This window comes from Vibrio sp. V30_P3S12P165, assembly GCF_009904905.1.
GTDB classification, from domain to species: Bacteria; Pseudomonadota; Gammaproteobacteria; order Enterobacterales; family Vibrionaceae; genus Vibrio; species Vibrio fujianensis.
In genome coordinates this window covers 1-52,308 of the sequence record NZ_WXWH01000002.1, presented here as the reverse complement: position 1 = coordinate 52,308, position 52,308 = coordinate 1, and the positions used below count along the sequence as shown (strand labels likewise).

At 44.1% G+C, this 52,308-nt stretch carries 42 protein-coding genes and 3 pseudogenes; 35 read left to right on the top strand and 10 right to left on the bottom strand.

Translation table 11 applies throughout. The annotated features are described in order from the left end of the window. The first annotated feature begins 389 nt into the window (after positions 1 to 389). Positions 390 to 1,880 (top strand): SulP family inorganic anion transporter, encoded by a 1,491-nt coding sequence (locus tag CAG57_RS00300; protein WP_161428150.1) that lies wholly within the window; start codon positions 390 to 392, stop codon positions 1,878 to 1,880. A gap of 10 nt (positions 1,881 to 1,890) precedes the next feature. Beyond that, positions 1,891 to 2,739, top strand: a complete 849-nt coding sequence (locus CAG57_RS00295) for a universal stress protein (protein WP_161428149.1) — start codon at positions 1,891 to 1,893, stop codon at positions 2,737 to 2,739. A 93-nt stretch (positions 2,740 to 2,832) separates the two neighbouring features. On the opposite strand, the gene CAG57_RS00290 is transcribed toward CAG57_RS00295, so the two are convergent. After that, on the bottom strand, positions 2,833 to 4,470 hold the full coding sequence (locus CAG57_RS00290; RefSeq protein WP_337247001.1) for a BCCT family transporter: 1,638 nt from the start codon (positions 4,468 to 4,470) through the stop codon (positions 2,833 to 2,835). A 259-nt stretch (positions 4,471 to 4,729) separates the two neighbouring features. On the opposite strand from CAG57_RS00290, the pseudogene CAG57_RS16250 reads away from it, so the two are divergent. From CAG57_RS16250 to CAG57_RS00250, 8 genes and pseudogenes are all read left to right on the top strand, one after another. Beyond that, positions 4,730 to 4,801 (top strand): annotated as a pseudogene (locus tag CAG57_RS16250) (GlyGly-CTERM sorting domain-containing protein); the annotation flags it as partial. 218 nt (positions 4,802 to 5,019) lie between these two features. Then, positions 5,020 to 5,754 (top strand): amino acid ABC transporter ATP-binding protein, encoded by a 735-nt coding sequence (locus CAG57_RS00280; protein ID WP_161428147.1) that lies wholly within the window; start codon positions 5,020 to 5,022, stop codon positions 5,752 to 5,754. Further along, the gene (locus CAG57_RS00275; protein ID WP_161433678.1) at positions 5,755 to 6,552 is read left to right on the top strand and encodes an amino acid ABC transporter permease; all 798 of its coding nucleotides are present in this window, start codon (positions 5,755 to 5,757) and stop codon (positions 6,550 to 6,552) included. A gap of 9 nt (positions 6,553 to 6,561) precedes the next feature. After that, positions 6,562 to 7,380 carry a transporter substrate-binding domain-containing protein gene (locus CAG57_RS00270; RefSeq protein WP_099612257.1) on the top strand — a complete coding sequence of 273 codons (819 nt, stop codon included), beginning with the start codon at positions 6,562 to 6,564 and terminating at the stop codon, positions 7,378 to 7,380. A gap of 55 nt (positions 7,381 to 7,435) precedes the next feature. Continuing rightward, positions 7,436 to 8,359 carry an amino acid ABC transporter permease gene (locus tag CAG57_RS00265; RefSeq protein WP_161428145.1) on the top strand — a complete coding sequence of 308 codons (924 nt, stop codon included), beginning with the start codon at positions 7,436 to 7,438 and terminating at the stop codon, positions 8,357 to 8,359. Continuing rightward, positions 8,356 to 9,249 (top strand): alpha/beta hydrolase, encoded by an 894-nt coding sequence (locus tag CAG57_RS00260; RefSeq protein WP_161428144.1) that lies wholly within the window; start codon positions 8,356 to 8,358, stop codon positions 9,247 to 9,249. The genes CAG57_RS00265 and CAG57_RS00260 overlap by 4 nt, the downstream gene beginning before the upstream one ends. Before the next feature lie 225 nt (positions 9,250 to 9,474). Next, on the top strand, positions 9,475 to 13,695 hold the full coding sequence (locus CAG57_RS00255; protein WP_161428143.1) for an ankyrin repeat domain-containing protein: 4,221 nt from the start codon (positions 9,475 to 9,477) through the stop codon (positions 13,693 to 13,695). Between the two features lies 1 nt (position 13,696). Further along, entirely contained in the window at positions 13,697 to 14,521 is an 825-nt protein-coding gene (locus CAG57_RS00250; RefSeq protein ID WP_161428142.1) for a hypothetical protein, read from the top strand. Positions 14,522 to 14,647: 126 nt separating this feature from the next. On the opposite strand, the gene CAG57_RS00245 is transcribed toward CAG57_RS00250, so the two are convergent. Further along, on the bottom strand, positions 14,648 to 15,322 hold the full coding sequence (locus CAG57_RS00245; RefSeq protein WP_161428141.1) for a fructose-6-phosphate aldolase: 675 nt from the start codon (positions 15,320 to 15,322) through the stop codon (positions 14,648 to 14,650). A gap of 224 nt (positions 15,323 to 15,546) precedes the next feature. On the opposite strand from CAG57_RS00245, the gene CAG57_RS00240 reads away from it, so the two are divergent. The 18 genes from CAG57_RS00240 to CAG57_RS00150 all read left to right on the top strand — a co-directional run bounded on the left by CAG57_RS00240 (position 15,547) and on the right by CAG57_RS00150 (position 35,918). Then, a complete protein-coding gene (locus tag CAG57_RS00240) occupies positions 15,547 to 16,476 on the top strand; it encodes a glycyl-radical enzyme activating protein (RefSeq protein ID WP_161428140.1) in 930 nt (309 codons plus the stop codon). A gap of 2 nt (positions 16,477 to 16,478) precedes the next feature. Further along, a complete protein-coding gene (locus CAG57_RS00235) occupies positions 16,479 to 18,902 on the top strand; it encodes a formate C-acetyltransferase/glycerol dehydratase family glycyl radical enzyme (RefSeq protein ID WP_161428139.1) in 2,424 nt (807 codons plus the stop codon). Between the two features lie 75 nt (positions 18,903 to 18,977). Beyond that, positions 18,978 to 19,718, top strand: a complete 741-nt coding sequence (locus CAG57_RS00230; protein WP_161428138.1) for a DeoR/GlpR family DNA-binding transcription regulator — start codon at positions 18,978 to 18,980, stop codon at positions 19,716 to 19,718. 225 nt (positions 19,719 to 19,943) lie between these two features. Next, the gene (locus tag CAG57_RS16230) at positions 19,944 to 23,696 is read left to right on the top strand and encodes a DUF4132 domain-containing protein (RefSeq protein ID WP_161428137.1); all 3,753 of its coding nucleotides are present in this window, start codon (positions 19,944 to 19,946) and stop codon (positions 23,694 to 23,696) included. A gap of 364 nt (positions 23,697 to 24,060) precedes the next feature. Next, the gene (locus tag CAG57_RS00215; RefSeq protein WP_000212004.1) at positions 24,061 to 24,327 is read left to right on the top strand and encodes a type II toxin-antitoxin system TacA family antitoxin; all 267 of its coding nucleotides are present in this window, start codon (positions 24,061 to 24,063) and stop codon (positions 24,325 to 24,327) included. Next, positions 24,318 to 24,824 carry a GNAT family N-acetyltransferase gene (locus tag CAG57_RS00210; RefSeq protein WP_161428136.1) on the top strand — a complete coding sequence of 169 codons (507 nt, stop codon included), beginning with the start codon at positions 24,318 to 24,320 and terminating at the stop codon, positions 24,822 to 24,824. The genes CAG57_RS00215 and CAG57_RS00210 overlap by 10 nt, the downstream gene beginning before the upstream one ends. 558 nt (positions 24,825 to 25,382) lie before the next feature. Further along, the gene (yiaK, locus tag CAG57_RS00205; protein ID WP_099612238.1) at positions 25,383 to 26,384 is read left to right on the top strand and encodes a 3-dehydro-L-gulonate 2-dehydrogenase; all 1,002 of its coding nucleotides are present in this window, start codon (positions 25,383 to 25,385) and stop codon (positions 26,382 to 26,384) included. A 24-nt stretch (positions 26,385 to 26,408) separates the two neighbouring features. Next, positions 26,409 to 26,900: a TRAP transporter small permease gene (locus tag CAG57_RS00200; protein ID WP_161428135.1), complete on the top strand. Its 492-nt coding sequence runs from the start codon at positions 26,409 to 26,411 to the stop codon at positions 26,898 to 26,900. After that, positions 26,897 to 28,183 (top strand): TRAP transporter large permease subunit, encoded by a 1,287-nt coding sequence (locus tag CAG57_RS00195; RefSeq protein ID WP_161428134.1) that lies wholly within the window; start codon positions 26,897 to 26,899, stop codon positions 28,181 to 28,183. The genes CAG57_RS00200 and CAG57_RS00195 overlap by 4 nt, the downstream gene beginning before the upstream one ends. A gap of 15 nt (positions 28,184 to 28,198) precedes the next feature. Next, positions 28,199 to 29,173: a TRAP transporter substrate-binding protein gene (locus CAG57_RS00190; RefSeq protein ID WP_161428133.1), complete on the top strand. Its 975-nt coding sequence runs from the start codon at positions 28,199 to 28,201 to the stop codon at positions 29,171 to 29,173. Between the two features lie 86 nt (positions 29,174 to 29,259). After that, on the top strand, positions 29,260 to 29,952 hold the full coding sequence (locus tag CAG57_RS00185) for an L-ribulose-5-phosphate 4-epimerase (protein WP_161428132.1): 693 nt from the start codon (positions 29,260 to 29,262) through the stop codon (positions 29,950 to 29,952). A 94-nt stretch (positions 29,953 to 30,046) separates the two neighbouring features. Beyond that, positions 30,047 to 30,535, top strand: coding sequence for a YhcH/YjgK/YiaL family protein (locus CAG57_RS00180; RefSeq protein WP_161428131.1), 489 nt, complete (start codon positions 30,047 to 30,049; stop codon positions 30,533 to 30,535). Next, on the top strand, positions 30,535 to 32,028 hold the full coding sequence (locus CAG57_RS00175) for an FGGY-family carbohydrate kinase (protein ID WP_161428130.1): 1,494 nt from the start codon (positions 30,535 to 30,537) through the stop codon (positions 32,026 to 32,028). The genes CAG57_RS00180 and CAG57_RS00175 overlap by 1 nt, the downstream gene beginning before the upstream one ends. Beyond that, positions 32,021 to 32,665, top strand: a complete 645-nt coding sequence (locus tag CAG57_RS00170) for a 3-keto-L-gulonate-6-phosphate decarboxylase UlaD (protein ID WP_161428129.1) — start codon at positions 32,021 to 32,023, stop codon at positions 32,663 to 32,665. Before CAG57_RS00175 ends, CAG57_RS00170 begins: the two co-directional genes overlap by 8 nt. A gap of 7 nt (positions 32,666 to 32,672) precedes the next feature. Further along, complete coding sequence (locus CAG57_RS00165; protein WP_099612230.1) at positions 32,673 to 33,431, top strand: IclR family transcriptional regulator; 759 nt, start codon at positions 32,673 to 32,675, stop codon at positions 33,429 to 33,431. A gap of 9 nt (positions 33,432 to 33,440) precedes the next feature. Continuing rightward, on the top strand, positions 33,441 to 34,310 hold the full coding sequence (locus CAG57_RS00160) for an L-ribulose-5-phosphate 3-epimerase (protein WP_161428128.1): 870 nt from the start codon (positions 33,441 to 33,443) through the stop codon (positions 34,308 to 34,310). A 10-nt stretch (positions 34,311 to 34,320) separates the two neighbouring features. Further along, positions 34,321 to 34,644, top strand: coding sequence for a hypothetical protein (locus tag CAG57_RS00155; protein WP_161428127.1), 324 nt, complete (start codon positions 34,321 to 34,323; stop codon positions 34,642 to 34,644). Positions 34,645 to 34,712: 68 nt separating this feature from the next. After that, positions 34,713 to 35,918, top strand: a complete 1,206-nt coding sequence (locus tag CAG57_RS00150; RefSeq protein ID WP_161428126.1) for an MFS transporter — start codon at positions 34,713 to 34,715, stop codon at positions 35,916 to 35,918. 191 nt (positions 35,919 to 36,109) lie between these two features. On the opposite strand, the gene CAG57_RS16000 is transcribed toward CAG57_RS00150, so the two are convergent. The 4 genes and pseudogenes from CAG57_RS16000 to dcuC form a co-directional block, all read right to left on the bottom strand. Then, a complete protein-coding gene (locus CAG57_RS16000) occupies positions 36,110 to 36,247 on the bottom strand; it encodes a hypothetical protein (RefSeq protein ID WP_202597918.1) in 138 nt (45 codons plus the stop codon). A gap of 342 nt (positions 36,248 to 36,589) precedes the next feature. After that, positions 36,590 to 37,057 (bottom strand): annotated as a pseudogene (locus CAG57_RS00145) (NAD-dependent malic enzyme); the annotation flags it as partial. Beyond that, entirely contained in the window at positions 37,057 to 38,415 is a 1,359-nt protein-coding gene (locus tag CAG57_RS00140) for a class-II fumarase/aspartase family protein (protein ID WP_161427864.1), read from the bottom strand. The gene CAG57_RS00140 and the pseudogene CAG57_RS00145, both read right to left, overlap by 1 nt. A gap of 10 nt (positions 38,416 to 38,425) precedes the next feature. After that, the gene (gene dcuC, locus CAG57_RS00135) at positions 38,426 to 39,787 is read right to left on the bottom strand and encodes a C4-dicarboxylate transporter DcuC (RefSeq protein ID WP_161427865.1); all 1,362 of its coding nucleotides are present in this window, start codon (positions 39,785 to 39,787) and stop codon (positions 38,426 to 38,428) included. Between the two features lie 643 nt (positions 39,788 to 40,430). Between dcuC and CAG57_RS00130 the strand changes: the two genes are divergently transcribed. The 5 genes and pseudogenes from CAG57_RS00130 to CAG57_RS16080 form a co-directional block, all read left to right on the top strand. Beyond that, the gene (locus CAG57_RS00130) at positions 40,431 to 41,474 is read left to right on the top strand and encodes a porin (RefSeq protein WP_099612224.1); all 1,044 of its coding nucleotides are present in this window, start codon (positions 40,431 to 40,433) and stop codon (positions 41,472 to 41,474) included. Between the two features lie 9 nt (positions 41,475 to 41,483). Beyond that, positions 41,484 to 42,263 (top strand): DUF4886 domain-containing protein, encoded by a 780-nt coding sequence (locus CAG57_RS00125; protein ID WP_161426938.1) that lies wholly within the window; start codon positions 41,484 to 41,486, stop codon positions 42,261 to 42,263. A 142-nt stretch (positions 42,264 to 42,405) separates the two neighbouring features. Further along, a complete protein-coding gene (locus tag CAG57_RS00120; RefSeq protein WP_099612222.1) occupies positions 42,406 to 43,290 on the top strand; it encodes a MurR/RpiR family transcriptional regulator in 885 nt (294 codons plus the stop codon). Positions 43,291 to 43,546: 256 nt separating this feature from the next. Continuing rightward, on the top strand, positions 43,547 to 43,915 hold the full coding sequence (locus tag CAG57_RS00115) for a rhodanese-like domain-containing protein (RefSeq protein ID WP_161427244.1): 369 nt from the start codon (positions 43,547 to 43,549) through the stop codon (positions 43,913 to 43,915). 23 nt (positions 43,916 to 43,938) lie between these two features. Further along, positions 43,939 to 44,185: pseudogene (locus CAG57_RS16080) on the top strand (Na+/H+ antiporter NhaC family protein); the annotation flags it as partial. A 228-nt stretch (positions 44,186 to 44,413) separates the two neighbouring features. Here the strand turns inward: CAG57_RS16080 and CAG57_RS00105 are convergent. From CAG57_RS00105 to dgcN, 3 genes are read right to left on the bottom strand one after another with little or no spacing between them, the layout of a single operon-like run. Further along, positions 44,414 to 45,271 carry a D-amino-acid transaminase gene (locus CAG57_RS00105; protein WP_099612220.1) on the bottom strand — a complete coding sequence of 286 codons (858 nt, stop codon included), beginning with the start codon at positions 45,269 to 45,271 and terminating at the stop codon, positions 44,414 to 44,416. Positions 45,272 to 45,281: 10 nt separating this feature from the next. Beyond that, complete coding sequence (dgcA, locus tag CAG57_RS00100) at positions 45,282 to 46,256, bottom strand: N-acetyl-D-Glu racemase DgcA (RefSeq protein ID WP_099612219.1); 975 nt, start codon at positions 46,254 to 46,256, stop codon at positions 45,282 to 45,284. Further along, positions 46,256 to 47,260 carry an N-acetyltransferase DgcN gene (dgcN, locus tag CAG57_RS00095; RefSeq protein ID WP_161427243.1) on the bottom strand — a complete coding sequence of 335 codons (1,005 nt, stop codon included), beginning with the start codon at positions 47,258 to 47,260 and terminating at the stop codon, positions 46,256 to 46,258. Before dgcN ends, dgcA begins: the two co-directional genes overlap by 1 nt. 810 nt (positions 47,261 to 48,070) lie before the next feature. Here dgcN and CAG57_RS00090 point away from each other — a divergent pair. Both CAG57_RS00090 and alr read left to right on the top strand, forming a co-directional pair. Then, on the top strand, positions 48,071 to 49,444 hold the full coding sequence (locus CAG57_RS00090; RefSeq protein ID WP_099612217.1) for an alanine/glycine:cation symporter family protein: 1,374 nt from the start codon (positions 48,071 to 48,073) through the stop codon (positions 49,442 to 49,444). Between the two features lie 62 nt (positions 49,445 to 49,506). Then, complete coding sequence (gene alr, locus CAG57_RS00085; RefSeq protein WP_099612216.1) at positions 49,507 to 50,619, top strand: alanine racemase; 1,113 nt, start codon at positions 49,507 to 49,509, stop codon at positions 50,617 to 50,619. A gap of 507 nt (positions 50,620 to 51,126) precedes the next feature. Here alr and CAG57_RS00080 read toward each other — a convergent pair. Then, a partial coding sequence (locus CAG57_RS00080; protein WP_237666054.1) for a hypothetical protein occupies positions 51,127 to 52,308 on the bottom strand: 1,182 nt, incomplete at its 5' end.

The following is a 52,308-nucleotide window of genomic DNA, read 5'->3' as shown; positions in this document are numbered from 1 at the left end:
ACTTGGCGTTGCAGGTAAGCGGCAAGTGGGTGACAAATTTGTCTGAAACAAATTTGAACAGCCGTAGGCTGGCCTTTGATGAGAGCCACAGATGGCTCTCATCATCCCCATGAGCATAGACAGACGATATGATTGGGGGGAAAGAACGTAGCCAACACTCCTGCAGATTGAAGTAAGAAGGGTATAGCTGAGTGAATGATTAACTCCAGCTCGACATCAATTCATTCACCTGACTTGGAGAAATGCTTGATTGACCTTTAGGGTCTGAATGGCTAAGATCTCGCCCCCAATATCAGTCAGGAGATACCGTGCATGCCACTTACGCCGCCCTAGCGCGACCTTCACCTCTCACTTCACACCTTTTTATTTCATTTTTATAGAGAACAAACATGTTACAAAATATTAAGCGCGATTGGTTTTCCAATGTGCGAGGGGATGTTTTAGCTGGTCTTGTGGTTGCGTTAGCACTGATTCCTGAAGCGATCGCTTTTTCTATTATTGCCGGCGTTGATCCGAAAGTGGGTCTATACGCTTCTTTTAGTATTGCGGTGATTATCGCCTTTGTCGGTGGCCGCCCGGGGATGATCTCCGCAGCAACCGGGGCCATGGCGTTATTAATGGTCACTTTGGTTAAAGAGCATGGCTTACAGTATCTATTAGCCGCCACAGTATTGACCGGTATTTTTCAAATTGCGGCAGGTTACTTAAAATTAGGTAACTTGATGCGTTTTGTATCGCGTTCAGTGGTGACTGGCTTTGTCAATGCACTGGCGATTTTAATTTTTATGGCTCAGTTACCTGAGTTAACTCATGTCACCTGGCATGTCTATGCGATGACGCTGGGGGGGTTAGCTATTATCTATCTTTTCCCTTATCTCCCGGTTATTGGTAAGATGTTGCCTTCACCACTCGTTTGCATCATCACACTGACTCTGATCGCCATCAGCTTTGGTATCGACATTCGCACTGTCGGCGATATGGGCGACTTACCGGATACACTCCCTATCTTTTTATGGCCTGACGTGCCGTTCAACCTTGAAACCTTATTCATTATTCTGCCTTATTCGGCGGGACTTGCCGTGGTTGGTTTACTCGAATCCATGATGACCGCGACCATTGTCGATGACCTCACGGATACCCATAGTGATAAAAACCGCGAATGTAAAGGCCAAGGCCTAGCTAACATAGCTACCGGCTTTATCGGTGGCATGGCGGGCTGTGCAATGATTGGTCAATCAATCATTAACGTGAAATCAGGTGGACGAGGACGCTTATCCACTTTCTGCGCTGGGCTCTTTTTGTTGATCATGGTGGTGTTTTTAAGTGACTGGTTAAAACTCATCCCAATGGCTGCGTTAGTTGCGGTGATGATCATGGTTTCCATAGGTACGTTTGCTTGGGGCTCGATTCGAGATCTTAAATCCCATCCGATTTCAACCAATATCGTCATGATTACCACTGTGGTTGTGGTGGTGTTTACCCATAACCTCGCGATTGGAGTGGGGATCGGTGTATTGCTTGCCTCACTATTCTTTGCCAATAAAATTGGCCGCTTTATGGTGGTGAAAAGTAATCTGACTCAAAATGATACCGAACGTACTTATCATGTTGTTGGGCAAGTCTTTTTTGCCTCGTCCGATCAATTTATTAAATCGTTCGACTTCAAAGAAGTCCTTGAGCGTGTCACTATCGACCTTTCTGCGGCACATTTTTGGGATATCACCGCTGTATCCTCATTAGATAAAGTGGTGATAAAATTTCGCCGTGAGGGAACTGAAGTGAATCTGGTGGGGATGAATGAAGCAACCGCCACCATTGTGGATAAATTTGGGATACACAATAAGCCTGAAGAAGTAGAAAAACTTATGGGCGGACATTAAGGAGCAAGTCATGACAAATATTATTGCCTGTATCGATGGTTCTAGCTACTCACAATCAGTAGCGGACTTAAGCATTTGGACTGCGCAAACTCTGTCTGCACCATTAACACTTTTGCATGTGCTTGATAAATCAGAGCGAGAAACCGAGCCAGAGCTTTCAGGAAATATCGGGCTGGGCAGCCGTGAACATCTACTACAAGAATTGATTGAGTTAGATGAAAAACGAGCCAAAGTCGCATTAAGGCACGGAAAGGCACTGCTCAATGAGTTGGAAGCAAAAGCATTAGAGTCTGGTTTTGCTGATCTAACTAAGTTGCAAAAACATGGTGACTTACTAGAAACACTGCTTGATATGGAACAAAACATTCGTGTTCTTGTGGTCGGTAAATCAGGTGAAATGAACCAAAGTAACACCAAAGCGGTGGGCTCTCAGTTAGAGAGTGTCGTTCGTACCATTAAAAGCCATATTCTTGTGGCAACGGGCGACTTTACGCCACCAGAAAGTTATCTATTAGCTTTTGATGGCAGTGAAATTAGCCACAAATTAGTTGAAAAAGCCATCAATACTCCACTTTTGAAAGGGATGACGTGCCACCTCGTTATGGTGGAAGATGCTAATGATAAAGCGGAAGCTTTTACTAAAGCAGCGCAAAAACTCAGAGAAAATGGCATTGAGGTGGTTGAAGCCAGCTTAACGGGTGAAGTTCATCGTGCCATTTTAAATTATCAAGAGAGCAATGCACTAGGCCTAATCGTTATGGGCGCTTACGGACATTCCAAGCTCCGTCAGTTTTTTGTCGGTAGCAACACCACAAAAATCATTGTTGAGTCTAGCGTTCCGTTATTGTTGATTCGCTAACGAACCTGACTTTTACCCATTATCATCAGCCAATAAAAAGCCCTAACCACCGTTAGGGCTTTTTTAATGGCATTTTATACCTTTGCTACTTGGTTACTTAGCTTTTCTTGGCTCGCTCATCAGCCCTTTAATTAAGGAGACGGCAGCCACTAACAGTACGATAGTAAACGGAAGGCCAGTAGTCACCGCCATCGCTTGTGCTGCGGCAAGACCGCCACCTAACATCAGAGAAATCGCCACTAACCCCTCAAACGTACACCAGAAAATACGTTGCGGTGTCGGTGCGTCCACTTTACCACCTGCAGCAATCGTATCGATAACTAAAGAACCAGAATCAGAGGAGGTTACAAAAAATACCACCACTAAGATAATCCCCACAACAGAAGTTATGCTAGCCAACGGCATCGCATCTAACATAGCAAACAATTTCACCGGTAAATCGGCCCCAATAACGGCTTGATAACCATCATTGACGTATTGGCTAATCGCGGTGCCACCAAACGCGGTCATCCAGAAAACACAAACGGTCGACGGAATTAAGAGTACACAGACAATAAACTCACGCACGGTTCGTCCACGAGAAACTCGGGCAATAAACATCCCAACAAAAGGAGACCAAGAGATCCACCATGCCCAATAAAAGGCAGTCCAACCTTGTGAGTAATTGACATCTTCTCGCGCAAACGGCATTGAAAGCTCAGGTAATGTCGTGATATAGGCAAAGATATTGTCAAAGAACCCAGTCAAAATGGCGAGAGTTGGTCCTGCGATCACAATGAATAACAACAATAAAGCAGCAAGCCCCATATTGATTTCAGATAAGCGTTTCACGCCACTATCTAAACCCGCCACCACTGAAATTAACGCAAAACCGGTGATTACCACAATCAACACCACTTGGGTGGTATCCGTTAATGGTACTCCAAAGAGGAAGTTCAAACCGGTAGCGGCTTGAGAAGCCCCATAACCCAGTGAAGTCGCAAGGCCAAAGACCGTAGCCACAACCGCTAGAATATCAATGATGTGTCCTGTCCAACCCCAAACTCGTTCACCAAACAGAGGATAAAATACTGAACGCATGGTCAGCGGTAAGCCTTTATTAAAAGAAAAAATCGCTAACCCCAAAGCCAGTAATGCGTAAATCGCCCAAGGGTGAAGTGCCCAGTGATAAATGGTGGCGGCCATACCAAGACGACGAGCCGCTTCACTATCACCAACCGCGCCACCTAGTGGTGCCCAGTCCGTTCGCACGCCATTTTCAAATACAGGGCCAGATAGTGCACTACTAAAATGAGACATTGGCTCAGACACGCCAAAGAATACCAAACCAATTCCCATTCCGGCGGCAAACAACATAGCAAGCCAGCCTACATAGGAGTAGTCAGGTACTGCATCGGTACCACCAATACGGACTCGACCCAGCGGTGACACCACCAAACCTAAACAGATTAAGACAAAAATATTACCTGAGAGTAAGAAAAACCAATCCAGATGCGAGGTTAACCAACCTCTCATATGAACAAATAACGGCTCCACTTGCTCACGAAAAATCAGAGTAGCAAACACAAAGATAACAATTGCTAACCCTGATACAGCAAACACTCGGTTATGGATATCTAATCCGAAGGGACCCACAGAGACCACAACGTTATCTTGCCCAACAGTATAATCTGTATCAATTGGGTTTACCTTGCCACTAGGGCGAGGAATTCCACCATTATCACTACTCACACATCTCTCCTTCATGCAAAGTTGTCATCAACATACAAATTATTACCTTCAATCGATGATGTTAGCCACTGTGTCTGTCTTTCTTGTTCCTATAGGATTGTGCTCCAAAAGCCACGACAAGCCCGACGTTAACAAAAGGCGCTTATTAATAGCATTAGAAGCGAACCGACACAATGCTGATAAATCAAGCTACGAATAAAAAATGCATTCCTCCTCAAATCCAGCATAGTACCGTTCCCAAACTAAATATAGTCGCAGTGGTGGTAGCATTGGATTCGGTACGGGCGTTCTCTTATTCGCCTTAGCGTGGCGACGTCGTATTAACAGTTAATGTGCCCTTTCCCTTCAAGTAATACGTTGATGGCTTGAAGGGAAACATTGACCTCTAGATTGATCACTTAAGAGGTTCATTGGTTGTCTATCCCACCAGTGAAATCATGAGCAAACCATAAGCGTAACGGTGGGATACTGATTGCTCTTGATTAACAGGTGCAATATCGTTAATAACTTGTTATGGTAACGAGAAATTTACTCTAGCAGTTATCCCTTTTGAAAGAGAAAAATATTGTTGTTGAATTCAACGGCGTAAACAAGTGGTATGGCGAATATCACGCCCTAAAGAATATTAATTTGTCAGTGCATTCTGGCGAAATCTTGGTCATTTGCGGGCCATCCGGATCAGGAAAATCCACGCTAATCCGTTGTATTAACCATCTAGAATCCATCCAGGCTGGACAACTCACTGTGTTCGGACAACCGGCTCATGCTGACGCACTCAAACCCGGTAAAGTCGGTATGGTGTTCCAACATTTTCATCTTTTCCCCCACCTTACTGTTTTAGAAAATCTTACTCTCGCGCCAATCCGTACCCTAAAACTCAGTGTGTCAGCAGCCAAACAAAGAGCCCTGCATTACCTAAAACGAGTGAATATTGAAGAACAAGCCAATAAATACCCCATTCAATTATCAGGAGGTCAGCAGCAACGTGTTGCCATCGCTCGTTCACTTTGTATGGAACCTGATCTGCTATTATTTGATGAGCCCACCTCGGCGCTCGATCCTGAGATGATTAACGAAGTACTCGATGTCATGGTCAAGCTAGCACAAAGCGGTATGACGATGATTTGTGTCACTCACGAAATGGGCTTTGCAAAAAAAGTGGCCAACCGCGTCGTTTTTATGGATGAAGGTGAAATTATCGAAATGAATGCCCCAATGACTTTATTTGAACAGCCCAAACATCCGCGCACTCAAGCGTTCTTAAACCAAATTCTGAGTCACTAGATGCTCTATCGAGTCTTTAAACCCGTTCTTCAAGCAGTGGCTCAAATAATAATACTACTGATGCTCATGGCTTGGATTCTTGATTCAGGAGCTCAAGTGATAGGGTATCAATGGCAGTGGGAACGAGTACCTGATTACCTCGCCTTCTATGAAGATGGTCAATGGTGGCCCGCTCAATTGATTGATGGCCTTATTATTACGGTCAAAATTTCCGCGCTAAGTCTATTATTCACTCTGGTGATTGGTTTCGTGGCCGCGCTATTAAGGCTCAGTCAATCTGTAGTCGGTAATACCATTGGTAGTGTGTACGTAGAATTAATTCGGAACACACCACTATTGGTACAAATTTATTTACTCTACTTTATTTTTGGACCAGTCATTGGCTTAGACCGATTTAGTACCGCCATCTTGGCACTTTCACTTTTTCAAGGCGCTTACACCACGGAGATCTTTCGTGGCGGATTAAATAGCATTCCCACCAGTCAATTTGAAGCGGCCAAAACCTTAGGGTTATCACCTTTCTTTACCTATAAAGACGTTATTTTACCGCAAGTATTACAACGCACATTACCACCATTGACCAACGAACTGGTATCACTGATCAAAAATTCTTCTATAGTCAGTGTGATGGCCATTTTCGATCTAACTACCGAGGCAAGAAACATTGTCTCTGAAACGGCCATGCCGTTTGAAATCTGGTTTACTGTGGCGGCAATCTACCTTGCCTTCACATTATCACTGTCTGGCTTATCCGCTTGGCTAGAACACAAACTAGGAGCCAGTTGGCGCAAATTATAAGGAGATAACATGAGGTTATTCAGAGCAACCATCACCGCATTACTAGGGATCACCATTGCACTCCCCTCACTGGCGAACCCAAGTACAACAACGCCGAATCTGGATCAAATCAAAGAACGGGGAACGTTACGTGTCGGTATGTCAACATTCGTGCCTTGGGCTATGCGTAACAAACAGGGGGAATTAATCGGTTTTGAAATCGACGTCGCCAAACGTCTGGCGGCAGATTCGGGATTAAACGTCGAATTTGTCCCGACCGCTTGGGATGGCATTATCCCCGCGCTACTGGCTAAAAAGTTTGATGTTATTATCGGCGGTATGTCTATTACCCCAGAACGTTCAAAGAGCGTATTGTTCAGCGCGCCTTATTCTCACTCTGGCGTACAAATCGCCGCCAATAAAACCTTGGCTTCTGGCTTTAGTGAATTTTCAGACTTTAATTCCCGTCGGATAAAAATCGCGGCTCGCCGGGGTGCTTTTACCGTCCAAGTGGCGCGTGAAACCTTCCCTAAAGCAAAAATCTTGCAATTTGATGATGACGCACAAGCATTTCAAGAAGTACTGAACGGTAACGCTCATGCCGTTATTGCGTCCAGCCCTAAGCCTGAACACGAAACGATCAAACATGCGGACAAGCTCTTCCTTCCCTTTACTCAGCGTTTATCACAAGGTAATGAAGCCTTCGCTGTACGTTTGGGAGAAGAAGATAAGCGAGCATTCTTCAACCAGTGGATTGATGCACGAACCCAAGACGGTTGGTTAGATGAACGCTACCAATATTGGTTTTCAACTCTAGACTGGCAAGACCAAATAGCGCAAGGTCAGTAGGCTCAACACCAACTCGTTGAACGGGTTGGTGTACTTCTTATCATGGAGACAAACCTTGAGCGAACATACCACTTTTCGTCTTTTATCCAATAGAACCCAAACGGGCTCTTTCTTTCCACGTTTTCAGCGACTCGATTGGGTGTTGCTGCTGATCTGCAGTGGTATTGGTATATGGCTCTATCATCGTGCAAGCGCCGGAGTCAATTATCTTTGGCACTGGCAAGAAACCATTGAACTATTATTTACACCAAGAGCCGATGGCAGCTTACCGTACTTTTTTCAAGGCTTAATTTCGACATTGCGTTTAAGTGTATGGGGCATCGTTTTTGCCTTAATATTAGGTACGCTTTTGGGCTTGGCTCGCTTTTCATCATCGGGATGGCTACGTACCCCCGCCAATGCGTTTATTCAATTAGTGCGCAATATTCCACCATTGGTCTTTGTCTTCATTTTCTATTTTTTTATTTCCAACCAATTGATCCCTCTGTTGGGTTTAGAAAATCTGCTGCGCCACTATCGCGGTCAGCCCAACATGATTCAATATGTCTTGTTTGGCCCAGCCAACCTCTGGGAAAATCTAGCCTCTGGAGTCATTTGTGTCGGCTTACTCTCCTCCGCTTATATTGCCGAGGTCGTGCGTGGTGGTTTGCAAAGTATCGACAATGGTCAATGGGAAGCCGCCGATTCACTCGGCCTGTCTCGTTGGGTAACCTATCGATTTGTCATCGCGCCTCAAGTCATTAAAGCCATCACTCCGGCACTTGCAGGTCAAACTATTTCGCTAGTCAAAGACACATCGATTGTTTCGTTGATTTCGATTCAGGAAATGACCTTCGTGGGTACCGAAATGGCAAACTCATCTGGCTACATTTTCGAAATTTGGCTTATTGTTGGCTTCACCTACTTGCTTATTTGTTTGAGTCTCTCACTCTATTTTCGTTACATAGAGAAACGATCACACTTGGGATCGGATCGATGAGTAATCTGACCGTTTTTTTAGCTATCGTTGTTATTGTTGCCGGGTTCGCCTTTTGGCTGCATCGGGCTTTTCGTGTGCCTAAATCTTGCCAACAAGTGACTCCTGAGTCACTCGGTTTACATTCAACCGCGTGTTCAGTTCCAGCTGAAAACGGCAAATATTTAGCAACATGGTTACTCGAGCCGAAATCCTCTGTCCTGTCTGATACAACCGTAATCATCGTGCATGGCTGGGGAGCGAATAAAAATCTTATGCTACCTCTGGCTAAACCTTTTTATGATCTCGGCGTCAACGTCTGTTTGTTTGATTCTCGCAACCACGGCAATAGTGAATCGGATAGTTTTTCTTCCATGCCGAAATTCGCTAGCGATATTGAATCGGTTCACCGGTATCTTTCACAACACCATCCACACCAGATGCGTTCGGTCTTTCTTCTTGGCCATTCTGTGGGTGCAGGAGCAGTGCTGTTGGCCGCATCAAGAAAACTACCGCTTAATGGCGTGATAAGTATTGCGGCATTTGCCCACCCAGAACTCGCGATGCGGCGTTTTTTGCATAAATTAACCAATGTCCCTGCGCTGATACCTTTGATTCTTGCTTACGTTGAGTGGATCATCGGCTACAAATTCGAACAAATTGCTCCGATGAATACCGTTCAAAAAGTAACGTCTGCGTTAATGATTGTACACGGCAATGCGGATAAGACCGTACCGATTGAAGACGGCTATCTTATTTATCAGCAAGCAAAAAAAGGAATCTCGCAACAAATACGCTTTCTGGAAATTGATGGAGCCGATCATGATGGCGTGGAAAAGATTGAGCCACACAAGCAAGAACTGACCGATTTTGTCCTGCACAATAGGAAAAGATCTGAAGGGCAAAACCTCTGAAGATTTGAAGACTACCATCTAATAATCAGCCAACGGAATAAGCAGCTCCTAACGAGGGAAATCGAGCAAGATAAAACACTAGACAGATCTTAAGGCCTTCATTACAATCACAAAATATGCAAATCATTGTATCGCACCAAGATGCTCATCCAATAAACAAAATACATCGCAATCCAATCACGCCCGCAAGACACTCATGTCACGACAACCTCAAGAGATCAATTAATGGGACATTTTACTGAAGATAACCACAGCTTAGGTGGCACGCTCAAGGATCATATTCTCAATCGGGATCTGGTTGCTATCAGCCAAGTGGTCAACCCTAACAATGTCAATAACAAGCTTGTTCAGGACGGAATTCACCATAGCCGACCACTCGATTTTGCCCTAGAACAGGCCAATCCCGAACTCGACAGAGTTGTTCAGCACCTACTCAAACTGGGTGCCAGCATTAATCACTTACTCGACAAGCAGCGTAAGCCCAATCATGTATTACAGCGCGCACTGCGCTCGGGCGAGATGGTGCGTATGCTTAGCGAGCAGGGGGTCAATCTCAACATTATTTGGCAAAGAGAGTTTAATCTCTTGTCACTAGCCACCTGCCGTGGTGACTATCGAATGGTCAAGGCCGTGTTGGAACAGCAACTGCCATTGTTAGATGATGAATGTTTCTTCTGGCATTGCTTCAGTCGCAACCCTGCTCTGGAACCACAAACCGTGCAATTGCTGCTCTCTCACGGCATCGCATATCAAGGCAGTGAAGAACGAGAATATTGTGACTCACTCCTATTTCAATTATTCAATGCTCCGATGCCAGAGCAGAAAATACTCGCCATATTCAATATGCTAATCGAGCAGAAATACCACTACGACTTAGAGCGAGGTTACTCGGCTTCTGGTGAGACTTTACTGGCAATGGCGATAAAAAATGGCCAACGCCTAATCTTGACTCGACTCGTAGAGCTAGGAGCAGATATCGACCACTATCAACCAGAGGTCGCGCGTATGCTACTAACCAAAGATCAGTTGCAGTCCCGTTTGATACTTGATGAGAGTCTGGATCTGTTTTCTGCCGATGCGAACGAGGTTGAGCGCTATCTTACCATCCAAGCCGATTTCAGTGGCAAGCCTGTGGTCGGCCCAATTTTGTGTCACTCCAACTTATCATCTAGCCAGCGCTGTCAACTTGCTGAGTTAGCGATAGCCAAAGGCGCTGAGGTTAACCAAGCGTTCGCTTTCACCACCGCTGGTGGCACTGAACTCTTCTGTACTCCGCTCTATGCTTTATGTTCTATGGAGCAGAATAGGTTGGATGAAGTTGCCCTGTTACTACGCCATGGTGCAGAGGATCCCCATGATCATCGAAGTGCCCTATTTCTAACCATCGAACGCGCTCAGCTTGACCAACTCAACGTACTGTTGCAAGGCGGAATTACCCCTAACTTTGCCCTACGCGGCAAACCTGTCAATGAAAACTGCCGTATGAATGATGAATTGTGGATAAGCCATTTCTATCCAAGTCATCTCAGGGTAAAACCCAACTTGGCACAAAAGTCAGCCATGTTCAACATGCTGTTAGAGGCTGGATTAAGCAGCCTACTGCAAACCGATTCCGGCTGGACAGCTCTGGATATTGCCTTACTTCATAAAGACGCTGAGTTTGTACAACAAATGCTAACTCACGGTTTTCAACCACCATTGAGTGCCCACACCTTGAACTGGGCGTTCGAATACTGCTGCGATCTGCCCACACTGGAGGCCTTAATCGCCTTAAGTGAGAGTCCGGTTGAAATTACTCCCGAAATGGTCTCTGGTTATTTCCATTATTTTGCCAACAAACCTGAGGAAACCGCTCAAGATCGCGCAGCGATTTTTGAACTGTTACTCAATCTAGGGTTAGATCTGCAACAACAATATGATGAAGGTTCACTACTCGAATTGGCCATTCGCACCCGCAACGAGCCAATAATACGGCGACTGCTGCAACTCAAACAGCCATTCCCGTTTCCAGCAGATGCCGTCGCTTCAGCGATACACTTTCTGCGAGATCCACAACTTGTGGGCGATATCGTTGCTCTGTATCCCGATTACCAACTGGCCGATGTGCATCAAAGCTTTTCCGGCAATCACAAAGCCCCAGCAACCGCGATTACTCTAGCACTGCACAAAAAATGCTGGTCTTTAGCCCAATATCTACTGCAACGCTTCCCCACGATGCGCGCATGGACCGAGGTGCGTTGGCTTGCTGAAGATGTTCTCTGGGAGCTTAAAGAGGACGGCTTGGAGCTGTTCCGGGTACTCATAGAGCGCGAACAAGATCTCGATCGTCTCTGTTTTGATGGTGACGACAGCTGCCGGTGGAGTTTATTGTATCTGCTCTGTTTCCGCTATGCGAGATGCAAACAAAACAAACAACTCTATCTTAATGCGGTGGAGATTTTGCTCGAAGCTGGTGCAGCTGTCGATCAACCTTATGCCATCCATGTTGAACATACGCCCACCAATCCCGATATCACCCACCTTTTCTCTTGTATCCTCAGTGATGCGGACAATGACTTTGAATACTGCCGTCCCATGTTTGATCTACTTATCGATTATGGTGTCGACCCAACTCGCCCGGTGGGACAGTTCCAAGAATCTGGAATCATGAGCTCAGTACAACGATATCCTTCTTCGATCAATGAAGAAACCAGCCTAAAATTCGTTCGCTATCTGTGGCAAAGAACAGGATTCAATATCCATGAAGTCAATCAGCTTGGGAATAACCTGATCTTTGCTGCCGCCATGCCAGGGCGTGCTGAACTCTTACGTTGGTTTGCTGAGCATGGTGCTGACATCCATCATGTCGGCGGATTCGATCATTCCAATGCGATGCATAAATGTTTGTCCAACTATTCAGACGTCAACCCAATCGATCGTGCTAATACCGTATTAGCCCTATTGGAGCTGGGGGTGGATCTTGAGGTTCTAGATCCTGATCCAGATTCCAGAGCGACGCCGCTGATGACAGCTTGTACCTTTGGTATCCAGTCTTGCATTGACCTATTACTCAAGCGTGGAGCAGATATCAATGCCGTCTCACCTTTGGGTGACACCCCACTGCTAGCGGCTATCACCAGTCAATACTGCTACGATGCTCACTCTTCTATCGAAGCCAACAAAAAGGGATTAGTCACTCAACTGGTGAAGCGAGGAGCCAAAATCAATAGTCTGACCCCTGGACGCCACCATCCCTTGTTAGAGGCCGCCTTCGCCAATCGGCCTGGAATATTTGAATGCTTGCTCGAACTTGGAGCCGATCCTTGGATGATCGATCCCAATCTCAAGTCAGAATCCTCATCGAATATCGGATTTGCCAAACCCCAGACCCCCGATGCTAATGGGATGAATCCGTTGGGCTTCCTGTTGATGCATGGTGAACAAGCCAGTCATTATGTACAGCTCATCGCTGGTTACTATGGTGATGCGGTGATCGCCTCTGGAATAGCCGACCTTGAAGCCATGCGACCACCGGTGTGCCCAGCAGATGCGGCAACAAAGCTGGCCGAATTCAACAAACCGAAGTCCCAAGCGCCACAAACGCAAAGCGCGATGCCCCAAGCCAGTGTCGGCTTTAAAGATCACGAAACGCGACTTCAATTCCGCCGTATTGTCCGTCAATCGGTGACCTTACTAGGAGTCAGCTTTCGCTTGGATCTGGAATTTTCCGAAACCCGAGCCCTCGGTGCGGCTATCGAGGCTCAGTGTCCTGATGCCAATATGGATAATGCCGTCAACTGGCAACGCTTTATCAGCGCCGTATTCAATCAAACGTCGCCAGAGCTAGCACAAGCATTACAAACCAATGACGAGGAGACGCAGTGTATCTTCGAGGTCGATCCCAATAAAATCGCAAGCTTGCCCCAAATCCAGGCTTTGGAGCAGTTATTCCGTGAGCTGTTTGCGACCCCAAGAGCGGTGCTCAATGCTCTTGAACAAGTGCAACATGAGATTGAGTGGCAAACCGTTAGCGCGACTTCTTCAACTCTCAACCAGGCCACAGAAACACCAATAACCACTCCAGATGACGTCGTCCCCTTGGATCTGCGCGAGATATACCAGATCATGGCCAACTTCGGTTTTGTTAACGTCATTTTCAAATTAGATTCAACCAGTATGCAACAGCTGGCCAACCGCATACAGAGTGTGTTACCTCTCAAAATGGATGCTGAAGATTGGAAAAAAATTATCCAAGCCCTCTGTTACAGCCAATTGGGTGATTTGACTAAATACATCTCCTTTGAAGCCATCGGCAACCACTTTCGAGTAGTACTTGAAGATGAACCTGGAGTCAAACATGAACTGGTAAAAAACTTCCGTCAGATGCTACAGCAACTGTTCCATACCGAGCAGAGCTTCGTAGAGCAGGTGATGACAATACGCCAACATTTGCTGGCTGACGCCTGATATGCGAGTGATCACCCGTCTGCTTTATGCCTTAGTAATTTCGCTTTTCTGGCTAGTCGCTGCACGCTACTATGTACCGGCCAAATTAGCAGGGTTCAAAGCCGCTAGGATTTGTCGACGCCATTTTGCTGCCAACCTCAAAGTAACTAACTGCCACACCGCTTGCGTCGGTGGCGAGCTAGTACCCCGCAAGGGGTACTACACCTTGGGGCTTTACCACCAGACTTGGGGTGAACACCTCAATTTATACTGGTTAAAACGTCAAGAGATATCGGCTGACCGTTTCTCACAGGCATTGGCAAAGCTGCACGCTCAAATCCAAGCAGAACGGACAAGGCTTGCTGAGTTATCGACTCAGCTTGGTAGTCCATTATGGTTATTACGTAATCATCATGCGAACGAACTTCACCAGCAACAAATCTTACTGCTGATGCCACCAGAAACGCCCCAAGCTCTGACCCCTTGGCTGAAACGTTTGGCTCGCTTACTGCTGGATAACCCAGATTGCTGCGCTTACCTGATCTCAAAAGAGCAGCAAGTCAATTTGGCAAATCGGTTGGAGCCGGCCTTACTGACTGAGCGGTTAGGGGAAAATGTCCGTCTTAAATATGGCATTCCAGGACACAAAATAACGACAGGAGGCTTCTGTCCCTATCGCTTGATTGAGGCGCAGAGTTGCCTGAAACTCTATCGACCTCAGAATTTTGGCAAACTACAACCAGAAATTTCGGGCATAATCCCTCAAACGCTCTCTTTGGATCACGCGCTTTTGCGTCAGGCATTTCCCTCGCTGTTTATCTGGCCACTTTCCCCGCCATCAGAATGATTCAGGTTTCTATCTCATGGCTGGCCAGCCTCACTCGGCAAACAAAAAGGTCCTGCAAAATAGTCGAGTGTCCATCGAACCGGATCAAGCTCAGACATTCAATAGACACGCAAGTCAATAGACCGACTAACTTTCAAATGAAAGTTTCTCGCCGAACGTATCTTTCCAGTCTTTATCGAACTGCTCAACCGCTGGTTTTACTGCTGGGTGAGCGAACATTTGCGCTGCCACATCGGTCGGTAGCGTAATCGCTTCAATACCCAGTTTCATCACTGCCATCGCTTGCTGAGTATTCTTAAAGCTAGCAGCCAAAATCTTCGCCGGTAGTTGGTTTTGATCCAACAGCAATTGAAGGTCTGCAACCACTTCAACACCATTACCGTTCATCGCATCAATACGGTTGACATAAGGGGCTAAGTAGTCAGCACCACACAGTGCCGCAAGGAAACCTTGTTGAGCCGAGTAAATCGCCGTCGCAAGAACCTGAATTCCTTCTTTTTTCATCAACTTAATTGCAGCTAATCCCGTTTCTGTTGCAGGCACTTTTACCACCATATCATAAGGCAATTCATGGAGTTGGCGCGCTTCTGCAACCATACCTTCAACCGTAGAACTGACCACCTGAGCATGAAAGCGAGCATGACTGCCAAGGGCTTCTTGCATGCCGGCGAGGGTGTCATTGAGCCCCTGTTTTGACTTTGCCAAAATGCTTGGGTTAGTTGTCACACCTTTTAGCGGTAAGCACTGGTTAAAACGTTTCACTTCTGCCACATCAGCCGTATCTAAATAAAGTTCAATCATGGTTCCCACCTTAAAACAATCTCTTCGTTTTGATGATGGGATCACTATAGATCCGACAATCGAACAAGATGTTGATTTGGATCAATTGAAATTTCATTTGAAACAATCTAATTTCACAATATGAAAGATTGATGCAGTGGATACACACGTAAATAAAGCGATTAACCAACGAAAAGTGGCCCATAAGTGTCAACCGCGAAGCGTAATCCAAGAGGTAAGCAGAAATGTATTTTAATATTCAGAGATTCTCTACCCATGATGGTGACGGCATTCGTTCCATTCTTTTTCTTAAAGGGTGCAGTTTGTCTTGCCCTTGGTGCCAAAATCCAGAAAGCCGCAGCGAAAAACGCTCGTTATTTTTTGATCCACGAAGCTGTATGGCAGATTGCCAACTGTGTGTCTCCGCTTATCAAGCGACAGTAAACGATGACGAGCTGAATGATGGCATTCGACGTCTTAATAACCAGATCACCATCAATCGTCAAGCAATCACAGACGATCAACTGATTGCGCTGCAAAATGTTTGTCCGACTCAAGCACTCAGTGTATGTGGAGAAGAAACACAATCAGACGAACTGTTTAAGCTATTAATGAAAGACAAGCCTTTCTATGACCAAAGCCAAGGCGGTGTGACATTCTCGGGAGGTGAGCCATTAATGCAAGCCGATTTAGTCGCCGAACTCGCACAACGTTTACAGAGCAATCAAGTCGCTACCGCGATTGAATCGTGCATGCATGTACCATGGAAGAATGTGGCAAAAGTGGCCCCACACATCGATTGCTGGCTCGCAGATCTAAAGCATACCGATGAAGAAAAATTTCTTAGCTGGGCCAAAGGTTCACTAAAACGCATCAAAGACAATTTCCGAAAACTGGCTCCCATCGCCAAGCGGATTGTGATTCGCGTGCCCGTTGTGCCGGGTTTTAACGACACCCTCGAAGAGTTACACAACATCATCGATTTTGCCGCTTCACTAACAAGCTGCCAAGAACTTCATTTGCTGCCGTACCACACACTCGGCATCAATAAATACCGTTTGCTCGATATGCCGTACCTGTGTTCTGACAAACCATTAAACAAGCCAGAACTGCTAGAAAGCGCCATGCAATACGCAAGCGATCATACTCAACTCAACGTGATTGTAAGAGGTTAACCATGAATCTGAATACCCTTCCTGAGCGTATCAAAGCGCACAAATCGGCCCTGATCAATATCGTCACACCACCTATCTGTACCGAGCGTGCTGAGGCCTACACTCGTGCTTATCAGGCCAATGAGGATAAACCTGTGATTGTCCAGCGTGCATTAGCACTCCAAGAGCACTTACGGACTCGTACCATTTGGATTAAACATGATGAACTGATTGTCGGTAACCAAGCAAGCAAAGTCCGTGCAGCACCTATCTTCCCTGAATACACCGTACGTTGGATTGAAGCAGAAATCGATGAACTGGCCGATCGCCCAGGCGCGGGTTTTGCTGTCACCGAACAAGACAAACAACGCATCCATACGATGACACCGTACTGGCGCGGTAAAACGGTTCAAGACCGTTGCTATGGGTTATTTACCGATGAGCAGCAAAAGATCTTAGCCAGCAGCATCATCAAAGCCGAAGGGAATATGACATCTGGTGACGCTCACCTAGCCGTTGATAATGAGAAAATCCTTAAACTCGGGATGAATGGGCTATTAGACGAGGTTCGTCAGCATCGCGCCAATAATGATGTCTCGACCTTTGAAGGGTTAAAAAAAGAGCAGTTCTATAAATCTGTCGAAATCGTGTTGCTGGCGATTCAAGAGCACATGGTAAGTTACGCTGATCTTGCGCAAAAAATGGCAATAAGCGAAACACGACCAGAGAGAGCAAAGGAACTAGAGACAATCGCACACATCTGTCGTCATGTTGCCTACCATGCCCCAACCAACTTTTGGCAAGCCCTGCAATTGAGCTATTTTGTGCAGTTGATGTTGCAAATTGAGTCGAACGGCCACTCGGTGTCATTTGGTCGGATAGATCAATACCTCAACGACTACTACGTACGTGATCTTGAACATGGCCTAATGAGCAAAGCTTTCGCCCTTGAACTATTGCAAAGCTGCTGGTTAAAGCTGCTTGAAGTGAACAAAATTCGCTCCGGCGCGCACTCCAAAGCCTCAGCAGGATCGCCGCTTTATCAAAACGTCTGTATCGGCGGTCAGAAGTTAAATGAAAATGGTGAGCCAGAAGATGCTGTCAATCCTCTGTCTTGGGCGATTTTGGAATCTTGTGGTCAGCTTCGTTCGACGCAACCTAACTTGAGTGTGCGTTATCATGAAGGTTTGAACCAAGCGTTCTTGATGGGCTGCATTGACGTGATTAAATGTGGCTTTGGTATGCCTGCCTTTAACAACGATGAAATTGTGATTCCTGAATTCATCAAGCTGGGCGTAGAGAAACAAGACGCTTATAACTACGCATCTATCGGCTGTATCGAAACGGCGGTTCCGGGCAAATGGGGTTACCGTTGTACCGGTATGAGCTTTATTAACTTTGTGCGTATCCTGCTGGCCGCGCTGAACGAAGGTATAGATGCGACAACCGGTCACGCTTTCTTACCACACGATAAGTCTTTGGCAAAAGGCAATTTCGAGAACTTTGAACAAGTGACCGCCTCTTGGGCTGAACAAATCCGTTACTACACGCGTAAATCGATTGAGATCGATACCGTAGTCGATAGTGTGCTTGAACAACAAGCGCAAGACATCTTCTGTTCAACGCTGGTAGACGATTGTTTAGCTCGTGGTAAAACCGTGAAAGAAGGCGGCGCAAAATACGATTGGGTATCTGGTTTACAAGTGGGAATCGCAAACTTGGGAAACAGCCTAGCGGCAATCAAACACCTTGTTTTCGATGAGGCGCAAATCACCCAGCCAGAGCTGGCCAAAGCCTTAGAAGAAAATTTCGAAGGTATTGAGAACGAACAGCTTCGCCAACGTTTAATCAATTTCGCGCCCAAATACGGCAATGATGATGACACGGTAGACCAACTACTCACCCATGCCTACCAAGTTTACATTGATGAGCTAGAACAGTTCGTCAACACACGTCATGGTCGCGGCCCAATTGGTGGCGGCTACTACGCCGGTACATCAAGTATTTCCGCGAACGTGCCATTTGGTGCATCAACCATGGCAACGCCAGACGGTCGCAAAGCGAAAATGCCACTGGCAGAGGGGGCAAGCCCAGCATCTGGCTCAGATCGCTTAGGGCCAACGGCTGTCTACAACTCGGTGGGTAAGATCCCAGCAAACAAGATTCTTGGTGGTGTACTGCTTAACCAGAAGTTAAGCCCATCAGCGGTCGCGTCTGAAGGGGATAAACACAAGCTTTCAATGTTGATCCGTACCTTCTTCAACCATCACAAAGGATGGCATGTACAGTACAATATCGTCTCACGCGATACCTTATTGGCTGCCAAGAAGAATCCAGAACAATATCGTGACTTAGTCGTACGTGTCGCAGGCTACTCGGCCTTCTTCACTGCGCTCTCGCCAGATGCGCAAGACGACATCATCGCCCGTACAGAGCATGAGTTATAATTGAAACTTCACTTGTGTTTCAAATGAAACAAAGAGGCACTATAATGGTGCCTCTTCTCTATTCGAGCAAACGTCATGAATTCTAGACAGAGTGAAATTTTACATTTAGTCAATAAAGCGAATCGCATTCAAGTATCAGAGCTGATTGAAATCATCGGGGTGTCCGGCGTCACCATTCGCCAAGATCTTAATTTCTTAGAACAAAGTGGATACTTGAAGCGTGTTCATGGCGCGGCAATATCACTGCAAAACGATAATATTGATTCCCGTTTAGAAGTTTCCTTTGACATCAAACAAACGTTAGCCGAAAAAGCCTCTGAACTTGTATCCCCGCATGAGACCGTATTAATTGAAGGCGGTAGTGCCAATGCTTTGCTTGCGCGTGTTCTTGCGGACCGAGGCGATGTAACCATTATTACCCCCTCTGCCTATATTGCACACCTTTTGCGCAACACCTCCGCCAATATCATTTTATTAGGGGGGGTCTATCAGCATCAAGCAGAAAGTCTCGTCGGCCCACTCACCAAAATATGTATCGAACATATTCATTTCAGTACGGCTTTTTTAGGTATTGATGGATTCCATCAAGATACCGGTTTTACTAGTTGTGATATGATGCGAGCTGATATCGCTTCAGCCATTTTAGCGAAAAAAAGGCGAAATATTATTTTAACGGATTCCAGTAAATTCGGAAAAATCTTCCCATCAACCATCGGTGCAACACCCAGCATCTCGATTTTGTTGACCGATGGTAAAGCACCGGCTAGTGATATTGAATATCTAAAAAATCAAAACGTCGAGGTCTACACCCTATAGCGCCACATGTTACTCCTAACGATAACTGCCTGTGCGGTAAGCGGTGGGCTTTTCTGCCCAATCCACACAGTCGCGGCCATTGGTGATTCTGTGGGGATCGATTTTGTTCATTGTTCCTTTTGATCAATGTTCTCTTTTATCAATGTTCCTTTTGATCAATTGTTCCCTTTGATCACTAGCCCTGCGCAAGGAATAAAAATAAATTAGCTCAATAAGGATTGTTTTGTGTTTTCTTCTTTTTCTAAAAAACTATTCAGCCACACCACAACTAACGATTTCGAGAAACGACTGACCACAGCCTGCAAAGGTTATGATGAGTTTGAACCGGGTCTCTCGCACAAAGTGGTACGCTATCTAATCACTGGTGAAGAGGCGAATTGTTTAACACGGTTATCTCAACAACCAGAAAAAAACAGCAAGCTATTTCCCGGCTTTTATTCTCCCAATGATCACTATGATTATGATGAGCAAGTGTTAAATGCGATGCATCAAGTCTTACGCTCTGAACAAGGGCAGCAGCTTGATTTTCTCTGTCGCTTAGGCGTTGTTGTCACTCAAATGGGCAAGACACATGATCTCAGTTTTAACCATCAACTGACAGAAAGAGAATTCGATGGTTATTTTGCCCATCTAGTCTCCTTTTTCTGCGACATCAATAACTGGGGACTACCAAGTGACCGCTTACCCAATCGACAGACCTTACAAGCTTTGTTAGCACGGTATCAACAGCCTATTTGGTACGCTGACGCTTTTATCTTGGAACAGACCCCCGGTCTGATAGTGGAAGGTTACGCGGAATACTTACGTCATCATACTAACTGGCTCGATGTCAGTTTGACTCCTGATTTTGCCGAACAACTGCAACAACTGTATGCCGAAGGCCGCTATATATTCTGCCAGCAATTATGTCAGCACACCTCATTGCCAAGCACCCATATTCCATTAATGATGCAGTTGGTGCAAGACAATAGCCAAAAAGTCCGCAAAGCTGCGGCGGCCGCGTTGACACTGTGTAACCCTCTTGATTGTCTATATTATCTAAAACAACACTTCGAAGATGCCGATAGCAAGACACGTGGCTATTGGATCTCTGCTGTACCGGATGTTACCTCTGCTCAACCGTTAATGAAGCAATGGTTAACGAAAGAAACAAACACCATCGTACGTCAACAACTGACCAAAGCACTCACCAGACACCAACACAAGCAAGAAGCTAAAAACTTTGTTTGGCAATTACCGAGTTATCCAATACTCACCATAAGCCATGAATTTCCTGAACGCTGGTTATCTGTATGCATGCAAACCTTGTCAAACGCTATTGCTGAAACAGAAGACAGTATTGCTGAAGCCAAGAGCTACATCAAACAAGATAAAGAAGTAGAATATTGGCAAAACCATTGTCTTGAAAAACAACAAGATTTAAAGGAATTACAATCGATTACTCGCTCACAGATCGCGACAGGCTTGCAAAAGCTACAGCAAAATTTACCACAATCGAACAACGATATTATATTCAAACGACTGGATGATAGATTGGCATGTCGTATTATCAATACATCGGATTTACCACAACAGCCAGATGCACAGTTAGCGCACTATTTTTTACTAGCCACCGGTCAGTTTTCTGGGCTGTATACACTGTTTCATAGTCGACATCCCTGTCAGCTCATCCAGCGTGATATCAGTGATATTCGCCAATTGCTACCGTTACTACAACCCTTCGCTATTACGCCTGCGGATATTGGTAATGAAATTCTCAATATTCGATACGAGCCTATTGGTTTTCTACCTCTCGCATTTGAGCAACTCCCCGTATGGCCATTATTTGCGCAATACCCGCAAATGATGATGCTTGCGTTAGAAGGTCAGTTGGCGAAATCAACCTTTGATAGCACGACACAACAATGGCATTTCTCAGCTCTAGTGCGTGATAATTACAGTGCCAACAATATCATGGCACAAGCCTTAACACTGCTTATCGATTTTCCTCAACTGCCACCAGACTGGCTGGATCGAGTATATGAATTGGCATTGGATCATCGTAAACAACTGCAGCAACAGGCGCAAAAAGTGGCTGAGCAACATCCACTCATCAAGGATAAAATACTCGCTGGGCTGACCTCTTCCAGCAAAGAGATACGTAGTATCACCGCGCAATGGCTGAGCAAACTAAAGCTTGCAGCGGCAACAACGGCCTTGCAACAAGCGATCAATAAAGAAAATGACAATACCACGCGTAATCAATTATTGGATGCACTGCAGCAATGTGGTGGTGATATCAGCGAGTTTGTTTCACCCGCAGCACTAGCGGCGGAAGCTGCCGAAGGGTTAAGTAAAGCGGCACCCAAACAGATGGATTGGTTACTGCCACAACATTTGCCTGAGTGCCGACTTGTCGATGGCACCCCCGTTGAACGAGACATCATTTATTGGTGGTGTGTCATGGCAGTAAAAATAAAACAACCCGAAGGCAACAATCTACTACGCCTGTATCTCTCTCAATTGGATAGTGATAGCCAAGCCAAACTCGCCCACTTCATTTTATCAGCGTTTATCGCCCAAGATACTCGTCGCCCAAGCGATCAAGAAGCACACGAATACGCGGAAGTGAACCAGCATTATGAGTTGTCCAACTATCAACAATGGGCACAGTATGATTGGGGATCCGACTATCAAAAGTGTACGCTAGAAGATGCTTATCACGCGTGCTTTACAGAACACAAAAATCAGTTGATCGGTAGCGCTATTAAAGAAAAAGGCTTATTAGCACTGATTGCTGGCGGTACAGGGTCGACGTTAGTGGCACAGATCCAACCCTATATGAAGCAACACTATCTGCGACATCATCAAATTGAAGCCATGCTAAGTGCGATTGTCCATATTAACCAGCCTGCGGTGATCCAATTTATATTATCCATTGCACGTCGTTATCGAACTAAATCCGTGCAAGAGCTAGCGGTTAAACTCGTAGAACAGATAGCCGCGCGTAACGGCTGGAGTCAGGAAGAACTAGCCGATCGCACGATTCAAACTGCTGGCTTTGAGCATACTCAAACGCCAACCCCATTTAGCTATGGTAAACGCACCTTGTCACTAAAGCTGAGCCATGATCTGAAATTCCAGTTACTCAATGAAGAAGGCAAAGCGCTCAAAGCGCTACCACAGCCTCGTAAAGATGATGATGACGCTGCGATTAATGAAATTAAAAAATGGATCAGCAACTGTAAAAAAGAGCTTAAGCAAATCATCGAACAACAAACGGCGCGCCTTGATGAAGCCATGATCACCGGACGCCTTTGGACAGTCAGTGATTGGCAAAAGTATCTGCATCAACACCCTGTGATGTTTCACCTACTACAACGCACACTGTGGCAAGTTGAACTGACCGATGGTTGGCATAGTTTCCGGCCAGCCGAAGACGGCACATTGATTGGGCTCGATCATCAGCCGTTGCAACTACCCGCTACAGCTAACCTGCGCTTACTCAGCAGCAATCAGTTAGATAAAGCCGAAGCCAAAGCTTGGCAAGCGCATCTGAAAAACGACAATATCAAGCTGTTGCTTGAGCAACTCAAACAGGTTGAAGTAACACCAACACCAGAGCAGATCGCACTAGCTCATCACCATGGCTTGCTGACCGATACTTTTACTCTACGCGGTTTACTCAGCAAAAAAGGTTATAAACGTGGTGAAGTAGAAGATGGTGGCTTTTTTGATCACTACTTCAAGCTGTTTGGTCGTTTGGGATTAAAGGTAGAATTTAGCTTCAGTGGTAACTGTGTACCAGAAGAACGCGAAGTAGCAGCCATTTATGATATTAAGGTTTTCAAACAACGCGTTGGCTCAGGTCACCATTATCAAGAGTTACTGCTCAGCCAAGTGCCAGCTAATTTGCTCAACGCCATCGCACGGGACTATGAAGATATCGCCAATAAATGTCATGCCGATCCCGAGTGGCAAAGCAAGTTACCGTGGTAACGACTTGCTTTAACTATCATTGGATCTACCTCTTCAAGCACATTGGTGAATAACGTTCGTCAATCGCATTTAAGGCGGGTAAGTGGCTTTTTGAACTAGGCATCATAGATGCGTGCCGTCAATTTTGCCAATGGGCGACACTTCAGACACAGGTTCAGCTTGAACCCAAGGAGACACAGAATAATTGCAGATAGTTTTCGCATGAGGAGTCCTCGTTAATATAAATCGAGGCTCCAGTCTATGCAGTTGTCCTATGTGGACTCACGTACTCTCAAAGTTTCACGAACACCACTTTGTGTATCTGTTGACTACACGTAAAAACCATTTAAACTGTGTATTAAATAGATATACAGAGGATGGTGTCATGGCTACCAAAACAGCGCCAATCAACATGCGAGTATTACCATCGGTAAGAGACATTATCGATGCCGCAGCAAGTTTAAAAAAAGTCGATAGAACCGTGTTCATTCAGCAAGCAGCACTCAATGAAGCGCACAGCATACTGGCCGAACAGCGAGATTTTGTTCTTGAAGCAAAGGCTTTTGAAGCGTTTGATAACGAGCTTCGTGCTGAACCACAGACCCTTGAGGGTATGAAAGATCTGTTTAAAAGGAAAGCGCCTTGGGAATAAGTGCACCAACCCTACTCACTGATGAGCACCAGATTAACGCCTTTCAATGTGGCATCGAAGAACTCGATATTTGGTTAAGAAAACAGGCGTTAAAGAGTCAAAAGCGCGGAACCGCGAGAGTGTATGTGGTCAATGACACTGACGCACATCAAGTGGCTGGGTACTATGCCATTGCCATGGGTTCAGTTTCCAGAGAGCAAGCATTCAGTTCATTAAGACGAAATAGCCCAGATCCCATTCCCATGGTGATTCTAGCCAGGCTTGGGGTGGATAACGCCTATCAAGGTCAAGGCATCGCGGCGGGTCTTTTAAAAGATTGTATCATTCGCTCAGTACAAGCAATGAACGCTGTCGGTGGCGCAGGAATCTTAGTCCATGCTATTGATAGCACAGCGCAAACGTTCTACAGGAAATTTGGCTTCAAGGAGTCGACGTTTGACCCTTTAGTACTCATGGCACGGATCTGCGATATCGAAAAATCATTGTTCGCTGAGTGAGATGACGGCTCCCCTCTCACACCAGAAGCCGTCAATATTATCAGGTGCCTAGTAAAATGGGGCTGATCGGTTACGCGAAGCCAATAAAAATAGGAAAGCAGCGACCGTTTTACTTATAAACAACGCAATCTATCTGCTGTTTCGATACCAGATAATTGAGATTGTTATTTTTGCCACAATCACTTAATGCTAAATGTTGGCATTGATCGTTATAAAACTTAAACAGAGCTAATCTTGCATGAGCCTTACCAGATCTCAACAACACAAATCTCCTCTAAATAGATAGAGCGACATCTCATTGAGCCGACACCTCCTGTCAACCTTTCTCTAAAACACGTTTTTTCATCAGAATAACCCACACAACTTTGATCCAGAGCACATCAATTGTTCCGCAATACGGAATAAAAGGATATTTTTATTCCTTTTTTTAACCAGCTAGCAAATATTAACAAAAGACTTACTAAGAAAACATTTTCTCAACTTAACGCACAGTTTCATTTTGGAATATTAGTGATAATAAATTCCGTATTATGGAACTTAATTAAACGGAGAGCGCAAATGCCATTAGTATCTATAGAAAAATTACAACAAGAATATGAACGCATCCTCTTAGCTCGCGGCATGAAACCTGATATGGCAACTAAATTAGCGGCAGGTTTTGTTGAGATGGCGAACGAAGGAACTTATTCACATGGTATTAACCGTTTTCCGGTGTTCATCGAGCAAGTAGATAAAGGACAAATCAAGCTTAATGCTGAACCAGAATGCGTTAATAGTATGGGAGCGTTAGAGCAATGGGACTGTCATTTTGGCCCAGGGGTGCTGAACGGATTAATTTGTGCAGAACGCGCAATGGAACTGGCTCGTCACTACGGTATTGGCATGGTTGGCATGCGTAACTCTAACCACTGGATGCGTGGCGGAGCTTACGTTCTAAAAATGGCACGCGAAGGGTTTGCTGGTATCGCATCAACTAACTCTATTGCGGTGATGCCAGCTTGGGGAGGAAAAGACCATCGTGTCGGTTCCAATCCACTGATTATGGCGATTGCTGGCGATCCTCCTGTTGTTGTCGACTGCTCCATGACTCAATTTTCCTATGGACAATTACAAAACTTCGTATTGGCAGATAAAGAGCTGCCTGTCGTTGGCGGTTTTGACAATAACGGTGAACTCACCAAAGACCCACATGTACTTTGGGAAAATAAACGCCTCCTTCCTATGGGCTTTTGGAAAGGCTCTTCAATGGCGATTGTCCTGGACATGATGCTAACGGCAATCACTGGTGGTAACTCGGTGCCAGCACTGACGGAAGATATGGGCGGTGAATTTGGTGTATCTCAATTCCTAATCGCTATCGACCTAAGTAAAACAATGGACGAAAGCCGTTACAACGCAGAAATGAAACGGATTCGTGACTACGTACTGGCTTCTGAACCTGCAGAAACAGGCTCCGTCATGATTGCAGGATCTGAAATTCAACACTTTATCGATAAACACAAAGCGGCCGGTGGCATCGAAATTAACGATGGCATATGGGATCAAATTACCTCTCTGTAATTCTCCTAAGGTAGGGAAAGCTTTATGCAAAGTTTATTTAAGAATATTTGGAAAAGCATCGACGTCATCATGGCGGTCATACTCACGTGTATGATCGTCCTCGTGTTTACCAACGTGGTATTACGTTACGGCTTTTCATCAGGTCTTCGTCCCTCTGTTGAACTATCTCGCCTTGGTCTTGTATGGGTTGTCATGCTTGGCGCTGCTGTTGTGCTGCGCCGAGGTGAACATCTAGCTGTGTCGGAATTTTCAGAACGGTTATTTCCAAAGGCTGTCCCCATGTTAAGGCGACTTTGTTGGGTCGTCGTGCTCATGTCAGTAGGCATGCTTTACATTGGTTCATATCGCCAAATGATGGCTAACTGGTCAGATATTTCTCAACTTACAGGGCTTCCTTCCGCGTTATTTTACTTAGCTGGCGTGGTGTCAAGTGTGCTTATGGGAGTCATCGCTTTGGTGCGAATCTTCAAGCCAGACTGGCAACTAGATAGCTTAGAAGAGGAAAAACAATCATGACTCTCGCCATTTTCTTATCGGTATTGCTTGTCTCAATCTTGCTTGGTCTTCCGGTTGCTTTTGCACTGCTATTGTCTTCAATAGCACTGATGCTACACATCGACTTCTTTAGCCCAGATATTCTGGCGCAGTCGTTAATTAATGGTGTAGATAGCTTCACGTTGCTTGCGATTCCATTCTTCCTCATTGCCGGTGAAGTGATGGCATCAGGTGGTTTATCACAGCGTATCGTGCGCTTAGCAACAACTTATGTCGGGCATCGTCAAGGAGGTTTAGGTTACGTAGCCATTATGACGTCGGTTCTGCTTGCAGGGCTATCAGGTTCAGCAGTCGCAGATGCAGCCGCCCTAGTCAGTATTCTTTATCCAATGATGAAAGCCGCGAAATATCCTGAAGCACCGTCAATGGGCCTGCTTGCTTCTGGCGGGATTATCGCCCCAGTGATTCCTCCTTCAATTCCTCTGATATTAGTCGGCGTGGCAGGAGGTATCTCAATCAAAAATTTATTCCTAGGAGGTATTGTTCCCGGTCTATTAATGGGGCTGACTTTAATGTTTATTTGGCGCATGACTGTTCATAAAGAGAATCTAGCCACGTCAGAGAAAGCAACCACCGCAGACAAACGTGCAGCGCTGAAAGACGGCGTTTGGGCACTGTTATTACCCGTTATCATCATTGTAGGCATTCGTTTCGGCATTTTTACACCAACTGAAGCGGCAGTTGTCGCAGCAACTTACGCCATTTTTATCTCAACCTTTGTTTACAAAGAACTAACTCTTAAAAAGTTCTACCACATCGTTATCAACGCAGGCCGTTCAACCGCTATGGTAATGTTCTTAGTCGGCTGTGCCATGGTCGCAGCATGGCTAATTACGGTGGCACAACTTCCTCAGCAGCTCGCTGAACTGTTGGGCCCACTGGTAGATAGCCCTCGTCTTCTAATGGCCGTCATTATGCTACTTGTATTGTGCATTGGCATGGTAATGGATTTAAGCCCAACGATTCTAATTCTTGTACCTCTATTAATGCCAGTCATCAAAATGGCAGGCATCGACCCAACTTATTTTGGCCTGTTATTCGTTATTAACTGTTCGATAGGTTTGATTACGCCTCCAGTAGGCACCGTACTAAACGTCGTGTGTGGTGTCGCTAGAGTTCCAATGTCTACTGCTGTGAAAGGTGTATTGCCATTCATTGGTGGATACATGGTTCTACTTGCATTGTTTGTCATATTTCCAAGCATTATTACTGTGCCAATGTCATTTGTCATTGGTCAACCTTAGACGGAGAAAATCATAATGAAAACGCTACTAAACATCACGTTACTAGCTTCAACCCTCGCAATGAGTGCTAACGTACTTGCTGTAACAACCTTGAAACTAGCACATGCGGCACCGGAATCTGATTTACAACAAGATTTATCGTTGTTCTTCAAGAAAGAAGTGGAAATTCGTTCTAATGGCGATATTAAAGTCAATATCTATCCACAAGGCCAGCTAGGCAGCGATAAGCAGATGATCGACGGCTCTCGTGCGGGCATTGTCGATCTAGCCATGGTTGGTTTAAATAACTATAACGGTTTAATGCCTGAATCAGCAGCCTTTACCCTACCATTCATATTCCCCAATCGTGAAACTGCATACAAAGTTCTAGATGGAGAGCCTGGCCAAGAAGTGCTCGCGAATTTCGAGAAATTTGGCCTTAAAGGCCTTGGATATCCCGAGAACGGCTACCGTAATATGACTAATAATAAAAAACCCATTCGCACACCAGCAGACGTAAAAGGGCTGCAGATGCGCGTCAATAACTCTAAAGCGCTTAATGATATGTTCAACGAACTAGGTGCTAACCCACAACAGCTTCCAGTATCAGAGCTTTATACCGCGCTTGAAACTGGTGTGGTTGACTCTCAAGATCATCCGATTTCTGTAACACTTTCATTTAAATTCAATGAAGTACAAAAGTACCTAAGCCTTACACAACATGCTTATTCTCCTTTAGTTCTTACCATGAACTTACGCAAGTTCAATGGGTTAAGTCCGGAACAGCAAAAGATTATCGAAGAAGTTTCAGCAGAAGCGATAGCGATGCAGCGCAAACTTAGCATTGAAAAAGAAGACGAGATGATCGCATTACTTGAAGCTCAAGGTATGCAAGTAAACCGTGATGTCGACGGTGCAGCATTCCAAGAAACAATCCAACCGGTTTGGAATGCATACATCGAAAAACATGGCGACAGCATGATCAATAAGATCAAGGCTGCGGCTAAGTAACTTTTGTCACGATTGCCTAAACCGCTCATTTGGGCAATCTCGTTTTTCATTTTCTTCCTATAACAAAAAATAATGGCAGTTTACTTATGTACAAACAATTAAAGCAACGCGTTCTCACAGCAAACTTACAGTTACCCAAATATGGTCTGGTTACCTTTACATGGGGCAACGTATCGGAAATTGATCGTGAACTTGGCGTGATTGCTATCAAACCGTCAGGCGTAGAATACGATGTGATGACGGTCGATGATATTGTTGTTATCGATCTGGACGGAAATCGTCTCGAAGGCGCGCTAAATCCGTCAAGCGATACCGCTACCCATATTGAGCTTTATAAAGCTTTTCCAACCATCGGCGGTATTGTTCATACCCATTCACGCAATGCCACGATATGGGCGCAAGCTGGGCGAGATATCCCTGCCTTAGGTACAACTCATGCTGACTACTTCTATGGGGATGTTCCTTGCACACGTTTACTGAGTAAAGAAGAGATTGAGACCGATTATGAAAAGAACACAGGGTTGGTCATTATTGAAGAATTTAATAGACGAGCGATTGACCCACAAGCGATGCCAGGAGTCATTATCGCTGGTCACGCACCATTTACTTGGGGCAAAAACGGATCAGATGCGGTGCACAATGCGGTCGTGATGGAAGAAATTGCAGCGATGGCAACGGCAACACGTGCTATCAGTCCAGAAGCCATTATACAACCAGAATTGCTCGACAAACACTATCACCGCAAGCATGGTAAAAACGCATACTACGGGCAAAAGTAAGGGGGTTCTATGAAATCTAATGATGATAAACAGAGCTTGGCTGAGTGATTAAGTCAGATATTTCTCAATCCCACCCACTAAAACAGAGGACGCCATGTTAGTTGGAAATACTCAACCTACTTCAATAACCCAGTCTTATCCTGTCGTTATTCAGAATGTGCTGGACTATTTAAATCGTCTTGATCAAGCTTCTCTCGCATTGGGCCGCCACGAATTCCCTCACTTGGATTCTAATAAAGCATGGTTTGTAGTGCTGGAATACGATAAACAGCCTGTGGAAAATTTCAAACCTGAAGTTCATAAATACTATGCTGATTTACAAATCGTACTTGAAGGCAATGAAACCATGGCATGGTCTATCGATACCGGTGAGCACGAAGCTTCAGAACCCTATCTAGAACAGCGAGATCTGCAATTCTATAAAAATGAAGGTATCACACTCAACTTCATTCACGCGACTCCGAACCAGTTTTATTTGTTCACACCCAATATCGTGCATATCACCAATATTCAAAATGATGACACCCAACCCGTCCGAAAACTGGTGGTTAAAATTCATCACGAATTACTGGAAGCTAAATAATGAACTACTACATCGGGATTGATTCTGGCGGCACCTTTATGAAAGCGGCACTATTCGACGCTAAAGGGACGCAGCGAGGACTAGCTCGCGTTTCAGCGACTGTTATCAACAATCAGCAGGGCTGGGTTGAACGTGATTTGGATGCCCTTTGGAACAATGCGGTTGATGTTATTAGGCAATTATTAATAACCACGAAAGTTGATCCAAACTGCATCAAGGGGCTGAGTATTTCCGCTCAAGGAAAAGGGGTTTACCTACTCGATAAACAAGGGGAAAACCTAGGCTATGGCATTATGTCTTCCGATGCACGCTCTTTGCCTATTGTTAAACAATGGCTGAAACAAGGTATTGCCGAGTCGACCTATCCAAGCACGTTACAAACGCTTTGGACAGGACACCCGGTTTCTATTCTTCGCTGGATTAAAGACAATGACGCTCGGCGATACAACGATATCGGTGCGGTACTGATGGCGCATGACTATTTAAGATATCGCCTAACCGGAGAAGTCGCAGCCGAACTTACTAACATTTCTGAAAGTAACTTATTCAATTCCATCACTGGTCAATACGATCAAGCATTATTGGCAACCTTCGGTATTGAAGAGATCTGGGAGGCGCTACCTCCGATCATTAAACCGCAACAACAAGCTGGGAAAATTACCGCGGAAGTCGCTTTGGAAACGGGCCTTGCGGTAGGTACTCCCGTGTTTGGCGGCCTATTTGATGTCGTCTCTACCGCTATCTGCTCAGGAATCAATTCGTCGGAAGAAGCGCTCAATTACGTAATGGGTACCTGGTCGGTAACCTCAGGCATTGCAAAACAAGTGACCAAAGATAACCATCCTTTTGTCTACGGTCACTACGCCATTGACGATGAGTACATTATCCATGAAGCCAGTCCGACCTCAGCAGGAAATTACGAATGGTTTGCAGATTATTTGGGTGAAAACGGACAGCTCGATCACATCCAAAATCAAGCCTTAGTGGCCGCATTAGAACCAGCAGCAAGCACTGTCTATTTTGTCCCTTTCCTTTATGGCTCTAATCAAGGGTTAGGTCTGAAATCGGGCTTCTATGGTCTTCAATCACACCACTCTAAAGCTCACCTAATTCAAGCTATCTGGGAGGGGATCCTGTTCTGTCACAATCTTCACCTTGAACGAATGCGTCAACGTTTTCCAAAAGCAAAAGTGCTTAAAGTAACCGGCGGCCCAGCAATGAGCCCGGTATGGATGCAAATGTTAGCTGATCTAACTGGGATGACGGTCGAGATCTCAGATGTTGATGAAACAGGCGCATTAGGTGCGGCGATGATAGCCATGGTCGGCTCTGGCGAGTTTGATTCACTTCGTGACTGCATTCATAGCATGACAAGATCAGTATCACGCATCGAGCCTAACCCTAATCACTACAGAATTTATCAAAAAAAATACCACAACTATCAAAAACTCGTTCAGTTATTTAAACAATTTGAGGATGAAATGGATGCCTAAACCACTATTACAAATGGCTCTGGATGCAACCGATCTGGATACCGCTCTCGCCGCTATCGAGCACGTTGCTGATAAACTTGATGTCATCGAAATCGGCACTATTTTAGCTTTCGCACATGGCGTGGACTGTATAAAAATCCTCCGCAAAAAATACCCAAATCATACCCTCGTCTGTGACATGAAAATCACGGATGCTAGTGCTATTTTGGCCCGCTTAGCAATGGAAGCTGGTGCCAACTGGGTTACCGTCAGCGCTGCGGCTCATATTGAGACCATTCGCTCAGCAAAACGCGTCACCGATGAATTCAATGGAGAAGTGCAAATTGAACTTTACGGCCACTGGACAATGGAAGATGCCAAAGCGTGGATTGAAATGGGAATTACCCAAGCCATTTACCATCGCTCGCGTGACGCTGAGCTTGCTGGTATCAGTTGGACCCAACAAGATTTAAATAAAATGCAGGAATTATCGAATTTAGGAATTGAACTATCCATTACTGGTGGTATCGTGCCTGACGAACTGCATTTGTTTAAGAATCTTTCGGTTAAGTCATTTATTGCTGGTCGAGCTTTAGCTGACAGTCATGGTTGTGAAGTGGCTGAAAGTTTTCACAATGAAATAGGAAAACATTGGTAGCACATATATGAGTGAGCAAATTAAGTCGTTGTCTAAGGCATTGAGTGTTCTGGAATTTTTAGGGAAATACCCCAATGGTGTTGCTCTACAAAAAGTGTCAGAAGGCACTGGCTTTAATAAGTCTTCCGTTCACCGCATATTGGCAACGTTTGAAGATTCAGGATACGTTGCTCAAATAGGTTCTGGCAAAGAATATCGCCTCACGATGAAGTTAGTACAGCTTGGTCATGCCGCGATCAACTCAGATGTCACCGGTAGCGTAAAACCCTTCCTTTTAGAGCTACTTGATGATGTCAATGAAACCGTGAATTTTCTGTCATTTGATGCCGACAATATCATCTTTAGGGACAAACTCGAACCCGTCAACGCCGCCTTTCGAACCCGAACCTATGTGGGGTTGCATTCTCCCATGTACTGTTCAGCCGCAGGGAAATGTTACCTAGCATTTAGTACTGATGCGGTGCGAGAAACTTATTGGCAACGTAATGTCAGCACCATAAAACCGTTAACTGAGAATACCATACTCGATAAATCTCAGTTTTTTAGCGCGTTAGAGAAAATTAAAGCGCGCGGTTACGCCCTGGATGATGAAGAAAACGAAGCTGGTATTTCTTGTGTTGCCGTCCCTATTTTTGACAAAAACAATACTCCTGTATATGCGGTCAGCGTTTCTTCATTAACACCCAAAATGAAAGCTCTAGGGTATGAAAAAATCGCAAGTAAGATTCAAGACATCACCACGCGTATAGAGAAACAACTTTTTTAAGGACAAAGCATGTTCAACTCTCACAACAAATTTAGATTAGGTATTTACGAAAAGGCGCTACCAGACGATCTTTCTTGGCAAGATCGATTAATTAAAGCGAAAGAGGCGGGATTTGATTTTATCGAAATTTCAGTGGATGAAACCGATAAGCGTCGCGCCCGTCTTGATTGGTCAGATGAAGAGATATACCAACTTCGACGCTTATGCGAAAAATACCAAATGCCATTGCAATCGATGTGCTTAAGTGCACACCGAAAGTTTCCATTTGGTTCAATGGATGAGAATATTCGTGCTGAGTCCCAGCGTATCATGGAAAAAGCGATTACTTTGGCATACAAACTAGGTATCCGCTGTATTCAGATGGCCGGCTATGACGTTTATTACGAACCGCAATCAGAAGAAACCCATCACCGCTTTATTGAAGGAATGAAACAAGCAACCAAGCTAGCGGAAAGAGCCGGTATCATGCTCGGCGTGGAGATAATGGATACCCCATACCTCAACTCGTTAAGTAAATTTGAAGTCCTTAAGCGAGAAATTCCATCACCTTATTTTATGGCTTACCCAGATGTAGGCAACATCTCCGGTTGGAATTACGATGTGTGCACTGAGCTGAAATTAAGTCGCGATCATCTTGTACAAGTCCATTTAAAAGACACACTACGCGTTTCAGAAACCAGCGATGGTCAGTTCCGAGATTTAGTTATTGGCGAAGGCCAAGTAGACTTCGCTGCCATTTTCAAAACATTAGCCGATATCGACTACCGTGCACCTCTTGTTATCGAAATGTGGGCACAAAACGACAACTGGTTCGAAGATATCACTCAAGCGAAAGCAACACTCAAATCTATCGCCAACCAATCTGGTTTTGAGTTATAAGGACACATTGATGACTATTATTCGCACCGCGTTCTTTGAAGCAGATTTAACCGAAGAACAAAAACAAGACTTCTACCAATATATGGAGAAGGAAGTGGCTCCAATCATTCGTACTTTTCCAAATAATCTAGGGGTCGTGCTTAACAAACCCAAAGCCATTGAAGCAAACAGTCATAAGAACTTACTGCTTATGATGCAACACAAGTACGAAGACGAAGCTTCAATGCGCCAAGCTTTAGATTCAGATGCTCGAATAAGTAGCATGCTCGCAACCGAAATTATTGTAGAAAAATACAATATTCATGTTCACCACATCAACTTTGTACGTGACTAGGTTTTCTTAAATAAAGCCAAAAAAAGCAGAAGGCTATCTTCTGCTTTTTTATAAGTAAAGGAGAGACAATGCTACCTCTTCATTTAAAAGATGCTCCGCTTGTCTTGCTGTCACTGATCTTTTTTATTTGGGGGGTGATTACGGTTTCAAGCAACTCCCTTATTCCTTACTATAAAGATGCCTTTTTACTCGATTATAAAATGTCCATGCTATTTCCAATGGCTTTTTTTATTACACGAGTAACCGTTTCGCTCCCTACTTCTTTCGTTATGGCGAAGTTCGGTTATCGAACCACCATGAAATATTGTCTTTGCTGGTGCTTTGCGGGCTGCTTGGTCATGGCTTATCTTGTCAGAACAGAGTCGCTGTACCCAACCTTATTGGGAATCTTACTGATGGCATCTGGAATCTCAGCCATTCAAGTAGTCAGCTCACCTTACGTATCGCTACTATCTACACCAGATAAAAGTGTCATTAGGCAAAGTATTGCGACGGCGGCAAATTCCGTTGGAACCGTTCTTGGCCCACTACTACTAACTGGAGTGATGGTTGCAGCAACGGCCATCGGAATCCAACAAACTTCACTTCATGTTTCCACCCTGTTTTTGCTTATTGCAGGCTTTTTTGCCGGGCTACTGGTACTTTTCAATAACATTGATTTGCCTGACATCAAACCTAAACAGCTCTCCGGCTTTTGGCAAGGCCTTGCATGTTTAGTACGCAACCGAGAGTTTATGACGCTCGCGGCGGTGCTATTATTTTATATTGGTGTCGAAGTCAGCTTTGGCACTTTTACCATCATCTACCTCGCCGACGAATACTACGGAGGTTTGGGCCTGATTAAAGCGACACAATTTATTAGTGCTTATTGGATCTGTATGTTTGTAGGCCGTTTGCTATTTGCGAAATTCGGCTATTTAATTAACCGACATGTCCTTTTCACGCTTGCATGTCTTATCGCTGTACTGATTAGTGTTATTGCGTTGTTTGCACAAGCAAAATGGGTAGGTTTTCTATTGTTATTGGTAGGACTATGCAATGCCACTCTTTACCCTATCATATACGCACAAGCGCTACATGCATCAGGTAAATATAGTTCACAAGGTGCCGCTATCTTGATTATGTGTTCAATCGGAGGTGTGATATTACCCTTCTTACAGGCAAGCTTGATTGACATTTTTTCGTTAAGCACTAGCTATATTACGCCCGTTATAGCCTATCTAATCATGACTATTTTATATTGGTCGAGCTTAAAGAAACAGGGGGAATCTTAAGCCACCATAAACCTATCGATATCCTTCCGACTTCACGCTGCAGGGGCGCGTTTCTCCGAGCATATCGCTTGTCTATGCTCATGGTAATTCACTCATTTACCGCCTACCTGCAACGCCAAGTTGTTTGGGCATATCGATTATATCAGTAAAGCAAGTAGTCGATAGTCGCGATAGACCGAAGCCCATTAATATTAAACCCAAGCAGACGCCACAAGTAACACGATAGCAGTCATAACAACACTAGCTTTAGCAAAGAAAAAGACTTCATTAAAAAAAGAAGGTTTCCGTGCTATCTGGTGGCTTTGATTGCTCATTGCTGCAGTATTCATACCCTTTACTCTCATCTCAATGTAAAACAAGAGTAACTTTGCACCAAATTGTGACCAAGGTCAAAACATTTTGGTGTTTTATCACACAATTAGTAAACCATTGCCCTTAAGATAAAACATGGTTCCAATTTATTCGGATAAAAAACAAAGGAATGATACCAAATGGATCAGTTTTGCATGATCGGTGGCACTCTTTTACTAAGCTGCCTGTGCGGCAGTGAACATAGAATAAATCAATAAAAATAAGTGACAACCGTTAGTTAGGTTAACAATCACATTTTTATCTTGTTAAAAAGCGCCTATTGTAACTCCTTGTATTTAAAGGTTATTTAAAATGAGAGCACCTAAACCGAGAATCCGTTCGCCATCGGTAATCACAATGACTTTGACATGAGGATTGGGTGCGTTGTTGAGTATCGCTTCTAACTCGTCTTGATCTTCAAAACTTAAAAATAGCCCTCGATTGCGACGGTAGATTTGCGAAAATTTCTGGCACGCTTCTCCCACCGTTGGTGTATAGATGATCGGCATCATCTCTTCGATGTGTTGGTTGATCAACCGGAAGTAAAGCGTTTCATTGGTATCTTGAATATTGCGTAAGTAGATGTGCTTTTCTATTGCGGAGTTGAACAAGGAGAACTGCTCATAAGCGCGACTCACTTGCTCATCAATGGTTTCAATAGTAGCTGGTAATAATCCAATCAAATTGAAGTTTTTACGCTCTTCCAATGTGAAAGCACTACCTTTATTTAATAGCGGGGTATTTAACAAGGTATTCCCTGCTTGGCGGATAAACATTTTCTTCGACATTAGTAAGCCACCTTTCGATAGAGCTCTATCGTTTCATCAATCAACGCATCATTACAGCCGAGATAGTGTTGAGGATCGCAAGCCGCATCAATTTCTTGGTCCGTTAATATCGCTAATACCTCTGGGTTTTGTTTCAATATTTGCGCTAAATCGCCTTGTTTTGGGGCTTGAGCAATGGCCTTTTTGATGCTGTTGTAACCGATACTGCGCCCCACTTTTTCTGCTGCTTTCATCATTACCGCCTCTGACATAATGAAATGCCGAGACGCCGAAAAATTGCTGCGCATTTTGTCTTGATGGACGATCAGCTTCGCAATGAGTCGCTCCGCACGCTCGAGCGCCGTGGAAACGGCCAATGATGCCTCAGGGACTAAGCTCCAATTCAACACGCGCATTGACGCTGCACGAACATCTTGTTGATCCATCAGATTGGGCGCGCCACTGGCATACATCCACCCCATTCGAGATAAGGTCTGGATCATATTGGCGGCTCTTGGATTGGCTTTATGGGGCATGGTACTTGACCCCCCACCCGATTCACCTTCGCACACCTCACCAAGAGCTGCTCGTCCCATGAGTTCCGTATCATTCGCGATGCGACATAAGGTACCGTGAATTAAAGCAAAGAACTGAATTAACTCGACAATATTGTCTAAGCTGGCATTGCCCAATCCTTTCGGTTCAGTCAATTCGAGCTTGGCAAATAGTCGCTGTCGAACCGCTAACCCGTGGGAACCGATTGAAGACAAATTACCAACGGCACCACCATAAAGACCGGTCGTCACACGAGGATATAGCTCATCAAGGCGTGTCAGATGCCGAGTGATCTCTTGAAGATAACCACTGACTTGAAGCCCCCATGTGGTCGGCAAAGCATCCATTGCGTTGGTTCTTGCGACCATCACCGTACCTTTATGTTTTAATGCCATCAACTCAAGCTGCCCCCCTAACGCAACCAGTTGTTGACGAACGATGTGCAGCGTCTGCTTTAAGCGCATCGCAAGACTGGTATCGAGCAAGTCTTGGGTGGTACACCCCCAGTGCAGATATTGTTTTACTTCATCATTTCCTTGTTCTGAAAGCTGATCGACCAGCGGTTTGATAGCCATGCCTACGGTAAGTGTGTCTTGTGCTAAACGCTCCCAATCTAAGTGGCGAATATCGCACACCTGTTTGATAGCGCTTGCGGCAGAGTGGGGAATTATTCCCAACTCAGCTTGTACCTCTGCAATGTTGCTTTCAAAAGTCAGCCAAGTTCGGATTAAATTTTCATCCGACCAAACTTGTTTCATCTGCTTTTGAGTAAACAGCGGAGAATAAAGGATTGAATCAAATACAGATATGTTTGAACCTTGCATAAATGATGCCTTATGCTCCAATAAAAGTGATGGCTAACACGCTCACTAAACCGCCAAGCATTGGAATGGCAGTTCGTTTGACCAGTTCAATGGGAGGAATACCAGCAACTCCTGCACAAGCAATCACAACTCCTGAAACGGGTGAAAATGAGCGGAAGATCCCAGCGGAAAGCTGCATAGGTAATGCAAGAGCCGCTGTTGAAACACCAACGTGGGCCGCCACATCTGGTGCTAAGTTGGAAAAGCTGAAGAAAGCCGCATTACCAGAACCCGACATCAATGCTGTCACACCGATGATAGCGACTAACATGATAACCATCATGGTGTAACCAAAGCCAAGATGCGTAGCAACACCCAGCATGCCAGAAATAAAGCCAATGGCTTTAAGGCCCACGACGAAAGTTTGCGCAGCGATAATGAGTGATACAACACCGGCAAATACATCGCCCATGCCTTGTAAGTAAACTTTAAGTGAAGCCGCAACTGCCTTGCCATCTTTTGAATAAAGGTAATCGCACAGCATCGCAAACGTCAGGCTGATAAACATGGCTGTGACAACATCAATCTTGATAGAGGTGATCGCGAACTTACTGAAGGTCAAAAGCAGTACAAGAGGGAGAACAGGCAATACAGCAAACCATATTGGAGCCTCGCGAGACGAGTCTTCTTTTGCTTGCAGTTCGTATGAAACGCCATTGACTTCGTCACGCTTATCAAACCATTTTTGACAAACAAAATGTAGAACCGCAATCACAAGTGCCGTACACACCCCGACAAACAGTTGATGCTCTACAAAGTAAGAAGCGGCATCAATACCAATGACTTCCGCCGCTTTATTTGAGGCTCCAGAAGCAGGCCCCAAATCCAAACAAGCGGTTGTTGCAAGCACAGCGGCTACTGATGCTGGGGTACAGCCAATTCCCACCAAGACTGGATATAGGGCAACCAATAACAACATCGCCAGACCAACAGCACTTGGAATAAAGACATTCAAAAACTGCCCCAAAATGTAAGCAAGAGCGAGAATGATGTATGGGTTGTTAATTGCAGAGAGTGGTTTAGTCGTCACTTTAACCAGCGCATTGGCTGCACCGATGTACCCCATATATTTTGAGAAACCACCAACCGCCATGATAATTAAACCAAGCTTGGCCAGTGTTGAAGAAGAAATCGATTTGATGACCAAAAAGAAATCAACCACAGTAGCACCTGAAGAGTTCACCCCTTTGGGTAAGAACTCAGGCCCACCAGCAGTGACCCCAATCAGCATCATTAAAATACCAGAACCAAATAATACCGCTTGTGTATTGTACTTCTTGATGATTAGAAATCCTGCCCCAAAAACAACCGGCAGAGCGAGCAGAGCAACCATATGATTCACCTTTATTTAAGTATTAAGTCACCGCTATCTTGTTTCTTAGGTGTGAAAAGCAACATGGGAAGTGCTCTTTCTCTAGAAAAAATGTGAAGCAATTAAAACTCTCCTTCTCGATAACTCGTTAAATCATTGCTTGTTCAAATGACTATCATCATTCACCGTTATATCGCCATTCTTTAGGCAACCTCGATCACAATTTAAATAAAGACTCATTGTATAATGTTGCTTTAATCGTATTGATTAGCCTGTCATGAGAAGTTGAGTTTCCCATGATTCCCACCCTTAAATAATCTAATAACACTATGAATTATATTAATTTTTCTATTTTTATCTTACATACTTAACATCACGTAAAGCAGTGGGAATTTTCATTTCTCATCACACACGCATCTGGTCAACAAATTGTAGCCATCATTTTAACTAGCTCACAATCTCACCAAATCATTCGCCCTCTCACCTTAGCTTTTCGCGTATTTATCAGCAGGAAATACACCAAACGAATGACTCACATAACAAAATCAAATGGAAATAAGAGATCTATCAATATTTAAGCAGGGAAGCGGTAATTCCCCTATTTTTTCACAGAACCACTCATTACGATGCAACGGTTTCCAATAACAAGCATGGAATGAGCATAATGATTAGAAATAAACTTCTCTTAACCCTTTTACCTACCCTCTGCCTCGCGTCGTTCGCTCAGGCACAAACTGTTTATGATGATGAAACCAATACACTAGATATCTATGGTCGATTAGAAGGCCAAATCGCTCAGGGGGACGGAAGTTTCGCTGGTGAAGATGATAGATCAGGAAGAATGAGTGGTCGCCTTGGTTTTGCTATGAGTCGAGAGCTAAGTGCAATTGAAAATAGCCGTGTCATCGGTAAATTTGAATGGCAAATTCGTACAGAAACGAATGATACTCGCCTTGATGAGGGGGAAGATTTAGAGGCTCGTTACAATTATCTAGGCATCGAAAATGACGATTGGGGCATGGTGATCTTTGGCCGAACTAAAAACCCAATGTATCAAGTGATGAAGATGACCGATAAATACAAAAACTACACTCCCGGTATCTACAACTATGGTATCTCGTCCATTGATACTTCTTACAAGTACAACCGCCAAGACGCAACTTTACAATACAACGGCTACTTTGGCATTCATGAAGTTCAAGTCGCTTATGTGATGGGAAATGGCGAGAATGATCGCCTTGATAACGGGATAATGGCGAGTTATCGAATGAACTATAAAGGCAATGGTTTCAAACTGTCCCCTGCTCTTGCCGTTAGTCGGTATAAGCGCAAGGATGAAGCGACTGGAACATCACGCAAGCAGCACGATCAAATCATGGCCGGTATCGAACTAGGATGGAATGATTTCAAATTTGGTGTAACGGCTGACTATGTTGACATCAAGCAAAATAGCGGTAATCACGACAAATACTTTGGTATGGATTCAATCATTTCTTACAAATGGGATCGCTTCACCGTTCTTGCCGGATACAGCTTCTTGGATGAAAAAGACCAAGACGTTTATGAAAAAGAAGATTGGCGTATTGAAGGTCAATGGACTCTTGCCCGACGCACTTACCTATCTTTAACCTATGACCGAGAACTTGCCTCTAAAAATAAAGACAGTGATGACGATTCAATCACGCTTGGATTGCGTTACGACTTCTAAGGACTTGTGATGAACAAACTATTTAAAACCACTCTACTCAGTACGGCATTAGCAATAAGTAGCTTTGCTGCTCATGCCGATACACTTATCGCACCATCACCAACAGCAAAAATGGACGGTGATAACAAAGTCATTGCGATATACGGAAACTCCTATACCCACTACAACAATAACTTAAATACTCGACTACGTGATTTAACGCGGTCTTTGTTACCCAATAATGCAAAAGGCTACAGTTATCGAGGTATCACAATTTCAAGTGGCCGCTTAGGTTGGCATGAGCAAAACCTTCGTTTTCAAAATACGTTAAAACAGTGGGACGTGGTCATATTTCAAGGTAATTCAATGGAGCCTATTACTAAAAAAGCCTCTTCACGAGAATACTTTGAGCAATCGGCAAAAACCATGGCGAACATCGCGCATGATGCTGGTTCTAAAGTAGTTTATTTCATGACGTGGGCTCAAGAATCACACCCTGAGCAAACACACGCACTTGCCAAGGCTTATCAAGATATCGCAAAAAAAACCGGCGGATATGTTGCGCCGGTGGGTTTAGCCTTTGAGCAAAGCATGAAGCGCCATCCTGAGATCGTCCTTTATCATAGTGATGGTAAACATCCATCGCTCGCGGGAACTTACTTAGCGGCATGCGTATTTTTTGCCACCTTGTACAATCAATCTCCCGTTGGCGGTGCAGCTCCAACTGACACGGATATGCCAACAGAAACAGCACAGAAGCTACAAACGGTTGCTTGGGATGTCGTCCAAGACTATCAAATGAATCACTAGACAATATGAGGCTTAACTCTTCTGACCTAAAAAGTTAAGCCCACTTCTTTTACTAGGCTCAAATTTCAAAACAGAAAAATCAAACAGAACCCATTCTTGTGATAAGCTTCTTTTTCAATAGTGAACATCCTTAACGGCGTATATGAGAGATAACCTCAATTTAAACACCTACAAACTGCTAGCAGAGCAGGTTCAAGTCCTAACAGAGTCAGAAGCCAATTTACACGCTTTTATCGTTGGCCATTTTGAAGAACTTTCTTACTATGGCATCATCGATCTGGCTCAAAAAGCACAAGTCAGCAAAGCAACCATAGGACGGTATTTAAATAAGCTGGGCTTTACTGGTTATGCAGCATTTAAGAATGCACTCAAAAAAGAGCTGATAACCCATAATATGATTGCTCCAATCGAGGCTAATAAATCGAAGCTTTTCAATCAAGAAATTGATGTCGAGACAGAAGCTCAACGCTATATTGGTAATATCACCCAACTTATTGATCAGTTCTATCAGGAATTGAATATCGAGGATCTCGATAAGCTTTCACAAAAAATTGCTGATAAAAAGCGTATAATTTATGTGGTTGGCCCCGCTTCCTCACATTCTTTAGCTTTGCATTTTTCAACCTTGCTTAAATACAGCCGCTCTAATGTGGTTTTGTTACCTTTAGACAAAAGTGAATTACCCAAGGCAATGCTGGGCATTAGCGACAATGATGTCTTAGTGGCTTTTTCTTATTACCGATTCAATCCAGTTGTCTTGGATATCACTAAATATTTCAATAGCAAACACGCCTTCGTCGCCATGGTAACTAACACATACTCAAATCCTTATGGTATCTACAGTAACGTACAGTTTGTTTTGCCTAGTGATGTTGACTCCATCTTTCACAGCCGCACGATCGGCTTCTTGTTTGTCGAATTACTGCTGTTTCTTGTACAAAAAGTCTCTCGAAATAACGATAATTTTGAAGAGCTTGAGGCGCTATTTAAGTTCTTTGGCACTTTCTCTTCCCTTGAGTTTAAATAACATTTTCATGACCTTACAATTGAGTCAAGTTCTGGCGGTGAGAATAAAATAAACTAAACTAATTAACGGATTGTTGATTAACGGTAAAAAATACAACCATCAGTGAAAATCAATTCTGTATTATTGAAACCCACCATCACTAATATAAAATCAATCAGAACTAAAGGGTTCCATACAGTAACTTCAACTAGAATATATCATATCAACCCCATTTTATTTATTTTTCTTTATGGATTGCTAACGATTAAGGATAAACATGCGAAATTATTTATTGGCTTGGATTGGCCCTACCTTAAGCTTAATCTTGCTGCCAACAACAGCATTTTCCTCACCTCGCGCGGAAATAGCTTGGTCGATGATTACCGAAGGTGCTGTATTGATTGATGTTCGCACCGAGCAGGAATTTAAACAAGAACATCTAGAGTCAGCGCTGAATATCCCACTAAATGAAATTATTAGTTCTGGCCGAATACAATTTACCAAAGATCAACCAATCGTACTCTATTGCCGAACAGGCAACCGTTCTAATATCGCCAAACAACAATTGATTAAACAAGGTTTTACTCGTATCCATAATGCAGGTGGACTGAATGAGATCCGCCAGCTGATAGCGAATAAGAATTAAGTTAACAAGCAAGCATGAATGTAATCGCGAAGCTGTTTAACCATGGCAATTTTTCTCAATGATGATCAGGATTTCATTGGTGTATTGTGCCTTTTTATTCGCTTCTATTTTGAATCTGACTGACCACTAAACGTAGTGCTAAGTCAGTTTCTACATGCGATTCACACTACAGCTCAGCGGATTTTCTCGACTGTTTTGGCAATCATCACCGTGTTTTTCACCACATCTGACAGCAAGTTAGCTCTGCTAATTCCTGATGAGTTGTTCCAATTGGATAGCCTACTATGCGCTTTGGTCAATGTGTAGAAAAGGCTATAAATCTAATGACAAACAATAGCATTTCGGCCAGTTTATTTAACTGTTGCTGATCTGAAATAATTGAAGAAATCCATGTTGGGAAACAAACCTTGATTCAGCTTCGCCATGCCAATATTAAACTCGACGCAACGCACCCAGCGCAAAGCTGGGTGAAATCACGAAAGAGCATAGCTCATAAATTTATTGAGCGAACTCAAGAGCAGTCTTGATATAGATGTCGCGTAATATCAGTGAAATCTCACCGGGTTTACCCTCACCAATTGGCTTACCATCAATCGCTACCACGGGCCAAATGAACGTGGTAGCCGAACTGATAAAAGCTTCTTGGGCGGCATACGCTTCTTCGATAGTGAAAAACCGTTCTTCAACCAACATCGAATATTCTTTGACGAGAGCCATGAGTGAAGCTCGTGTTATTCCATGAAGAATATTATGACTCAGAGGACGCGTGACCAAGGTTCCTTCTTTAGTAACAATGTAAGCGTTACTCGATCCCCCTTCGGTCACAAACCCCTCTTCGATCATCCATACATCTTCAGCACCTGCCAAATGTGCAGCATGCTTTGCCATGCAAGCGGGGAGTAAACTGGTGGTTTTAATGTCACGACGACGCCAGCGGATATCGTCGATAGAAATCACTTCAATACCCGTTTTAACTTTCGGACTTTCAATCAACTGGCGTGCTTGTGTGAATAACACAAGAGTCGGCTGAATCTCTTCACTATAAGAGAAATCTCGATCACCTTCTGAGCCACGCGTTAACTGAAGATAAACGCCCCCTTCGACCAAGCCATTTTTTTCAATCAGTGTACGCTGAATTTTCGTTAACTCGTCTCCTGTCACTGGCAGCCTTATCCCAAGCTCTCTGGCAGAACGTTCGAGTCTGGCTAAGTGCCCAGAGTGATCGATCAATTTTCCCTTTAACACCGCGGTGACTTCATAGACGGCATCTGCAAATAAAAAGCCGCGATCAAACACTGAAATGGTTGCCGCCGACTCTTTCACGTACTCACCATTTAAATAAACTATCCGTTCCATCACTTTTCCTTTAACCCCATAATTCAGACTTGAAAGGCAACATCACATTGCGCTCAAATTCAAAACCAGATTCAATATCTTGAGCCAGCAGCAGAGGCCCATCTAAATCCACCATATCCACCCCTTGCGCCACAACAAATGCAGGGGCCATACTCAATGAAGAGGAAAGCATACAGCCAATCATGACACTTAAACCGGCGGCGCTTGCTTCCGCTTTTAAAGCCTGCGCTTCGGTTAATCCACCTGTTTTATCCGTCTTAATATTGATCATGTCGTACCGTCCGATAATGTCGGGTAAACTCGCTCGATCATGACAAGATTCATCCGCACAGAGAGGAATAGGACGTGGTAAATGCGCAAGTATTTGATCTTGATGAGCAGGAAACGGCTGCTCAATCATCGCAACCCCCAATGTTTCCAACTCAGGGATCAAGGCTAAATAAATGTCAGACGTCCAAGCTTCGTTAGCATCAAGCACGATCCTCGCACTCGGCGCTCCACGGCGAACGGCTTGCACTCGGGCAAGATCTTCCGGACCACCCAGTTTCAATTTTAACAGGGGGCGATGTGCATTATCTTTCGCTGCCTGTTCCATGTTTAACGGTGTATCAAGCGACAAGGTATAAGCGGTTGTTAATGGACTCGCTTGAATACCCGTTATATCCCAAATCGACCGATTCGATAACTTACACTCTAAGTCCCACATCGCACAGTCAATCGCGTTACGCGCGGCCCCCGAGGGCAGCCTCTCCTGCAACTGACCCCGTGTTAACCCTGCTTTTATCTCTGGAATTACCGACGCGATTTGCGCTAATACGCTCTCTATAGATTCACCATACCGACCATAGGGAACGCATTCACCACGCCCCACTCCTCCTTGACTTTTCATTTCAACCATTATCGTATTGACGCAGGTTTTACTGCCACGGGCAATGGTAAAACTGCCTTGGATCGGCCAACTGTGGGTATGCAGATAAACCTCCATTAGACCTCCGCTAACTTATCAACAACCCGAGCGACTCCTTGACGAAAAGGATCCACAACCGGTAGCCCAAGCTCCGATTCCACTTTGTCCATATAGGCCAAGGCTTCCTCTTCTTGCATTGCTGATGTATTAATAGAAACCCCCACAAATTTTACCGCCGGATTTGTCACACGAGCGGTGGCTAAATTCGCTTCCATACATTGTTTTAGATCAGGAAGAAGATACTCAGGAAGGCCTCGCATATGCGTACGGGTTGGCTCATGGCAAAGCACTAAGGCATCGGGTTGTGAACCATGAATAAGGCCGGTTGTCACGCCAGCATAAGAGGCGTGGAAGATAGATCCTTGACCTTCAACCACATCCCAATGCTCTTCTGTCGACTCCGGCGTAATGGTCTCAATAGCACCTGCAATAAAATCGGCGACCACGCAGTCCACACTCACACCCCCACCGGTAATAAGAATGCCCGTTTGCCCCGTCGCACGAAAATCCGCCTCCATACCACGAGCTTTCATCTCTTTTTCTAACGCTAAAGCCGTATACATTTTACCCACAGAGCAATCGGTTCCCACCGTCAACACGCGCTTACCTTGACGTTTTTTACCATTTGCAACGGGGTAAACCTGAGTCGGATAACGCACATCCGATAACCGAGTGCCTTTTTTCTCAGCCGCACTTACCAATTCAGGAATATCCGCCAATTTGTTATGCAATCCCGCCGCGATATCCATTCCAGCTTCGATAGCCGTCAACAACACCGAGATCCACTCTTGAGAAATCAGCCCCCCTCGGTTAGCCACACCAATAATCAAAGTTTTTGCACCTCGATTAACGGCTTGCGTAATATCCATCTCTTCTAAACCGACATCAGCATTGCATCCCGCCAAACGATATTGACCAATACAATACTCTGGACGCCAGGTTTTAATTCCTTGCGCCACTTTCGCGGCCAGCGCATCGGCAGCATCACCTAAAAAGAGTAAATAAGGTTGTTTAAGTTCCATCTCGATTTTCTCCACAAAGAGTCATTAAATTAGAATAGTGATTAATTTCATCCCTCACTAAACATTACAGTGCAAAATTTGTGACAAAAATGAAAATCCGTAAAGAAAAATCAAGAAGAAATGCATTAAAAATGCAAAATAAAGAATAAAAACTCAAAAATACAGAATAATTACTCACAAAGAGAAATCAATACGAAAAACCCTAAAATTCATTAAACACCAACAATAAACACGATATCAACACAAAACTCCAAATTGAAAACATAAATACTAATAATACAATTTCATTCTATTCCCCTAGAGTTTTATGTAAACAGTCCTCCTGAAAATAAAACCAGTGATTTAAACCAATAATATTTCATTCTATAAATTTTAATAAATCGTGATAACCCTCTCATTCCCTGATTACATTTATCACTCTCTTCATTTTCATCTTCATAAAAAGATGAATAACAGGCTAAAAATAACCATTTTGGTGCACTTCTGACTAATTCTAGTGCATGGTTGTGCATTATTAGCCCATAACTTATAGAAACAAATTCCATCCTCACATCAACCCGTCAATACACCACTCACTCCATAACAACATTATCGTTCAAAAATAAATAAATAATAAGAACATTATAAAAGCACCGCTCCATTAAATAAACATGGATAGATTATCCACCTATTTTGTATGGAAATTTAACGTATAAAGAGGATTCATCAGCGAGAAAAAAATTGATTAAGCGCCGTACTGGTCTGCAAATTGCTTAGTCAGTCTAAAGGTGAGCAATAACTTATTTAATTAACTTTTTATGGTGAAAACAGATGGAACTGATTCAACAACTCATTAGCCAAGTCAATGGCGTTGTATGGGGCCTCCCCATGCTCGTTATTATATTAGGTATTGGTATTTATCTAAATATTGGCTTGAAATTCATGCCCTTTTTTAATATTGGTCGCGCCTTTAAACTATTATGGAAAGGCAGAAAAAATGCTCAGAATCAGGACGGTGAAATCCCCCCCTTTCAAGCATTAATGACCGCCCTCTCAGCCACGATTGGAACCGGTAATATTGCAGGTGTTGCTACTGCCCTTTTTATTGGAGGGCCCGGAGCACTATTTTGGATGTGGATGACTGCGTTACTGGGTATGGCCACCAAGTATTCTGAAGCCGTATTAGCCGTTAAATACCGAGAAACCGACAGCAATGGGAACCATGTTGGCGGCCCCATGTACTACATCAAAAATGGGATGGGTAAGAAGTGGGCTTGGCTCGGAACCGCATTTGCTTTATTTGGTACCTTTGCCTGTTTTGGGATTGGTAATGGCGTTCAAATTAACTCGATTGCTCAGGTCATGCACTCAACCTTTGACTTTTCTCCTTTGATTGTTGGGCTCGTTGTCATGATACTTTCAGGAGCCGTCCTTTTAGGGGGAATTAAGCGCATCGGGGCTTTTGCCGGTGCCCTTGTGCCATTAATGGGAATGGCTTACGTTGCTTGCGGCTTAATTATTTTACTGCTTAATATCGATAAAATCGGAGGCGTAGTTGCCCTCGTGCTAGAACAAGCCTTCACTCCAACTTCTGCTCAAGGTGGATTTGCGGGAGCGACGATATGGATGGCGATTCGTTTTGGTGTCGCACGAGGTATTTTTTCTAATGAAGCAGGCTTAGGTTCAGCCCCCATTGCTCATGCCAGTGCACAAACCGATGACCCAGTACGGCAAGGTTTAATTGCGATGCTGGGAACGTTTATTGATACGATCATAATCTGCTCCATCACTGGCTTTGTCATTATTATCTCTGGAGAATGGACCTCGGGAATGACAGGAGCTGAGCTCACGTCAGCCGCATTTGATCAAGTAATTCCTGGGTTTGGTCGCTATTTAGTTACTATTAGTTTAGCTATTTTCGCCTTTACCACCATTGTTGGCTGGTCTATATATGGCGAACGCTGTATCAGTTACCTCTTTGGCACCAAAGCCATAATCCCCTTTCGTGTGATTTTCGTCTTGGTGATTCCCGTTGGGGCCATAATGGAACTCAACTTGATTTGGCTATTAAGTGACACGTTAAACGCCATGATGGCCATTCCAAACTTGATCGCTCTTGGTGTATTAAGCCCAGTCGTTTACCAAGCAACCAAGCACTATTTTGCTCGCCAGACAGTACAAGATCCGGCCAAAGCTGAATATTAATCATATCAACGCCTTCTAACTAAAGTAGGAGGCGTACGCAAAAAAATAATTAGGAATGATGTATGATCACAGCAGAAGCCGTTATCAATTTGGCTGCTCTTCGTCACAACTATGAGCAGCTTAAGCAAAAATGCGGAAATAAACCCATCATCGCCGTACTTAAGGGAGATGCCTATGGGCACGATGCTCTTAAAACAGCGCAAGCTCTACCCCAAGCAGATATGTTTGCTGTTTCTCGTATAGAAGAAGCTCTTGAATTGAGAAAAAAAGGAATTGCTCACCCTATACTGTTGCTCGAAGGCTGCTTCTGCCCAACAGATTTACAGCAAGCATCGGCACTAGAATTGGATACGGTGATTCATTGTAAAGAGCAGCTAGCACATCTTCAATCAACCCATATATCAGCCCCTTTGAACGTTTGGTTAAAACTGGATACGGGGATGCACCGCCTTGGTATTCATCCCTGTGAACTGCACGATTACATAACGCAGCTCGAAGCCACTCAAAAACTGAGCGGCCCTGTCAGATTTATTAGCCACTTGAGTTGTGCAGATAACCTCACCTTACCAGAAACTTCAGTGCAAGTTGAACTATTTTTAGCACAAACGGCCCATTATGCAGGGGCAAAAAGTATTGCTAACTCCGCAGGTATTCTTTACTGGCCACAGTCCCACCTTGACTATATGCGTAGTGGTATTGCGCTTTACGGTATTAGCCCAAATCAAAATGATACCGGTCAAGATCACGGCTTACGCTGTGTCATGACGCTATGCTCTAAGCTTATCGCTATTCGCGAACACAAGAGCCAACATCCGGTTGGCTACAATCAATCTTGGACATCACCACGAGATACGCATATAGGAGTGATAGCCATGGGTTACGGAGATGGTTACCCTTGCTCCGCGCCCACAGGAACACCGGTTTATATTAATGGCCGTTTTGTGCCAATTGTCGGACGCGTGTCTATGGACATGATCACGGTTGATCTCGGTCCAGAGTTACAAGATAATATCGGCGATAATGCAGAATTTTGGGGCGAAAATTTGCCAATAGAGCATGTCGCCAATCATATTGGCACCATCGCCTATGAATTAGTAATTAAGCTAACGAAACGGGTAAATAAACGATTTATAGACAAGCCGTTGAGCTGTAAGCGTTCACCAGTAGCGTGTTGATTAAGTGTTTAGGTAAAGTACTGAGGAATCCCCTGATGATTACATGAAATAATCTCGACAATTAGCTAGGTGCGGAGAAGCAAATAACCCAGCATCAAACTTGCTTCCCTTAAATGGTCTCCAAATTGATGTAGGCCCAGAAAATATTTCTGATGCCCATTGTTTTAAACTTGTTGAAAACATCGTAACTGACCTTGTAGTTATATCAAAATAGATCAGTTCGAGATTTATCAGCTAAATTAAAAAATCCCCCAGATTTTCATCGAGGGATTTGTGCATGAAAGACAGGCTAAAGGCAGCCTCCCGATTACTAGGACTAATCAACTAAAAAATAATAAAGACTATCACTATTTCTGACCAAACTCACTGCGTCATAATATTCAACGAATGTCATTTTAACGATTTATCCCAGATACTAAGCAGTAATATTATTTACTCACTTTGTGATCAAGAATCAAAAAGAATAGAGTGTAAACACCAATTTAAAAAGCTTTTAATATTAAATCCTTAAAAATCAACCTGGAATTCAGCTTGTGTGGTATTTTCCCCATGAGAAGTTAGTACATGTCCAACCCACAGACGAACTTGTGGTTCAAACCAATATTGAATTTGAGGGACAAACTTATCTGTGAATTCATCATGAGAGACGGTCACAACAGGCCCCCACCCCTTAAGCCCCTCAGGAAAATATTGATAAGTGGCCGAAGCAGAAAAGCCCAAACCACCTGTCGTATAGCCCCTTTCTCTAACCTCCGCTTTCGTTTCTCCGTGTTCTCGTTCTGAATAAGAAATAACGGTACCCAAACGACCATTAAAGCCAAATTGTTTGTAACCACTCAAAGAATAGGTCAATAAGTCATCACTATGTCTATTGAGCGCAGTATCTGATTTAATGTCACTATTGATATCAACGTTACCAATAATTGAACTATTATATCCTGTATTTAAGAAAGGCTGTCCATTATGAATAGAAAAATAAATTCCGTAAGCATCTGCAATGAAAGGATAAATATTTTCTGTTTGATAACCAATATCTAAACCAGAAATTTTTGAATTATAATCGTAACTCGCATGAATAAATAGGTTATTATCAAAATTATTCTTATATATAATTTTCCCTGCATTTTTACCACCGGCATCCGCTTGTATATTATTTTGACCAAGCATACCAATGTCGGCAGAAAATACAGCCCATGTCGCCGTATGCTTAGCATAGACCAACGCACCATATTTATCAGATTCAATACCAATGATTAAATTTTCCCATGTCGCACTTTCATCAAGATCATCGTAGCTATTGGTTCTTTCTCCATCAAAAGTACTATAAATCTCCTTCGCTTTTAACCAAAAATCACCAGTAAAACCTAAGTCATCGGTAAACATCGTTTTTCCTCTGAGCCTTAGGCTTGCTTCTAACGAACTGGATCTATTATCACTACTATTTCCCATATTCGTTGTACCTTGAAGCCTTAAATTATAATACCATCGCGTATTATTTTCATAATCCGTAAATCGTGATAGTTCACTGCCATTATTTGGATCTAAATAATTTTCAATCCAGTTACCATCATTATTTTTAGCAAAACAAGGAATACTAAACAATGAAGATAAAATGAGACATGCAGAAGTTAGTGTCTTTTTCATATTAATTTTCTTATTTTCTGAAATAAAAATCCATAGACAGCTATT

What these genes read in the sequence shown, in the direction of transcription:
- CAG57_RS00300 (WP_161428150.1), top strand. Translation starts at nt 390, where the DNA reads ATGTTACAAAATATTAAGCGCGATTGGTTTTCCAATGTGCGAGGGGAT.
- CAG57_RS00295 (WP_161428149.1), top strand. Translation starts at nt 1,891, where the DNA reads ATGACAAATATTATTGCCTGTATCGATGGTTCTAGCTACTCACAATCA.
- CAG57_RS00275 (WP_161433678.1), top strand. Translation starts at nt 5,755, where the DNA reads ATGCTCTATCGAGTCTTTAAACCCGTTCTTCAAGCAGTGGCTCAAATA.
- CAG57_RS00270 (WP_099612257.1), top strand. Translation starts at nt 6,562, where the DNA reads ATGAGGTTATTCAGAGCAACCATCACCGCATTACTAGGGATCACCATT.
- CAG57_RS00260 (WP_161428144.1), top strand. Translation starts at nt 8,356, where the DNA reads ATGAGTAATCTGACCGTTTTTTTAGCTATCGTTGTTATTGTTGCCGGG.
- CAG57_RS00255 (WP_161428143.1), top strand. Translation starts at nt 9,475, where the DNA reads ATGGGACATTTTACTGAAGATAACCACAGCTTAGGTGGCACGCTCAAG.
- CAG57_RS00250 (WP_161428142.1), top strand. Translation starts at nt 13,697, where the DNA reads ATGCGAGTGATCACCCGTCTGCTTTATGCCTTAGTAATTTCGCTTTTC.
- CAG57_RS00245 (WP_161428141.1), bottom strand. Translation starts at nt 15,322, where the DNA reads ATGATTGAACTTTATTTAGATACGGCTGATGTGGCAGAAGTGAAACGT.
- CAG57_RS00240 (WP_161428140.1), top strand. Translation starts at nt 15,547, where the DNA reads ATGTATTTTAATATTCAGAGATTCTCTACCCATGATGGTGACGGCATT.
- CAG57_RS00235 (WP_161428139.1), top strand. Translation starts at nt 16,479, where the DNA reads ATGAATCTGAATACCCTTCCTGAGCGTATCAAAGCGCACAAATCGGCC.
- CAG57_RS00230 (WP_161428138.1), top strand. Translation starts at nt 18,978, where the DNA reads ATGAATTCTAGACAGAGTGAAATTTTACATTTAGTCAATAAAGCGAAT.
- CAG57_RS00215 (WP_000212004.1), top strand. Translation starts at nt 24,061, where the DNA reads ATGGCTACCAAAACAGCGCCAATCAACATGCGAGTATTACCATCGGTA.
- yiaK (WP_099612238.1), top strand. Translation starts at nt 25,383, where the DNA reads ATGCCATTAGTATCTATAGAAAAATTACAACAAGAATATGAACGCATC.
- CAG57_RS00200 (WP_161428135.1), top strand. Translation starts at nt 26,409, where the DNA reads ATGCAAAGTTTATTTAAGAATATTTGGAAAAGCATCGACGTCATCATG.
- CAG57_RS00195 (WP_161428134.1), top strand. Translation starts at nt 26,897, where the DNA reads ATGACTCTCGCCATTTTCTTATCGGTATTGCTTGTCTCAATCTTGCTT.
- CAG57_RS00190 (WP_161428133.1), top strand. Translation starts at nt 28,199, where the DNA reads ATGAAAACGCTACTAAACATCACGTTACTAGCTTCAACCCTCGCAATG.
- CAG57_RS00185 (WP_161428132.1), top strand. Translation starts at nt 29,260, where the DNA reads ATGTACAAACAATTAAAGCAACGCGTTCTCACAGCAAACTTACAGTTA.
- CAG57_RS00180 (WP_161428131.1), top strand. Translation starts at nt 30,047, where the DNA reads ATGTTAGTTGGAAATACTCAACCTACTTCAATAACCCAGTCTTATCCT.
- CAG57_RS00175 (WP_161428130.1), top strand. Translation starts at nt 30,535, where the DNA reads ATGAACTACTACATCGGGATTGATTCTGGCGGCACCTTTATGAAAGCG.
- CAG57_RS00170 (WP_161428129.1), top strand. Translation starts at nt 32,021, where the DNA reads ATGCCTAAACCACTATTACAAATGGCTCTGGATGCAACCGATCTGGAT.
- CAG57_RS00165 (WP_099612230.1), top strand. Translation starts at nt 32,673, where the DNA reads ATGAGTGAGCAAATTAAGTCGTTGTCTAAGGCATTGAGTGTTCTGGAA.
- CAG57_RS00160 (WP_161428128.1), top strand. Translation starts at nt 33,441, where the DNA reads ATGTTCAACTCTCACAACAAATTTAGATTAGGTATTTACGAAAAGGCG.
- CAG57_RS00155 (WP_161428127.1), top strand. Translation starts at nt 34,321, where the DNA reads ATGACTATTATTCGCACCGCGTTCTTTGAAGCAGATTTAACCGAAGAA.
- CAG57_RS00150 (WP_161428126.1), top strand. Translation starts at nt 34,713, where the DNA reads ATGCTACCTCTTCATTTAAAAGATGCTCCGCTTGTCTTGCTGTCACTG.
- CAG57_RS16000 (WP_202597918.1), bottom strand. Translation starts at nt 36,247, where the DNA reads ATGAATACTGCAGCAATGAGCAATCAAAGCCACCAGATAGCACGGAAA.
- CAG57_RS00140 (WP_161427864.1), bottom strand. Translation starts at nt 38,415, where the DNA reads ATGCAAGGTTCAAACATATCTGTATTTGATTCAATCCTTTATTCTCCG.
- dcuC (WP_161427865.1), bottom strand. Translation starts at nt 39,787, where the DNA reads ATGGTTGCTCTGCTCGCTCTGCCGGTTGTTTTTGGGGCAGGATTTCTA.
- CAG57_RS00130 (WP_099612224.1), top strand. Translation starts at nt 40,431, where the DNA reads ATGATTAGAAATAAACTTCTCTTAACCCTTTTACCTACCCTCTGCCTC.
- CAG57_RS00125 (WP_161426938.1), top strand. Translation starts at nt 41,484, where the DNA reads ATGAACAAACTATTTAAAACCACTCTACTCAGTACGGCATTAGCAATA.
- CAG57_RS00120 (WP_099612222.1), top strand. Translation starts at nt 42,406, where the DNA reads ATGAGAGATAACCTCAATTTAAACACCTACAAACTGCTAGCAGAGCAG.
- CAG57_RS00115 (WP_161427244.1), top strand. Translation starts at nt 43,547, where the DNA reads ATGCGAAATTATTTATTGGCTTGGATTGGCCCTACCTTAAGCTTAATC.
- CAG57_RS00105 (WP_099612220.1), bottom strand. Translation starts at nt 45,271, where the DNA reads ATGGAACGGATAGTTTATTTAAATGGTGAGTACGTGAAAGAGTCGGCG.
- dgcA (WP_099612219.1), bottom strand. Translation starts at nt 46,256, where the DNA reads ATGGAGGTTTATCTGCATACCCACAGTTGGCCGATCCAAGGCAGTTTT.
- dgcN (WP_161427243.1), bottom strand. Translation starts at nt 47,260, where the DNA reads ATGGAACTTAAACAACCTTATTTACTCTTTTTAGGTGATGCTGCCGAT.
- CAG57_RS00090 (WP_099612217.1), top strand. Translation starts at nt 48,071, where the DNA reads ATGGAACTGATTCAACAACTCATTAGCCAAGTCAATGGCGTTGTATGG.
- alr (WP_099612216.1), top strand. Translation starts at nt 49,507, where the DNA reads ATGATCACAGCAGAAGCCGTTATCAATTTGGCTGCTCTTCGTCACAAC.